The organism is Streptococcus plurextorum DSM 22810 (genome assembly GCF_000423745.1).
In the GTDB taxonomy this organism is placed as follows: domain Bacteria; phylum Bacillota; class Bacilli; order Lactobacillales; family Streptococcaceae; genus Streptococcus; species Streptococcus plurextorum.
Genome location: NZ_AUIO01000002.1, coordinates 1 through 57,671 on the forward strand (window position 1 = coordinate 1; position 57,671 = coordinate 57,671).

Sequence of the window (57,671 nt, forward strand, 5' to 3'; positions counted from 1 at the left end):
AGCTGGTTTAGTTTCACCTGTTGTTGGATCAATTGTCTTAACAGGGTTCGTTGGATCGGTTGGGTCAATAACAACGGTTGGATCTGTTGGATTAACCGGAGGAATCACAATAGGACCTTTCGGATCTGTTGGATCTACAACTACGATAACGACTGGAACTTCATCAACTGAACCATCTGGGTATTTCACCAAGACTGTTACTGACTTGATACCTACAGTTGTTGTATCAACTGGTGATGCAAACTCGAAGGTAGTTCCTGCTGGAAGATCTGCCGCATTTACGATAGATGCTTTAGGATCTACTGTTGCACCTTTCTCAACTGATTGAACAGAAGCTTCTGGTGTAAAGAGATCTTTCTTAGGAATTACTGTGATGATATCTGCTGCAGGGATCTTATCTGTTGAACCATCTGGGTAAGTAAGTGTTACGTTACCTGCTGGGTCTACTGTGATGATTGTTCCTGTTGGAAGATCTGGGTTCGCTTCACGGACTGCATCTTCAACTTGTTGTTTCTCAGCTGGAGTCAAGTTTGTTGGATCTACAACTGGGACTTTAGTTGCTGGTGCTGTTGGTGTTACTGTGTCAGAGATTGGTGTTGGTTTAACAACACTTACTGGTACAGTCACAACATCGCTTGAACCGTCTGCATATGTTACCACTACTGTTGCTGTGAACTCACCTACTGTATCTGTTGATGGTTTAACAGTTACAACTGCTGTGCCACCTGCTGGTACAGTTACTTGATCAAGGATTGCTTGATCTGTAAGTTCTTGACCTTGAGTTACAGTTACGCCACCGTTTACAGTTGGTTCGTTTTGTTCTGCAGCTGATGTGCCATCGCCTTCAACAACGATAGATACAGTTACTTCATCTGTTGAACCATCTGCGTAAGTTACCACGACTACACCTGACTTAGTACCTGGTGTGCTTGTGTCAACTGGACGTTTCCATGTGTAAGTTGCATCTGCTGGAAGGTCAGCCACGTTCGCGATTGAATCTTTCGCTACTGGTGTTGCACCTACTGCTACAGTTTGCTCTTTAGCTACTGGAGTGTAAGCATCTGCTGTTGTTGCTGGAGCTGTAACAACTACTGGTACGTTCACTTCATCAACTGAACCATCTGGGTACTTAACAACAACAACTGCTGTGAACTCACCTGGTTTGTCAGTAGATGGAACTGTCTTAACAGTTACTTCTGTATTTGCTGGAAGGTCTGTTGTATCAACTTGTGCAATGATGTCTGCTTCATTAAGTGGTTTACCTGCTTCAACGGTTACCGCACCTTTAACTGTTGGTGTGTATACTTCTGATTGAGCTGGTGTTGGGTTAGTGCTGTCTTTAACAACTACTGATGTTACCACTTCATCAACTGAACCATCTGCATATTTAACCAAGACTGTTACTGACTTAGTACCTACAGTTGTTGTATCAACTGGTGATGCAAACTCGAATGTAGTATCCGCTGGAAGGTCTGCCGCATTTGCGATAGAAGCTTTAGGATCTACTGTTGCACCTTTCTCAACTGATTGAACATTACCTGTCGGAGCGTAGATATCCGCTTTAGATTTAGCTACAACTGTCTCTGACGCTGGGATGACATCAGTTGTCTTATCTGGGTAAGTGATTGTCACGTTACCTTTATCGTCTGCAGTAATTGTTGTACCTGCTGGAAGATCTGGGTTCGCTGCGCGTACTGCATCTTCTACAGCTTGTTTTTCAGCTGGTGTCAGAGCATCTGGGTTAGTAACTGGAACTTTTTCAGCTGGTCCTACTGGTGTCAATGCTTCAGCTTGTGTTGGGTTAACTGTTGATGTCACAGGAGCACTTGGTTTTTGACCTGGCGCTTCTTGAGAAACAACAACATCATCACCTGCAACAAGGTCTGACATTACAGGAACAGTCCATGTACCATCTGGCAATACTTTAGTAGTAATTGATGAACCATCTGGGAATTTAACTGTGATAGTAGCACCAGGAGTACCTTTACCTGAGATAGTTGTATCATCAGAGTCGATTGGGTTAACTTCTGGATCAGTTGTTGCTGGACGCTCAGAAACAACTTCAGTTCCTGGAAGAACATCTTTTGTTCCGTCTGCATAAGTTACAGTTACAGTACCGTCTGGGGCAACTGTGATGACTGCATCTGTTGGAAGGTTAGGGTTCGCATCTTTAATAGCTGCGATAACCGCTGCTTTCTCAGCTTCAGTAAGTGCTGTTGCATCTGCAACTGGTACTTTAGTTGTCGGAGCTACTACATCTGTAGATGCTGCATCTGACAATTCTACTGTACGATCTGCAGGGATAACAGTAGTTGTTCCATCTGGGAATGTTACTGTGACATTACCTTTATCATCTACAGCGATGTTTCCAGGTGCAATGTTAGGGTTCGCTGCTGATACTGCTGCTTTAACCGCTGCCTGCTCTTCTGGAGTAAGAGCGTTAAGATCTCCTACAGGTGTAAGCGTTGCTGGATCTTTAACAGCATTTGCCGGGTTAGCTGAGTCTGCCAACTTAACAGTTTGTGATGCTGGGATAGTATCAACTGTCTTATCTGCATAAGTAATTGTGACATTACCTTTATCATCTACAGCTACCATACCATCAGTAAGCGTTGGGTTTGCTTTGATTACCGCTGCTTTAACGGCATCTTTCTCATCTTGAGTAAGAGCGTCAAGGTTTTGAACTGGTGTTACTGCAGGTGCTTTAACATCTGTTGCTGCTGCATCAGATTGTTTAACAACCTGAGTACCTGGAAGGACATCAGTTGTCTTATCTGCATAAGTTACTGTTACAGTACCGTCTGGGCCAACTGAGATAACTGCATCTGTTGGAAGGTTAGGGTTAGCTGCTTTAATTGCTGCTTCTACCGCTGCTTTCTCTTCTGGAGTCAATGCAGATGTGTTTGCTACAGGCACAAGTGGGCTTGGAGCTGCTACATCTGTAGAGGCTGCATCTGACAATTCTACTGTCTTATTCGCAGGGATTGTAGCAGTTGACTTATCTGCATAAGTTACTGTTACTTCACCTGTTGGTGATACAGCGATTTGAGATGGTGAAAGGGTTGGGTTAGCTTGCAATACCGCTGCTGCAACTGCCAATTTCTCTTCAGGTGTAAGTGCTGAAGTGTTAGCAACTGGTGTAAGTGCTGGATCTTTAAGCGCATTAGCTGGGTTAGCTGAGTCAGCCAACTTAACAGTTTGAGTTGGTGTCAACTTGTTAGTTGTTCCATCTGGGTAAGATACTGTTACGTTACCTTGTGCATCTACAGTGATTTGAGAATCTTGCAATGTTGGGTTAGCTGCTTTAACGGCTGCTTTAACCGCATTTTGCTCATCTGGAGTCAATGCAGATGTGTTTGCTACTGGTGTAAGAGCTGGCGCTGTCAATGGGTTAGCAACTGCGTCAGATTGTTTAACAACTTGAGCACCCGGAAGGACGTCAGTTGTCTTATCAGCATAAGTTACTGTTACAGTACCATCTGGGCCAACTGAAATCACTGCATCTGCTGGAAGTTTAGGGTTGGCTGCTTTAATCGCTGCTTCTACCGCTGCCTTCTCTTCTGGAGTCAACGCAGATGTGTTTGCTACAGGCACAAGTGGGCTTGGAGCTACTACATTTGTAGATGCTGCATCTGACAATTCTACCGTACGATCTGCAGGGATAACAGTTGTTGTACCGTCAGCGTGTGTGACTGTTACTTCACCAGTAGGTGATACTGCAATCTTAGATGGCGCGATGTCAGGGTTAGCTGCTGATACTGCTGCTTTAACTGCTGCTTGCTCTTCTGGAGTCAATGCTGCAAGGTTAGCAACTGGTGTAAGCGCTGGATCTTTAACAGCGTTAGCTGGGTTAGCTGAGTCTGCCAATTTAACAGTCTTATCAGGTGTCAACGTGTTAGTTGTACTATCTGAGTAAGTTACTGTCACATTACCTTTATCATCTACAGCTACCATGCCATCAGTAAGCGTTGGGTTTGCTTTGATAACAGCTGCTTTAACCGCATTTTGCTCATCTGGAGTCAATGCAGATGTGTTTTGTACTGGCGTTTTTTCTGGTGCTGTTAATGGGTTTTTAGATGCTTCAGATTGAACAACTGTCTCAGCAGGTGTAAAGGTATCTTTAGAACCATCAGTATATGTAACGGTTACATTACCTTTATCATCTACAGCTACCATACCATCAGTAAGGGTTGGGTTAGCTTTGATTACCGCTGCTTTAACTGCTGCTTGCTCAGTTGGAGTCAATGCAGAAGTGTTTGCTACTGGTGTTTTTTCTGGTGCTGTCAGATTAGTTGCTGTTGCTTGGTTAGCGACAACTGTTTCTGGCTCAGAAGCACTGATCAATTTATCAGTTTCTTTTTGAGTGACTTGTACTGTCTGACCAACTGCAAGTGGTGTGATTGGAGTTACTTCCCAGTTACCATCATTCTTAACAGTTGTTGTCATTTGCTGACCAGAAGGTAGGGTCACAACGATTTGAGCACCTGCAACACCTGTACCTGATACTTTAGTATCGTCATTGTCGATAGCATTTACCACAGGGGTTTCAGAAGTTGCACGTTGTTGTACAGTCTGTGTTCCAGGGATTGTTTGTGTGAAGCCATCAACATAAGTGATTGTTGTTGTACCATTAGCTGCAACTGTTAGGTTAGTACCTGCTGGGAAGGTGTTTTTAGCTAGAATTGCTGCCTTAACGTCTTCTTTCTCAATTGCGCTAACATTTGCAATATTATCTACAATTGTTAGGTCTGGGTTAACCAATGTGATGATTGGTGTCAAACCAACTGGTACCAAGGTTGTATTGTCTGCATCAACCATCGCAGCTGTAAAGGTTTGAGTGGTTGTCGTTGCATCTGTACCTTTAGCACCTGTTGTGAAGCGATAGCCAGTTGGAGCAATGAACTTAGCAGTGTATGTTTGACCTGATGTCAGACCTTTGATAACGACACCACCTGTAGCAGTCGTTTCTACCAAACCAGTTGTATCGATAACTGTACCGCTTGCGTCTGTAAGGACAAATGTAGGAGCTGCTGCTGTAAAGAGTGAATCACTTGCTCCTTGAACACCATTAGCGTCTGTATCGTTAAAGAAGGTCGCACCAATCTTACCTAGAGTTACAGAGATATTGATTTCACGAGCCTTATCTACAGATGAACTTGTGGCATATCTAGCAGAATAGTATGGATTCCAAGTAATTGTCTTACCATCTTCTGCACGTGTTACTGAGTCAAGACCAAGGTTAAGTATGATTGGGAAGTCAGAGCTTGCAGGTACTTGCTGACCTGTCTTAGTCTTGATACGGATCAAGTTAGTTGTCGAACTTTGAGTTGAGGTAAAGTTTTCAGTAGCAAGACTAACTGTCGTATGTGTTCTGCCATCAAGTGTCGTTGGGTTTACTGAGGCGTATGTAATATCAAAAGCATCTGTGAATGCTGTATCAACACCAATACCCTTCAAGACAAATCCGAAATCAAAAGCTTCTGTTTGGAAGTTAGTTCCCCAGTTTTCGCCCTTCTTAGGAATTGGCAAGAAGAGATCAAGTTCACCTACAGAGGTCTCCAATTTGTTACCAATATTAAGTTTCAAATCAAGATCTTGGGTGATATCCAAAATCTTGAAGTCGGCATTGGCATTTTGATAAGCTGGGTCTGTAGATAATTTCGCCTCGGTCGTTAAGTCAAGCTTATCTGCTTTTGAAAGAGTCAACGTCCTCGTATCTGCAATATTAGTAAATATAGTAGTGTCGTCTGCTACTAAATTGAATGGATCAGAACCACGTTTAGTAAAGGTCCCAGTCTTGGCGTGAACATCCGATGTAGTTACAAAGAATCTTTCACTATATGGAACAGTAACTTCTTGATCTGTAGCATTTTCAATATTAATTGCTACATCAATTCGTTGATCACCAAAGTGACTATCATAGCTACCTACCCAACCAACATAACGGTTCTCGCCAGCAACCTTCGAAAGATCATACTCATAAATAACATTGCTACCATCAACAGTATTTCCAATAGCTACCACTTCTGACGTAATATTATTGGTTACAGTTTGACCATCTACAGTCTTCACTGTAGTGAATGTCACAGATTTAACAGTTGCTCCTTTTGGAAGTACCAAATAGGCTTTTTCAACACCTTCTTTTGTACGCATCAAATGGCTACTTGTACCGTTGTCTGAACGAATGCTGTAATTGATGGTTCCTTCTTTAGCGTATCCGATCGTTTGACTTGCTGAACCAATCGTTGTACGTAAATGGTTTGTTCCATCTTCTTCACGAAGATTAATCTTTAACTCACCACTTCCAGATGTATAGTTTTTTGTCGAGTCATTCGGATCGTAATCTTTATCACGTAGAGTGAGCACAGCAGAGGTTTGATGGGTTGTCGTAGGCGCCAAATACTTACCAAAGACTTGCGTCAAACCTGTTCTTGCAAGTTCATATGATTGATTTGCAGCAAAAACACCCACTGGAACTATCAACTCTGTCAGAACATCATCTTCACTCAATCCAAGATCTTTTAGCGAAGCATACTGTAATGGTGGGACATTGTATGTGTATGATTGTGGAAGAGTCACTTCTCTAAGGGTAGGACTATTTTTACTCGCTACTTTTACTGTGCTTAGAGTATACCCATTATTGAAGACTGGTAATTGAATACCTTTAACTTCAAATGATGGATTCTCTGGAAAGCTATAGTGTATTTCCTTTTCACGTGAATCTGTATTATTAAAGTTAGTTACTGCTGGAACTCCATATGGAAGTGAACCTAGAGAGGTATATAAGTTTTCACTATCTGCTGGAGTAGTATCAATGCTTGAAATTGGATAATTTACAACACCTGGCCTTGCGTAGAAAAGACCCAAGTTGTCTTGATTACTCAATTCAAAAACCTGAATTCCATAGGTTATAGAAGTATTATTAGCCAAAACATTAGTACTATCAATTGTATCGTAGTTCCTTAGGCGTGACTGGTAGTTTTCCAAACGGACATTCACACGATCAACTGTAGGGAGGGTTGCACGATCAACTTTTACATTGAAATTGAGTCTATGTAAATCTGTATAGGTTGGATATGACGTTTTTACTGTAAGTCTTGTTACGCCCGAAGCATCAGTTTGTGCTGGACTTATAATGTCCCACTCATTTACTGACTCCGGAGCAAAGGATTCAAATGAAACTCCTTTAGGTAATACAATATCTACAGTCTCTTCCTCAATTAGTGGAAGGTGTCCACTACTTGGCATAGCTGTTACACCCGCAACTTGAGCTATGTAATTATTTTGGTTAGTAGCTGCAGCATTCTCAGCTGGGACTATAGTTACAGCACTTGTCAAACCTACAGTTGACCTAGCAATCGTGGAGAATAAAATTTCAGATAAATTGAACTCATCTTCTATATTTAAACCATTCTCTGTTGCTGAAAGCTTAACTGTGATAGGAGTTGATGTCTCAATACCATTTGTAGTACCGTTAATTTCTCCATCTGTAGCCACACCTTTAAAACCGACCATAAGCGAAGAAGAAATTGATAACGGAAGAACAAAGGATGTCTGACCATCTTTAATCGTGTAAGTCACTTTAGGGTTATATGAAGGATTATAATTAGACCCTGATGTAGCACCACCAACAGTTCTCGTCCCCGCTTGATATGGTTGACCGTTGTCAGCAACTATTCCTGTTGTAGTATTTGTCGGCGCAGTAATTGCTGTCGTAGCACCCTTAACGACATCATCATTTTGACCGTAGTTAGAGAAGTATAGAAAATTACCAAGTGTTACTGTTGCAGTTTTATTAGTCGCATTTTCTGGTAATGTAATACGAACTTTAACAGGCATATTTGAACCTGTTAACCCATCATAATAACCAGTGATTGGATTATTATTTGCATCAAGAAATTCAACGGTTAAATCTGAACGCAAACCTGCTGCTGCACGGACTGTTGACTCTTGAATCTCTGCTGCTGGTGTTGCTACTGGTACTTCAGTTGCTTCTTGTGGTGCCACTGAAAGTGTCTCGTCAGCAAGACCTGCTACTGCTGCTTCGAGCTCAGCTTTAGCAAGGTTTACAGCCTCTTGGTTAGCTGCTGTGTCAGCAATCACTGCCTCAGCTTTAGCGATAGCAGTTTTAAGGGCTTCTACTGAAGCAGCTGTCTTACCTGCTGTGTCAGTCGCTTTTGCTGCATCAAGGGCAGTTTGCAAAGCTGACTTGTCAACAGTAACTGCTGCTGGTGTTTCAACCGCAGGTGTTACAGCTGGTGTTTCCGCAGCTGGTGTTTCTGCACCTGCTACTGCTGGCGCTGCAATTTCAGCCGGTGCCGACTCTTCAGTCGGTGCTGGCGTCTCAGCATTCACGATAGTCGGTGCTGTTTGCTCTTCGGTATTGGCACTTGCTGTCACACCATTTCCCAAAATCAATGCCGTTCCTAGAAGGACCGAGGCAGCACCAAAGTGGTACTTACGGATTGAGAAACGTTGACTTAGACCATACCAGTCAAACTTTTTCTTCTGTGATCTTTTCATGAAAGACTCCTTTTTTCTTTATTTTGACGAGCATTTAGCCGCCTAAACCCTCGCCTAACATGATGCCCCGAAGGACATCGGCCTTTCACAATCCTCCCTTGGACATAGTTGCCCATTGAAAAATTGTTCATAGTTATTTTAGCAAATTTTCCTATTATAGCCAACTATTTTGCACCAAAAATTAAAATTTTTTTACAAATTTTAACTCCTGTCACCTTTTGACTCGAAAAGTTTCAGAAAGCGCTTAAGATGTTAGCGCTTTTTAGTAGACGAAACGGCTACTATATTTGGGCGTTTTCACCTAAAAACTCCCTCATCTTCATCCTTATGACATGACAGAAGTAAGCGCTTATCTGATCTCCTATTAGACCTCCTTCTTCGTAGAGACTTGATGTCTCCTTTTCCCCTAATTAACATGAGCTTTTTTAACCTTGTTAGCCTTATAGGTTTTGTGACCTTACCTTGTTTTTGAACATCAATTTCAGCATTTGAAATGGAGGGCTCTCTTTCGGAAGCAGAGCTTACATTTCCCAATCTTCAACCACAGACACATCTTTTCTTCCTGTTCAACTTTCAAGTTTTATCGTCCCCTATACAGTAAGTTTTTTCTACTCTTGCGAACGGCGTATTTACCGCCTTTTTTTAGCAATAAACTGTCACCCTTTCCTCATCATAAAAAAGAAGGGTTGATTTTGTTATCACAATCAGCGATAGAAAAAATGTTGCTTATATACTACAAATATTGTAAAATCGTAGTATAAAAGCAACAAAAAGGAGTCAGTATGTCAAAAAAAGAGATTCTACTCGATTTTATAGAAAACAACAATGGCATTATCACCTATAAAGACTGTAAAGCACTAGGTATTCCAACAATATATTTGACAAGACTAGAAAAAGAAGGAATTCTATACCGAGTCGAGAAAGGAATTTTCCTAACCCAAAACGGAGACTACGACGAATACTACTTTTTTCAGTACCGTTACCCTAAGGCTATTTTCTCTTATATTTCGGCACTGTATCTGCAACAGTTTACCGATGAAATTCCACAATATTTTGATGTAACCATTCCTAGAGGCTACCGTTTTAATACGCCTCCAGCTAATCTGAATAGTCACTTTGTCTCCAAAGAACACAGTGAGCTAGGAATGACTACTGTACCTACTCCTATGGGAAACAAAGTGAGGGTATATGATTTTGAACGCATTATTTGTGATTTTATCATACATCGAGAAAAAATCGATTCTGAACTCTTTGTCAAAACACTTCAATCTTACGGGGACTATCCTAAAAAAAATCTTGCAAAACTCTATGAATACGCTACAAAAATGAATGCTTTAGAAAAAGTTAAACAAACGCTGGAGGTTCTCATATGAACAAAGCTAAATTAACAGCTCTCTGTCATAAAGTATCAAAGAATACTGGATTAACCTTTAATTCCGTCATGATCTATTACTTTTTAGAAGTGATTTTGAAAAAATTAAGTCAGAGTACCCATTCAAGTCACTATATCTTCAAAGGAGGCTTCCTACTGTCAAATGTCATCGGAGTTGAATCTCGTAGCACGGTTGATATTGACTTTTTGTTCCATCAAATGACACTCTCAGAAGATACTGTGAGGCAGCAACTTGAAGAAATTTTAGCAGATTCAGTAGAAGGTATTTCTTTTGTGATTCAATCAATCACAGCTATTAAAGAAAGTGATGACTATGGCGGCTATCGAGCAACCATTTTGTGTCAACTTGAGAATATTAAACAAGTTATCCATTTGGATATTGCGACAGGCGATGTTGTAACTCCTCAGCCGATTACATATGACTACAAAGCTATTTTTAATGAAGATACCTTTCCAATCATTGCATATACCATTGAAACCATCTTAGCTGAGAAACTTCAAACCATCTATTCACGTAACTTCTTGAACAGCAGAAGCAAAGATTTTTACGATGTTTATATTCTATCAAAACTGAAGAAAGAAGACATTGATTTCATTCAGTTAAAAAATGCTTGTCAGAGAACATTTTCATATCGCGAAACAGAACTCAATTTTGAAAAGATTATTGAACTACTCGAGAGGTTCAAATCTGACCCTATTCAGAATCAACAATGGCAAAATTATTCGAAAAAATATAGCTATACAAAGGGGATTTCAGTTGCCAATGTGCTTGATGAGATGATACACCTCATATCGAGACTAAACTCCACAACCTCTGATTAAAACCTGGTACGTTCATACATATCTCCTACCTCATTCTTAAAATCAAAAAGCAACCAGAATACTCTGATTGCTCGACAATCTAAACTATTTTAAAACCCCACCACGTTTAATCGTGGTGGGGTTTGTGATAGGGAGGCTCAGCTCCCCTTTTTATCACTTTAAGCGACTTGAAACCTTTGAACTACCAGGCTTCTGTCATCACATTGTGATACTCTCTTATTTAAGAGTAACAATTGCACAACATGTTAAATGTGCAATATCAAGGGGTTTGAGTTCTTAATTTGAAGTTTGGCAGGAATTTTGGCATAAAATTGAATCCAATCCTGCACTTTTGATATTTTGTGTGATTTCTTCAGAAACTGTTTTATCTAAAGCATTAAACCAGTGACTGTAAGTATTCAAAGTTGTTGATTTATCGGCATGTCCCATACGTCTGGCTACATATAAAATATCTTTTTTCAAGACATTGATTAGATAGGATGCATGGCTATGTCTGAGACCTTTTCCTGTAATTACTGGAACTCCTACCTGTTGAGCTTTCCGTTTGATGATGCGACAAATGGTTGATTTGCAAAAAGGATCTCCAAATCTTGAAATGATAAAATCTGTATCTTGATTTGCAAACTGATTTTTTCGCCAAACTTGAAGTACTTCAATAGTAATATCATCCAATTCAATAAGTCGTTCACCTGCTGGAGTCTTTGTTTGGTCTTTACGATACCAATTACCATTTTCATCTTTCTCTAAGGTTGTATGTACCTTTAGAAATTTTTTATCAAAATCAATATCCTCCCAACATAAAGATAAACCTTCGCTCACTCGTACACCTGTCATATAATATAACCAGATGGCAGTAAATCGTTGCAATTCTTCATAATCATGTAAGTCAAATGATTTGATAAATGTCTGAAACTCCGCATAGGTCCAAAATAGAGTTTCTGGATGTTTACCTCTAGGATTATCTAATGCTTTACAAGGCATATTTGAAATATAGCCAAGTCTTTCTGCATAACCCATACAAGCTTTAAACCTTGACCATAAATTTTTCGCATAGTTTTCAGAATAATTCTCTATGATATGCAATCTAAAAGCTTCGCAATCTCTAGGAGTTATTGCTTTTAATGGCTTTAAACCAAAATATTGAATAAAAAGTTTATGATGAGGAAGAGCCGTCTTATATGTCACAGACTGAACTTTTTGCTTATATGCTCTTAAATAAATTTTGTTCATATAGTTTTCAAAAGTCATATTGTAATTTTCTAAACTGACTTTGTTGGCAAATTCATATTTTATACGAACTAATTCGTCATATGCTTCTTTCATTGTTTCAAAGGTTTTACCATATTGATTTTTTCTAGCTTTCTTTTGTACCCTTTTGCCAGTTACTGGGTCGATTCCAAGATCAATCTGATAAAATATCTTTCCCTTATTATCACAATAAACACCTTTGTATTTTTTACTACTTTTTGTTGCCATTTGGATTCTCACTTTCTAAATGTTATTTAGATAGTGGAATCCCTATTAATTGTTCCACAATTTCTGCTGGTGCGATACCTAGTCTTCGATTGTCAAAGGGCGATTTACTTAATTGTACCGCATTATGGTCAACTTTGCGAGCTTCTTCAAACTTTTTTACAGCAATTTTTTTAGCTTCACGAATAATGTCTCTAGAGGTATGTTCAGGAAATCCTAAGTTCATTAAATCTTTATATGTAGCAGTTCTCATACACTTTCCTCCTTCAAATCACTAAGTTATTTTACACGCTAGATGGGATTTGAATGGTTAGTTCAATCATGGGAATTTCACCCGCTGTCCTTTTTCGATGGCAGCCTGAACGGTCAGAAGTATCATTATCATTATTTGTGTCATGGCAGATAGGTCACCATCCTATTTTTGAATAAATGATTTTCGCTCATTTCCTGGCGCATTACATTCTATTGCTCAACAAATAAATAAAGTCCCACCTAGAATTATTCAATTGTCAATGAACAAATCAGGAGGGACTATTTTAAATTATTCTTTATTCGGTGGGGAAAGTCAGTTTGCCCCAACAAATAATCTGTACTAACGTTATATAGATTTGAAAGTTTTATTATTACATCTGCCGATAAAATACGTTCTCCTCTCTCAATTTTTGCATAAGCAGAGTGGGTAAACGAAAGCTTTTCGGCAACGTATTTTTGAGTGAAATCATTGTCTTCTCTCAAATCCCTTAAACGTCGGTACATCAATCTTTCTCCTAAGGAAAAGTATAGAGGATAACTAGGAGAAATTTGATATATTGTCCTAATTGGACAATAGAAATAAAACTCCCAAACCGTTTATTTCTTTACAAATTAGACGGTTTGAGAGTAGCTTCATTATACATTATACCAAAATAAACAAGAATATGTTGGAAATTTGAATATTTATTCAATATGAATGGAAAAATCGTCTGTCTTGTATTTATCCATATTTAAAACTCTTACATATTCATCCAACTTTCTAACCGCATTTTCGTATTCTTCGATTTTATTGTCTAGCTGATTCTGTATCATTTCAATCTCAGATTCAATCTGTCCAATTGTTACATTCTGCGATAAATTCATCTTGGAACATTCATACTTAGCTAATTGCTTGGTATCTTGATTATCACTTTGTAGGTTAACAACTACTTCTGCCATCTTGTTTAAGGTGGCGTTTTTTTCTTGAAGATTTGTCAATTCAATATCTAGCTGTGCGATGTCTCCAACCAATTCATCTTTTAATTCTAGAAAGGATTTATTTTGAATGTTTAATGTCATCAATAAATTGATTTCTTCAATTTTTTGTTGAAGTCTAGACAGACTTATTCGTCTCTTATAAGGTAAAGACCTATTGTCAAATGTCAGTTGGCGAATCAAGTCTCTTCCCTTCATAAAACGATTCTTTTCTGAGTCCTCTTTATGATAAACGAAATAAGAAGATGTTTCTCGAATAAACACCTGATACTGTTTCTTATTTTCTTGTTCTAAGATATTTAGTTGATGATTTGGAATGAAGATTAGTCCTTCTTGTCCAATTCCCAGCCAAACTTTAATAAATAGACCATCTGAAACCGCCTTTTCAACTTGCTCCTCAGCAATCTCAACTTCAAACTCATGCACTGCATCTCTCTTAGTCTTGTACGTTTCATAAGCTTCGGTTATTTCTTCTTCGATCAATATGTCTGAATGCTGTTGTGACTCAAACATTTCAAATTCCGTTTTTACGTCACTATTATGAAGCACTTCAACCACATCATGTTCCTTGAAGTAGCTCTCAAAATACGTAGTGTCATAAAGATTTTTCTGACTTAATGACTTATTTGGTATAGAAATGCAGCTTTGTCCATCAGAAAGAACAAAATCTATCGTTTTTATTTTGCTCTTCAATTCTAATCCCAGTAACCCAGCTTTCTCAACTAAATCATCAAATGAATTGGATCTTGGCAACAAAAATTCTAAAATCCGTTCAATCTTTTTCTTGGCAAAATAATGTTGAAAATATTCTTTTGAATAGGGTTCTCTCTTATTCAACTTATCTCCTCGGATGACTTGCTTCATATCTCTATCTGTCATGAAAAATCGACTATGTTTCTTTGAGAAATCCATTTTGACATTTAGTTGCTCAGCTTTTTGCATAAAATCATTGAAGTCAATAGAATGTTCCATGAGAAAAAATAACCGCTGCTTCAATTCGTATTTGTGATTAGTACGGCGATAGACCTCGTAATCTCTATGAGAATAACGTTTAGGTGGAATGATTTTGGCACCAGCTACTTTAGAAATTCTATCTGAAATCATTTTTAAATTTCTTTCAAGAGCGTAGTCCCACTTCAACTTTTTTTGAGATTGGCAGTCGATTGAGTTGATAATAATGTGATTATGACAATGATCCTGATCAACATGAGTGGCAACAATGAATTTATATTGACCACCTATAAACTCTTTTATCGTTTCATAGCCAATGCGATTGATTTCCTCTGGACTTAATTTATCCTCAGGTGAGAAAGACTGAATGACGTGATGAGCATGTATTTTCTGTTGCTTTTTCTCTTGTCTATCAAACCGTGAATCGTAGAGTTGATCATTTGAAAGGAAATTATTTTGATACATCTTTACCAGTTCCATATAGTCAGGAAAATCAAGATAATTACTCATCCCAAAATCTGAAATCAACGATAAATTCCTGGTCTTCTTAGGATCAAGGATATACTTGATTAATTGACGTCGATATTTTTTCCCATGAACTGCATAATGCTTAGTGATGACCATAAAATTCTCTCAATCTTTGACACTTGATGTCAAAATCTTGTTGCAACTGTTTTTCTAACTCAGCTATACCGAGCTGCAATTCTTTTACTTGTTGAAGACTTAATAGGTGGCTTTGATTTACTGCACGTGCAATCTGGTTTATATTATTTCCAATCCTACGAATTTCAAAAATCAGGTCTTGAAATCCTCTTGTATCTATTGTGATAAAATTCATACCAGGATCGAGTAAGGTTTTTCTGGCATAATAAGAAAAGTTTGGACACTGACTCTGAGCAAGTTTTTTGTTGAGAATAATTAATTCTTGATCACTCAAATATACCTTTTTCAAATTGGTCCGATAACGATTTTCCATAATAATTTACCTTATGTACTTTTCTTTGAATGAATGGCTTAATGGAATACTTATCTCAATTTCCCTCATCAAGTCTTTGACACAAGTCAAAATGATTTCAAGATGTTCCATAGTGACGGATTGAGACGACTTTGCCAGAACAAGTATTTCATGTACATCTCGGTAAATCTGTTCTACTTTTTGGTGTTGTAAATATTTTATCCATTCTTCAATCAGCTGGGATGATTGGTGATTTATTTCCAATAATTTACCTCTAGCAAAAGGGGAGAATTGCTCATATCCCCCTTGTGCCATCATTTTTTGTATCTGTTGATACTCTTCTATTGAGAAATTGACTTCCTTGCGTATCTCTCTGACTAGGTTTCCCATGCTACATCCTCCAGATTCTTTATTATCGGTATATCCCCGCCCTCGTATTAGACACGGCACTGCCTAATATCCTCCATTTAGGTCTTTGCGAGCTCAGATATTGTGTCCACAATATCCCAAAAATCATATCGCCAGCTGACCAAAACCTTCCAGTTTTGACAGCCAACGATAAGATAACTTGGTGGCTCCGCCCCCAAACCCCCAGTGAAAAATCAAGGACTGATTTTCTTAGGAATGGTATTAGGATAACAGGGATGATTTGGAAAAGGTATCACAAAATTGATATAATACTTTTATATGAATATTTTCAAAGAGATGCATTATATCCAAATCATCTAAACAAATTGAAGAAGATGCTGTCGATTATTTAAAAATGGCGTTAAAAAAATCAAAACATATTAACAGAGAAATTTCTGAGGGAGATAAATAACCAATCTGGGATGGTCACATATACTTTTACAAAAATATAGAAAGACGAAATATTGATTTTTTGGAGCGAATTCCTGTTCAGTTTAAAGGTTGTGATGATTATTATAACGAAAATGTTGGATACCCTCTAAGCAGGATTAATTTGGAGCATTATCTTACTGAAGGTGGTGTACTCTACTTTGTAGTGTACTTGAAAGACGTTAGTCCTACTGTCACTTATGCTTCACTAACACCAAAAGTCATTAAGAACGTATTGCTAGCTAGTGACAAGAAAAAGAAAAGAATTAAGAAAAAAGAAGATATCTTTCTCCTGTTCTGGATGGCTATAATAGCGAAATTATTGATTTTACCTTATCCCGCTCTCCAAACCTCATACAAGTCAAGACCATGCTTGAGAAGGTCTTCCCTGAGGAAACTTACCCAAATACTATTCTCAATAGTGACCAAGGTTGGCAATACCAACATGAAGTCTATCACCGCTTTCTTGCAAGTAAAGGCATACGTCCTTCCATGTCTCGCAAAAGGACCAGCACGGATAATGGTATGATGGAATCCTTCTTTGGTGTCTTGAAGAAAGAGATGTTTTATGGCTTTGAGAAGACTTTCAAGTCTCTGGATCAACTGGAGCAAGCTATCACCGAGTATATTTTTTACTACAACAATAAACGCATTAAAGAAAAACTAAGAGGACTTAGTCCTGTTCAGTATAGAACTAAATCCTTTCAATAATATTTTTTGTCTAACTTTTTGGGGTCAGTACAATGACTCATAAATATTTTTTTGCAAGTTCAAATACTCCATGAGATTAATAACTTTATTATTTTCGCCAACTTTACTAATCGTATAAACATTCTCCAAATTTCTCAACATCAATTGAGAAATTTGGCTTTTTCCGTTGCTCAGTTAAAGCGTCCTTTAGTTGTATATTTCCTGTTAATATCCCTTTTGAAGCATAACATTGTTTTCAATGATCGCATCCGATTGTTGACACCCATTTTAGAACCTATTCTTTGATTTTCAATAAGCGTAAACTGTTTAATGTTACAAGTAAAGTTGCTCCCATATCAGCAAATATCGCTATCCAAAGTGTTAACCAACCGGGCATGACCAAAAGTAATGCCACTAATTTAATCGCCAAAGAGAAGGTAATGTTTTGCTTGATGATTGCTAAAGCCTTACGGCTTAATTTTATTGTATATGGCAATTTACTCAAATCATCAGACATTAAGGCGATGTCAGCCGTTTCTAAAGCTGTATCAGTTCCAGCACCACCCATTGCTACACCAACGGTAGATGCCGCAAGGGCTGGAGCATCATTCACGCCATCTCCGACCATCCCCACACTTTGATGTTTTTCTCGAAGTTCTTTAATAAAATTAAGCTTATCTTCTGGAAGTAAGTCAGCTTTAATATCCGAAACACCAACTTGTTTTCCGATGGCTGTTGCCGTTCTTTGGTTATCGCCTGTTAGCATCACTGTTTCGATTCCCATATTGTTCAACTTGCCGATAACTTCTTTAGACGATTCCCTCATTTCATCGGCTACGGCAATAAACGAAAGAATTTCTTTTTCTGTTCCTAACACCATCACCGTTTTACCTTGAGTTTGCATATCGGCAATTTTTTCTTTTTTATCGCTTGAAATGCTTCCGTGTAATTCCTCAAAAAGATTTTGACTTCCCACATAATACATTTCATTATTTATTTTGGCTTTAACGCCTTTACCTGTAATGGATTGAAAATCCTCTACTGTTACTTCATTGAATTTTAATCCATTTTCTTCTGCTTTTCGCATAATCGCTGAAGCAAGAGGGTGCTGCGATCCTTTTTCAATGGCTGATGTTATGGTTATTAATTCATTTTCATTTCTACCATATGTCACAATGTCTGTTACAGCTGGAATCCCTTTGGTTAATGTTCCTGTTTTATCAAATGCTATCGCTTTTAAGTGTCCTGCTGCTTCTAAATGGATACCACCTTTAATTAATACACCATTTTTCGCTGCATTTCCTATTGCTGTAACCACAGCAACTGGAGTTGAGACTACTAAGGCACAAGGACAACCAACCACTAATACAGCTAATCCTTGATAAATCCATTGGCTCCAGTCTCCGCCAAATAATGGTGGAACTACTGCAATTAAAAGAGCTAGTATGACAATAGCTGGTGTATAGTATTTTGCAAATTTATCGACAAACGCTTGAGAGGGGGCCCGTTCTGCTTGGGCTTCTTCTACCAAGTGAATGATTTTTGAAAGAGTAGTATCTTCAACTCGTTTTGTTACTTTAACCTCAAGTAACCCTTCTTCATTCAAGGTTCCTGCAAATACTTCATCATTTGTGATTTTCGTTACTGGAACACTTTCACCTGTAATCGCAGCCTGATTTAATGTCGATGTACCTTTAACCACTATTCCATCCATTGCTAACTTTTGACCGGGCTTAACTATCATGATGTCTCCAACTTGAATCTCATCAACATGAATCATCATTTCTTCATTGCCTCGTCGAATTAACGCTTCTTTTGGGGCAATATCCATTAAAGATTCAATAGATTGACGTGCTTTATCCATTGAATAACGCTCTAATGCTTCACTAATCGCAAATAGGATAACAACGGTTGCCCCTTCACCCCATTCACCAATAATTGCAGCTCCTATAATGGCAATAGTCATAAGCGTATTCATATCGAAATTTAATCTTCTTAAATTTTTGAGACCTTTAATAAATAACGAATATCCACCGATTAAAATGGACGCTGCATAACCAATTGTCGGTAGAACATGCTCTTCACCATACTGCTCTCCTAAGAACCAGCTAACTACAAGTAAAAGAGCTGATATATATACCTTAATGTTTTCTTTCTGCTTCCAAAAAGGTTCTCCTCCTACCCTTTGTTCTTTTTCATCTCGAATTTTTAAATTTTCAAATGCTCCTGCTTTTTCTAATTCTTCAATGGTTGTCGTCCCTTTAACATAAACTTTAGATGCTCCGAAATTTACTTTCGCATCCTGAACACCGGGAAGTTCTTTAACATTATTTTCAAAAATGGCTGCACAGTTAGTACAAGTAAATCCTTGAACACGATAGGCTTTCATTTCTTCTTCAGACTGTTTTGCTTTCCCTCTAGACATTGATCTTCACCTCTTTCTTATGTGCCAATGCAATCATCATAATTTGTCTGATATGCTCATCATCTAAGGAATAAAATGCAAGTTTTCCCTCTTTTCGAAACTTAACAATCCCTTGCTTATGGAGCGTTCGCAGGTGATGAGAGGTATTTGCAACCGTAACACCTATAATATTTGCAATATCACACACACACAGTTCGTCATCTTGGCACAATGCATAGGTAATTTTTGCTCTATTTTTATCTGCAATAGCTTTTAACATTTGGGCAACACTAGAAATATCTACTGTCTGTAAATTACCTTGTATTCGATTGACCTTTTCTTCGTCATAACAATAAATTTCACAAGTATCTTTTTTAATCATATTCTCACCTCAATATCATTCAAGTATTTGTTTGAATATAGTATAACCCTTTTCATTAATTAATTCAAGTGTTTTTTTGAATGAATAAAAAAATTCATAAAAAAAAGACTTGGAGTACCCAATTCTAATAACAAAATAACCAATCTGCATAAGACTTTAAGTACATAACATTATTAGTATTGAACTTGTTGAGGAGGTGCTTTATGAATCAGCTTGAGTTTCAGCGTAATCACCTGCAAATGGACTATTATAGCGAGAGCTACCAAGATTTTGAACGTTACTTCTACCGCTACTCTAACATGAATATTCCATTGACCTTTCTGACTGATGATATCCTCAAAACAATGGCAACTTCTCGTAAGAATTACTTTGTCCTAAATAAGGAAAAGGCTAGAGATAATCGCGATCACTTCTTCATATTTGAAGTAAGAACCTTAGAAGAGAATCCACTAATCTATCATTATACATATAAGAAAACTACAACATATTTAGCAGAAAAATAGGAACTGTTCATTTGACTGTTCCTGTTTTTTATATTTTTGTTATTTATTGTTCAATTGAAAATTCCTTTTCAGCTTCTAAATTAATGCCATACTTCTTACCAAAATATATTGGGTAATTATCTGTAATCTTTTCCACTATTGCGCCACTATTTATTTTAAGCTTTTCTATAAAAACATACCCTATGTTTAATTCTTTCCTTCTGAGGAAAATATCAATACATCAATGTAAGACAATAGAGACTAAGCGAGTACATCTATGGCTCCTCAGTTAGCTGATTATACTCAACCAGCCATTTTCTTTGGACAATACTCTCAACAAACCGCTGATCATGGGAAATCAAGAGCACACTTCCCTGGTATTCCTGCAAAAATTTCTCCAGAGCTTCTATGGCTGTAATATCCAGATAGTTTGTTGGCTCATCTACTATCAAAAGATTTGCATCCGATAACAAGACCTTGGCCAAAGAAAGTCGAACACGTTCACCACCAGACAGATTTGCTACCTTCTGCTGGGCCTTATCGTAAGAAATCCCCAACATGCCTAAAAGATTGAGAACCGTTCCCCTGTCTTGAAGCGACGTTGAGCTAGCATTCACAAAGGCTGTTTCTTCTTCATTGAGACTTGTCAAATCCTGGGAGAAATAAGCAATTTTTAATTTTGGATTGTAATAGCCTTCTAATTCTTTTGAAATCAATTTCCGAACAAAACTTGTTTTCCCAGTACCATTTGACCCAACCAAAGCTAGCTTGTCTCCAAAAATCATGCCAAGCTGAGGAAAATCAAATAAATACTTTTCTCCAATCCAGAGCTGACCAGCCTGCAAGCGAAAGAGACTGTGAAGACCCGTATCTAAGGCACCTTTCGCTTCCATCTTTACCCACGCTTCCTTTCTGGGTTGTTCAACCTTGTCCAAACGCTCTATCCGTTTTTCCAAATGCTTGGCAGTCTTGGCCATAGACTTGGCTTGACTATCATAGGAACCCATCATAGCACTAACCTTCCACTCAGACGATGAAACACCTTTCTTTTTCTTCCCCATCTTCTGAGACTTGACTTGGCGTTCATGTTGGGCTTTTTTCAGTTGGGCAACTTTTTTCTGATAGGTTTCATAGGCCTGCTGCTGTCCTTCTCGCCTAGCTCGGCGACTTTCTACAAACGCCTCGTAATTTCCTAGATAAACCTGAAACTTTCCTTCTTCTAAATGCCAAATGTGACTGGCTACTTGATTGAGAAAATGCCGATCATGACTAACAACTAGTAGACTACCTCGATAGCGTTTGATTTGTTTGATTAGCTTTTCCTGGTGTTCTTGGTCCAGATTAGCTGTCGGCTCATCCAGGATTAACAACTGTGGTCTTTGGGCAAAAGCCTCTTGAATAGACTTCCAAACTTGTTCCCCACCTGAAAGCGAGCTCCTTTCCTGTAACTGGGGTACATAGGCCCAGTCTACTTTTACCTCAATTTGACCGGCAAAATCCCTATCCAGTCCTAGTAAGATTTTCAAAAAAGTAGACTTGCCAACACCATTATTTCCAACCAAACCAACCTTTTGACCAGCTTGAAGGCTCAACTGCTTGATTGTGAACAATCTACGCCCTGCAATTTCCTTCTCTAATTGAATACATTTTATCATTTCCATATAGACCTCTTTTCTTCACAAAAAGGGCTTCTATTCTTCAAAAAATGACACAAGAAAAAAGTCATGCAAAACATGACCTTTCCCTATGGAAAAAGTCACACGAATAGCAAGCCCTTATGAGCAGTCTTACCCCTTGTATCGTCGGTTAATGCAACCTCATACAAGTTTTAAGAACGACTAATAAGTAGCTTAATTATTCATGTAACTTCACCTCACGTATTTTATATTTTTATTATAAACAAGTTCAATGAATTTGTCAAATCATTAAAACGCCATGTATCATACAATACTATTTATAGTTACTAAAAATAACCGTAGGAAAATTTAAGTGTTCAAAATTTTCTTCAAGATTAAGAACGGATTTTATCTGAGCTATATTAATATATTTTCAAAAAGGAGTAAATCTGTTAGTGCTATAAAATCTCACTAATAATGATATTTTTCGCTGAACGTTCAAAATTTTGAACAATAATTTTATTGACTGGATAATCAACTATTAGTCTATCAAAATACTCCGAAAATTCCTAATGTACTATTGTTGTCATTCTACTTTTCCTCTTCATCATTAATAAGTAAACAACTTGCTCTCACTTATTATATTCGCAAGTCAAAATAAATTTTCGAATTTTTTTCAAAAAAAGTTAAGTTGTATTATATCAATTTCAGAACTCACACTTCAATCGACCATTCAGGCGATATTAGAGGTGGGGAAGTTTCTATTCCCACAAACTCCTTGTCAATGGGAACAAACACGTACCCACAGGGTAAATGGAAATAGAAACTGATAATCTCTAGCTATCACTTCTACCCACTCCAAAAATTTTCTCACTCTGATACTTCCCCACCACATAGCAAAAAGCCTTGATTTCAAGGCTTTTCAGTATCCCTTTCGTTCAAAGGTTTCTAGGCTTTTATGAGCAGAGCAACACACTCCACGTGGCTCGAGTTGATGGCATTGATGTCTTAAGCTGATTTTTAACCCTTTCGTTCGCGGGAACGTATCAACGGTATTTTGATTATTTTTTAAGAAACTGATATATGGGGGAACATATCGAAGCAATCAATAATGCACATTAACAACTAGTCTTTGTTATATTTAAACTATTCGAAAAGGTAATTGGATATTAAGGGAAGACTCTATAGACTTTTTCATATGATTAACGAGTTCAGCCACCTCAGATTCCATTCCTTCCCACTTGTCAACACACTCTCCTAAATAAGCCTCTCTCGCTTTGTTGAGTAAAGTAGCATGCTCATCGGGTAATTGAGGTATCGCCCATTCAGCTGCCAGATCTTTTGAGCGAATTTCACCAGTAGATGCTGTCAGCCACATTCTGGCTAAAGTTAAAATCACATTGCGTTCGTCACCGTTAATGCTAGCTATCAACCCGGGCAACGATTCTTTAATTGCTTTTCGAATATCTGTCATTGGCACAGGCTCAATTACTTCTGTTGCCTTTGGTCCCAAAAGGTTAATACTATTTTTTCTTAGTTGTGCTAAAAGTATTGCTAAATCCGGATCATAAGTCGACTCAGGAATTTCTCCCTTTTCAAACTGCTCTCTTAGCCACTCGCCATACATAAATTCATATTTGGGGGGGAAATGCCAAGGGACAATATCCTTTTGATTTATGACCGTAACTTCAAGAGGCCTCATATCTTTTATGTTTCCTATTTTCCCAGATATAAGCATTAACCTATTTGTAAGATTCCTTCGAGTTTTTTCAGATAAACTTTGATTTGTTATTACCAAAATATCTACATCGCTATTCATACGTAAACCACCCATTACTGCCGAACCATACAAATACACCCCAATTAACATATTATCAAGTAGTTCCGCTATAGTTTTTAATGCTTGAATTGCTTCTTTCGGAATTTTTTTGTTACTTAAATCTATACTCAACTTCGATCTCCTTTCGTCTGAAAACTGTTTTTTAACGCCTCTTAAAATTTATAAAAAAAGAGTAAACATCTTTCGTTGTATTGTAAATTAACGCCATCCAAAATTTTGATTCAAGATTTTCTTTCGGTTTATTATATGTTTGAGCCAATATAAGCTACAAAACTGCTGTCTATCCATTTTTGAGTAACCTCATTTATATCAATCCCAATAGTAGCCAACCCAATAATGCTGCAATCCAATTTCTCTAACAAAGCTATTAAAGCCTTCATTTGAGAACCTGTCTCTATCCAATCATCTACAATCAAAACTCTTTTGTTCCTCACAATAGAACTCTTAGATATTTCAAAGCTTTTATCTTGACCTGAATAGTCGGTAAAATGTGTCGAAATAATCTCTTCTTTTGCGTATGGCAGCTTATCACCTTTTCTTACTCCAATAAACCCCACTCCAAGTTCTTTGGCTATGGCAGTGCCTAGTATCCATCCAATTGCTTCTGGGGCAGCCACATAATCTACTTTATTTTGAAAATCCAATGATAGTACTTTTACAATTTTATCAAAAACGGTTTTATGTGTAAAAATAGTTAGTAAATCATATTTTCCAATTGAGTTACGAGGTAATATACCTCTAATTTCATTTATAACATCAGTACTTTCCATACATTTACACCCCTTGCTTATGGTTAATAATCTTTGCTAATCTTTAAAAATAGTCATTTTCAACATATTTTTTATACATGTCCTCGGTATATCTTGTTATGTTCTTACCATACTCTGGATAATCAAACCCCAGTAGTTCTGCTACCTCTTTGGACACTTCCCTGAACAATTGGTGGCATATAAATAATGACTTCCAAATATTTTCATAGGAATCCATGCGATATGTAGATAATAATCTATTCCATAGATCTTCATCAATGTATTTGTTAATATACTTATAATTTTTCCCAACACTTAATGAAAATTCTGTCTTTATCCCAACCTTCCACGACATCATCCTAAGTAGTTCAAACCGTAGAATCTGGTTCAGATGATCGATTGCAAACAGTATCTCTTTGCGGCACAATCCTTTAATAACATAAGGTGTTACATTCCAAAATTCATTGCAGCAATCATCATACTCCCTTGCGCTTGGCTTTCTTACATGATAATCTATATCAGTCGGAACTATGTCCCTTTTAATTCTACAATCTTTATCAATTAGAACCTTTATTAATTTATCGCCCTTTAGGTAATTATCTAACTCTTCCAAGGGCAATAAGGTAAGATCAATTTTATTGTAATCATCAAATAGCATAAGATAGGAAAATCCCTTTTCTTCAGGTGGGAATAATTCCATATCCTCCGGCTTTTGCATCATTATTATATTCCCAAATTGATTAAGCCAGTCATCATTAGATATAAACGGTTCTATATCACTTACAAAATATGTAATATCATAATCCTGAAATTCATCTTTAGGTATATTAATATTTGCGCGTGACCCCTCAAGGGTCACAATTCGAATACGTTCATCCTGTTCTGCTAAAGAAAGTACTAAATCCATCATTTCTTTTTCTGATCTCATTTACATACTCCTCGTTTATTTTTTCTATATTATTACATCTTCTTTTTTGCCGATACAATCAGCATCATTGGGCGTCGCATTTCATCCGCCATCCCCGGAATATCCATCATGTTCTCTGGCGGCTGTGGCTCCACAATCTGATTTATTATAAAACTATTTGAAAGCAGTGTATTTAGATATGTGGTCAGTGTTCTATGATATTTTGTAACCTTTTCTTCCAAAAACATAGCTGTCCGTTTGCCCTCATAATAATAATTGTCCACCGGGAAATGCAGTATTTCTCCTTTTTCGTTATAATACCAGTCTTGTGTTCCATGAGCAGTAAAAACAGGATGTTCAACTGTAAAAACTAAATTGCCACCAGCCTTCAGCATCCTATATATCTTTTTTATTAAATTCTCATAGTCTGCTACATAATGAAACGCAAGCGAACTTAGTATTACATCAAAGCTCTCCTCTGGGAAATCCACATCTTCTATGGCACAGCATTCATATTCAATCTGTGGAAAATGGGTTTTTCCTTTTGCTACTTCGAGCATTTTATGAGAAATATCAACACCTACTACAGAGGAAGCACCGTTTTCCATCGCATATATACAGTGCCATCCATAGCCGCATCCTAAATCAAGCACACGCTTACCCTTAAAATCAGGTAGCATCTTTTTCAAAGTCTCCCATTCTCCCGCACCAGCCAGTCCTTTCTGCGAGCGACTCATTTGACTGTATTTTTGAAAAAATATATTATCATCATATTTGTTTTCTTTCATCTGAACTCTCCTCGTTTAAAAAGTTATTTATCTCCGATACAATTTCATTCACTTCATTATAAAGCTTCTCGGTCATGTCGTAGCATTCAAAAAGTGAGATACCGAGTACTTCAAAAATATGATTTACCTTCTCGGTATATTTTTCAGGTTTATGTTCAAAAGTTTCAAGCAGTTTTATAGCTTTCTTTTCGTTGATACAATAAGCATTATTACATGCAAATAACACTTGATTTAAACATGAAACTATACGAAAAACATGACCCGCAATATAATATTTATCGTCTGTTCCCGAATTTGCTTTTACAAACATTAAAGAGAACCCTGCTTCAAACATAAAAAAGTTAACTAAACTTTTCTGCAAAGCATTGGGATAAGTTTCTGCCTGTTTTTTTAATTCGCATAAGCTTTCATTCTTAGCATATAGTATTTTGCTAATCGCTAATTCTCCTCAATACATTGCACTAATATAACCATGGGGATGCCCAGTCTGATAATTGGCAGTAACAATTCCGTGCTCTGTATCTTTCATTATTTGTTCCACACGTTTAATATCACGTAAAATTAAATCCACATGATACCCGTTTATGACTAACCATCCGCCGCCATTAATCCAATCACCCCATGCTCCGGGAGGTACAACAAGGTTATTTCTATGCTCATCATCCAGCTTTGTAGCGAATTGATTAATAGTATTTATGTCAAATGATTCTGAATTGTAATAGATGCCGATATCTATATCCGAATCCTCTGTATGGGTGCCCCTTGCACGTGAACCACCTAAAACAATACCTTCTATATAAGACAGAGAGGATAATTTCTCTGCTACTGATTTAATAATATTATCTACCATCAAGCATGCTCCTTTTATCGATTCACTGCTGTAAAAATTCCAAGCCAAATCTTTTGCTTCTACTCAACATATTTATAATTTTTTTAATTTCACAAAAGATAGTTAAAACTTATCAATTGTCTTTTTATACCTCTGCTGATTAGATGAAGTCTTTTCAATAGCCTTTAAATTACCATTCATTTTGCTAACATGGTTTAAAAATAACGTTCCAAGCAGAAGTCGATCCTTTCTGGGTATCCTATTCCACACATATCCCTTGAATAAATCTTTAACAAGAAAAACTTCGCCATCATTTAGATTTTCAGTTTCTCTAATAGCTTCTTCCAATAGCTCATTTACATCAATCATGTTGTCCACTCCTTATTAATAATAATATCAACAACATTGTTGATATTATTATACGTATATTCACAGTCAAAGTCAATCCGTAAATAAGAAAAGCCACCAATCAAGGAAGTAACACCTCTCAATTGGTCGCCATTTCTGATATCCTATATCTCAATGGTGTTGATATTTTCTTTTTCAAAGAATACAGCGATGTTTTTATCTTTTAACTGACGGATGTATTTAAGGCAGTCTAACGTGTTTCTGGCAAATCGGCTGATGGATTTTGTAATGATCATGTCTATTTTTCCTGCCATACATTCCTCAATCATGCGGTTGAACTCTTCACGCTTTTTGGTATTTGTACCTGTGATACCATCATCCGCAAAAATCCCTGCCAATTCCCATTCCTTGTTTTTCTTAATATAGTTTGTATAATGTTCAATCTGAATTTCATAACTTGAAGCCTGCTCCTCACTATCCGTTGAAACACGACAGTAAGCAGCCACTCGTATTTTGGGTTTGCTCTCACTAGTTTTATTATTTCCGACTCGTTTAATTGCCGGAATCACTGTGACATTTCTACTCACTGCCACTTGTTACACCTCACTTTCTATCAAACTGTAGGCATATTCCGCCTGCTTGTATGGGTCTTCATATTTTTGCACCAGAGGTTTTGCTTTGAACTTTACAGGGTAATCCGTTTTCGGTTCATCTTTACAGTTATGGCAGGTAAATTTAAAGAAATCCCAGTCCAAAATAGCAGAAACAATCTCAGGGGTCTTCACCGCATAAACCCTATCAAATCTTTCAAAAGTACTTTGTTTTCCGCAATTAGTGCAGTTTGTTTTTGTTAAAAAAATTGTTGTCATTCTACTTTTCCTCTTCATCATTATTAAGTAAGCAACTTGCTCTCACTTATTATATTCGCAATGCAAAATAAATTTTGGAATTTTTTTCAAAAAAAGTTAAGTTGTATTGTATCAATTTCAGAACTCACACTTCGGTATTAGTACTCATTTTAATACAAATTTTTCTAAGCAAGAAAAAAAGTCACTCAATAGGTGACTATGGAACGTAGACAAACTCTATTTTTAGAAGGTGTAAATTAAAATTATTTAATTACCATTCTTTCAACTAACTCTTGAAACGCTTATTTTATCGTGTATCAGGAGTTTTTCTTCTCTAGAAGAACAAAAAAGATTGAAGAAAAATTGTCCCAAATGGACTTTTTCTTCAATCTGAAAGCCCCATTTAAGGGGCTTTTTTATCTATAAAATAAAGTTCAGAAAAGTCTCAATCGTGCCACTTTCATACATGATGTATAGTCCAAGTGGAATGAATACTAACGGCACAATGATTCGCTGGTATTTTTCAATTGTCTCGGATATTAACGGAATAGAAGATAGCACCCGACTAAGCTCGCAAAAGATAATTATGCCGATTGCAAACACAAGCAACGCCACGAGGGTCTGTGACCAATCTAACGAAGCAAAATAAGGTATATAGATACCTAAATTATCTCCGCCAGATGCAATTGTCAGCAATGTAACTGTCCAAAACAGTTGATTTGCCTTGCTTTGTTCTAATCTTTCAATAATTTCTTCCTCTTCTTCTTCCTCACCTTCTCCAACAATTGCAAAGCGAATCCCTAAATAGATAGGGATTAAACCAAGTAATCCAACCATCCATGCTTCAGGCACGAAATTGACGACATAAGCAGCAACTAAACTCGCCCCTACAAGTAAGCCAGTGCCTAGATACTGCCCCGCATAAATATGCCATTTCTGTTTATTCTGTGATAGCTGTGCAAATAAAATAATTAAAATAATTAAATAATCGATACTGGTGGAAATATAAACACCAATAGCAGATATGATTGTCTGTCCCATAAAAAAAACTCTTGTATTAGTCAGTAATAAATCAGCAAATTTTAGGAGAGCACAGACACATTAATTTAGCTATCCCTAATGGGTAATGTCGAACGTAGGAAAGCATTTTACTCCTCCTCAAAACATAGTTACAAAGTAATTTCTAACTGGAATTCGGTGACTACTTCCATGTAAAGTATAACACACTATACTTTATATTCATAAAGTGTGTGCTCTGCGAGGCTGTCGGCAGTGCCGACCAAAACCATAAAACCTTTAAGACCTTTCTTTTTTTTACGAGAAAAAAGAAACAAAAAAACCTGCCCTCTGCCACCTCAGCAAAGGGGGGTTTTGCTCTCGTGCTCGTTTAAAAATCAGCAAGGGACAGGTAGTATTTTTTGAGAAGATCACTCAAAAAATCTCCACCTTTAAACCCTTGCCAATTTTTATTTTGTCCGTTTTGTCTAGCTTACCGAAAGCCAGACTCAGCAAGAATAAAATTTTTATTGTCTTTCGGTTTTCTAGTGTAACGGACAAAACCACTCAAAATAAAAAAGATACAAGAGAGGTCTCTCGTATCTTTTATTCAGCAATCGCGCCCGATTGCTGAACAGATTAATAATAGATTTTAGCTTTTTATTTGTTGAAAAAAGCTAATCAAATTGTTGTCGGGATCAATTACTGCAAAGTCTCGTTCATCCCACCACTGATCTTTTAATGATGTATTGGGGTGCAAAATGCCCAAAGGCTTAATATGTTGATATAATTCATCAATTCCCTCTACTTCAATGCGGCAACTAGCAGTACCAGCAATAAACGACTCCGCACCTGTACAAACCGGTGAATCATTACTACGAGAGCGCCAGCCTTCATCACTTGCCTCCCATAGATGAATCCGAACCTCATTACACATTAGAACTGCGAATCCATCTTCATGGTGAACCAAAGTGAAACCTAGTTTATCGCAATAAAAACCTATACTCTTTTTAATATCCCCGACTGGCAATGCCGGGATAGACTGTAACATTCTCACGCATAAAATCCCCTTTCATTTTCTAATGTAAATCTATTACCTTATTATTAATTCAATTCGCTCATAATTAATCCTTTTTCTTATTACGCAAAATGGCCCGATTTAAGATAAAGTCCGTATAATTGTGTAAAATGTACTTGGGTCATGTAAAAGTCCTCCTGGGTATGTTTTTGTCGTTAAAAACATTGTACCGTAAAAGGACTGTTATATGGCCTTTTTACTTTTACACAATTATACGGACTTTATCTTTAATATAGAACTTTATCTATATTTTGTCAATGAGTAAAATATGAGTTATATCCTATCGTAAATTATAAAATACCTCTTAAAGCATCTCCTGAAAGGTTCAGTTGCAAAGTTTTAAATAAAGAATAAAATCCCTTACGGTATCTATGATTTAAGCTGGGATTCCCAATAATACCTTGATTTCAGTACAGACCGAAAACTCGAAGAGAGTGCCTTCTTTCCGGGTTTTCTTATATAATCCTCGAATGGCTTCCATGCCTTTAATCGTGGTAGAGGCAGTGCGTAAACTTCGATAGAATTTATTGCGTCTCTTTACTGGACGATGGTCTTGTTCAATCAAATTATTCAGGTATTTAATGGTACGATGTTCTGTCCCTTGATAAAAGCCGTATTCTTTTAGTTTCTTAAAGGCACTTGTAATAGAGGGGGCTTTATCTGTGACTACAACCTTCGGTTCATCAAACTGCTTCACTAACCGCTTAAGAAAAGCATAGGCTGCTTGTGTGTCCCGTTTTTTACGTAACCAAATATCCAAGGTTAAACCATCTGCATCGATGGCTCGATACAAATAATGCCATTTTCCTTTAATTTTGATGTACGTTTCATCCATTTTCCATGAATAAAAGGATTTTTTATTTTTTTCCAAATTTGATAGAGTAGTTTGCCATATTCTTGCACCCAACGATAAATCGTCGTATGAGAAACGTTAATGCCACGATCATATAAGATTTCTTGAACTTCACGATAGCTAAGGTTATAACGAAGATAGTAGCCCACGGCTACAATAATCACATCCTGCTGAAATTTCTTTCCTTTAAAAGGATTCATCGTCATTCCTCCTGCTATCTTTTTCTATTATTCTACCTTATTTGGTAGTAGATTTAAAACTTTGCAACAGAACCCTCCACTTACTTTCTTAACAGATGATATTATGCTTGCCATGGCAAAATCTCAAAAGCCCTATTTTAAGCTAAATAAGGAAAATTCGAAAGACCATCGTGACCATTATTTTATGTTCAATGTAGAACCTTCACGAGATAATAATCTAGTTAGACTATATTGTTACGATTCAACGATGACACATATTTCAAAAAACAGGCCAAAATAATTGGTCTGTTATTTGTTATTATTGCTCTCTCGCCTACCTTGTCTAAATCTCTCAATGTTTTTTTTCAACTGCTCAGTATTCAGTTTATTTTTCGCTTCTTGAATTGTCTTATCAAGATTATGTTCCTCTGTGTTTGTAATGTTTCGAGACACTTCTACGTTCTTGCTAGGCTTGAAACTTGGATCAAAAACCACATCTAGGAGTTGCTCTACTTTGGTTTGTTCAGTATCTGACATCTCTGATAGTCTATGAATCAGTCGTTTAAATTGATCCTGGTTCTGATTTTTCTTTTTAAAGAATTTCATTTTCTTCTCCTTAAATCGTAAAAAGGTAGCCCGCATAGGACTACCTGACTTATAAATCATCAATGGCTACTGAAATAGCCTGTAACTTTTTATTTTGGATTTTCTTTTCATCAATCAATTGATGAAGTTCTTCAATTTGCTTCTGACAGGCGGAAATATCCTTGTTGTTTTGTGCAATGGTATCAGCCAAATGTTGTTTATAGTCACGTGTGATATTTACCTTCTTCGGCTGACTTTGTTTAACGGTTGATGCGAGCTTTTGTCCATCTTTAGATTCTGACTCCTTTTGTTGCTGTTCAAAAGCAGCCACATAATCTACTTCTTCAATTGGTTTTTTATCCTGTTTATGGAAGAGTGCTGCGATTTTAGCTCGTTCTTCATGGGACGATGTTGGTTTCACATCCTCTAGTGGCTGATCAAAATTCCATGTTTTACTCATTCTATTTCCTCATTTCTGTAATTTGGGTGTAGTATGGTTTCTTTACCAAAGGCTTGCTCTAGTGCTTCATGAAATGACAACTGACTTGATTGTTGCCGTTTGATAAAGGTACTGTACATAGCTGTTTGTAGTTGGTCACGATAGTGTTCCAATTTCTCCGTCTCACGTGAGACCTTTTCTTCTTGTCTAGCTACTTTTTCAGCCAGACGTTCAATCACACTCATAGGGTGTCCTCCTTGTCACATTCTAGATTATGATAGCGGACTTGATTTTGTTATCACAATTCAAAAGTGTGCTCTCGTTTAGGTGGAGGATGATCTCTAATGACTTTTGTTTGGGCTGACTGGATAAGATCTCTTAAAGATAATTCCTTTTGTCGTTTCACAATATCATTCCAATCTGACTTTGCTTCAAGTCCCTGTAATGGTGGTAAATCTTGAGCGATTAGAAGTCCTTTATCTATCAGTTTCTGACAAAATTCTCTTCCTGCCTCATCGTTATCAACAGCCAATGTTAATGCGTTTGAATGGGTTTGGAAAAAGTTTGTCGTATCTTGTATTGCCTGAAGATAATGGCTAAGTCTGCTTGGTTTTACTGTATCTAGAAATGCCAATTTCCCCTGTTCCTCTGCTGCTAGACGCAAAGTCTGATAAGCAATCACAGAAAGTTTTAGGCCTTCCATTGACACCAGGCGAACATCTGATAGCTGCTTTTGGTGAAGTTGATAATAACTCATCATATCGATAACTGATTCACAAAAAATGAGTCGCTTGGGATTCCCAATATCGAAACTAATACCAACATGGCCATGAGAGCCTTTCATGATTTTTTTGAGATAGCCTCGATTGTATTTTTCTTCATTTTTGACGAGACCTTGAAGGCTTGCGGCCTGTAAGACACCATTATGGTCATAGCTTTTAAACACTAAAACCGACTCCGAATGATAAATAGCTTGAGCAAGCAATCCTTGTCTGCCAAAGGTATTAATAGTCTGATCACTTAGACCCCGAATGTCTTTCAAGTAAGTACGTGCTTGCTGAAAGGGTTCTTCATTCAAATAATATTGAAATGGTTGATAAGTTTCTTCTATCAACTTAGCTTGTTCAAAATCCCCAGTTTCAAGATAGGATACAGCCTCTTTGAAAGTAACGCCTGCCACTAATTGAACAAAGTCTATCACATCCCCTTGTATATCTCTTGAAAACCATTTGAAAGTATTGGTATCGGCAAAAATCCGAAAGGAATCATGGTCTGGGTGTTCATAAATGTGTCCTGATAAACGTCTGAAGGAATAACCCAAACTTTCAGCCACATCTAAAATGGCCTTTTGTTTTACTATTTTAATTCGTGTCATCTTGTCTCCCTATCAAAAAAAGCAGAAGACTGTCTCCTGCTAGTTGTTCTCGCTTGTTGTAGTTCGTTGGTATGCTGGAATTGGCTCCATCTGTTGCTTCTTTCATGTCCTCCAGTTTCCCATTCCAAATAGTCAACTGATTAACCAGGAGCTTGTCGGAAACTTTGGAGTAGGATAACATAACCGTCTTGGTTTCTGTCTGAGTGGTTCGCTGTTGTTGCTCACTCAAATCAGAAACATAGGTCACTTGATAGGAAACTTCCGCAAGTGCAACATTGCTTTCTGTATTGACAAAGATACTGGCTGATTCAAATCGGTAGTCAAGCATATAATCTTTATAAACTTGATTGATCGCTTTATTCTGATTTGTTTCCTCTTCTGAAAATGCCGAGTCCGTCATGTAGGGCTTGATACGAGTGTTATTTTCTCCTAGTTGGACCTTGGTGAAATATTGTGTGAGAAATTCTTTGACAAGCTCATCTGATAGGACTGTCGCTCTTTCCTCCTGCTTTTCCTTTGTCACAAGTTTATTGGCTTCTGCTCGTATTTGGTGCTCAGTTTGTTTTGAAACGGATTGTGAGCCAATCGTATAGCCAATCATGACCATAAAACTGACTGCGATTAAACCTCCTACTCCAATCAGAAATCGAGCTTTCACTTTATTTAACATGGCTTACTCCTTTATTAGTGATAGCCAAATCATAACAAGATTATCTTGGAAAATTTATCACAAGAAAAAGGACTACCAATCGGTAATCCTCCGTGTTAAACTATTCTATTTCTCCACCACTTTATAATAAAGCTTAAAACGAGAAATAGATTCAAAGCAATAAAAAATCCTGTAAAACTCCAAACTCCATTAGTTGCTAAATCTTCTGAATAGAGGTATCTCTCAGTAAAGAAGAGGTAAACTCCATAGATTTCAATAAAGACTAATCCACTGATGAGTCCGATAAGAAATAAAGCACCTGAAACTTTCACAATCCGATAAAGGACAAACAACATCAGTCCTATTGCTGCGATAATCAAAAGGCTTTGTAGAATTTGCTCCAACATCTTACACCTCTTTCTAGGCTAATTGCTTGCGATAGTAGTCAGCCTGTCTCTTGTCTAAATCATCTAGTTGGGCAACCAAATCAAGGTATTCCGTCTTTGTCACCTCATCTAAGCTAGGAAAATCATTCTCACGACTTGTGATGATGAGTTCCAGCTGTCCAGTAATTTCACGCCTTGAAAAACTGTAATCAAAGGTCTCATCTTCATACTGTTCCTTTAAAGTTTGGTAGTTTGCCCTATCTTCTGAACTCGTAAAGCCTTGTGACAACCATTCTTCTAGTTGATAACGCATTTCTTCTAGTGTTTGGGTCATGATCTATTCTCCTTTTGTGATTTCTTGACTTCATTTTACCGCGTTCAAAATTATTTGTCAGCCTTTTTTCTTATATCTCAAGTGCTATTTGTTGCTTCTTTTGGGGTGTTGTATCTTCACTAAACTTGGCCAAAGCTGCATCTATCTCTTCAATCTCTGCTTCTTTTTCAACCAAGGGAGCTAAAACATCATACTTAGCCTTTACAAGCTGATAGTCCTCTTCCTTTGGAAAGACTTTTTCAACTTCTACTTTGGCTACTCGTAGCTTATCTTTTAAATCCTTTACCAGCTCTTGCGTCTTTTCTTGGTCATCTATAATATGGTCAATGGCATTGCTAATCCGTTGAATGGTTCCCACGTCTGATTTCAAATCAAGGGCGACAGTATACTGGTTATCTCCTACAATCATTAAAGAGACAGTCTCTGGCATGGGCTCACTAGGAGCTCGTGTTGTCATTTTCAAATCAAATCCTCTAAAGTTGGCAAGTGTTTTAACTTCCTTGGTCTCTGAGCGGTTATAGGTAATGAGTTTTCGCAGATAGTCCCCAGCTTCAGCACGATTATCCATTGCTTGATTGTCAAATCGCATGACAAAATCTTGCGACTTTGTTGCCAAAGATTGAGCAATATCTTTATCATATTGACTCAACCGTTTTTCCATAATAGGGAGGTGCTTCTCGCAATAGGAAACTGTGTGGCGGTATTCATCTTTGGAACGGTTAAAGGATCGTTTTTGATTCTCTAAAACTGTCAGTTCATTTTCCAATTCCATTTTGAGTTTGAGATAGGGGTTTCCAGTTGCCAAGGCCTTAAAGTCTGAGGCGGTCATGGTTTGTTCATCAATGTCTTCAGCTGATCTCACAGGATCTTTTGAGGTCATTATCTGCGTAATGTATTTGAGCTTATTCTCCTGCGTCTGCCAGAGGTAATTGTCAAAGCTCCCTTTAGTGATATAGTGATAAATATCTACCTCCTGGTGCATGTTTCCTTGTCGAATTAGTCGTCCATTTCGCTGGACAATGTCAGTCGGTCATTTTTTGCGGACAGTTCAATACATGCCCTTCGGTTCCTCTCCCTACTCCTGCGTTTGCTCTCGTTTGATTTCTCCCTCTGTATCCTCTTAGCACAAGCGGGACAATACTTTGATATTCCAGAGCTGGGGACGTATTCAACACCGCACACCGTACAATTTTTAGGCTTTAACGCCGTCCACCGCTTTGTGGGTGTGATATGTAATTCACCGACAAAGCCGATGAATTTATAGTAAATCTTGATTTCCTGCCTTACTGTCCCGTCCGCAAGTTTCTCACGTTCCGAAACAAGTATCTTGTCTATGAGTGCGTTTATGATGGTTGCGTCCAACTCTTTCAGCCCCTGATAGTTGCGGATTAGGGATAGAAAGTCCCTCACGCCCTGCGATTTCTCATAGCTGTCATTGAGCGTTTCCGTTACCTCTTTCAGCCGTGCTTCAATTTCAAGCTGCTCTTTCTGGTATTTCCCCGACATCATCTCAAAATTCCGCTCCGTGATACGCTCCATTACCTTGTCCTCATAGAGAGAGGAAAACAGCCTGTCAAGCTCCGCAAGGCGTTTGTTCAGCTTCTTCTTTTCTTTCTCTAATGATTTCGCCCTGCTCTGGTCTGTTTCCGTGAGCCGCCTTTCTATGGCTCTGACCGCCTTTTCATCATTGACCGCCATATCCGCAAAGCGGTTGATGTCGGCAAGGACGGCATTGAATAAGTCCCTCGCTTCAATGCTGTGTGCGGTACACATAACATTGCCATATCTGCCATAATTATTGCAGGTGTATTGTACGCAGTCGATGATGTCGGGGCGTTTCCTCCTGTTGGCACTCGCCGCCCGCATCGCATAGCCGCAGTCCGCACACTTGATAACGCCCGAAAAGATATTCTCAAATCCCCCTGCGTTCTGCTCCCGCCTGCGGCTCGTCATAAGCTGCTGTACGGTGTCAAATTCCTCCTGCGTGACTATCCCCTCATGGGTGTCTGGTATCACTTCCCATTCTTCGGGCAGCTTAGAGGGGCGTTTCTTGCTTTTCATGTTGGCTGCAATCCGCTTGTAGCCTGCAAGGTTGCCCGCATATATCGGGCTTCTTAAAATGCCCCTCACGCTGTTCTCGCTCCAAATATAACGGTTTTCCTCGTTATCCTCAAAGTACCGCTCATAGCCTGTTGCCCCTTGCTCCACCGCATAAGCGGCAGGGCGTAGGATATGCTGTTTGTTGATGTGCTTGCGGATTTTGGCGATGCCGTTGCCCGCTAACGCAAGGTCGAATATCTCCCTTACCACATGGGCAACTTTGTCATCTATCAGCAGATGGTTGTGGTCGGCAGGGTCTTTGACATAGCCATAAGGGGCTGTTGTTCCCATGAATTTCCCCTGCTGAAACCTCGCACGGTACGCCGATTTTATCTTGACTGACACATCGGCAGAATACATTTCGTTTAGGATGTTGCGGAAAGGCGTGATGTCCATAGCGGATTTGTTTAAGGTGTCCACGCCGTCATTGACCGCTATATACCTCACGTTATGCTCTGGGAAAAAGACTTCCAGATATAACCCACAATCAAGATAGTTCCTCCCCAGACGGGATAAATCTTTTGTAATCACGCAGTTTATCAGCCCGTTTTCAATGTCCTTAATCATATTCTGGAAACTTGGTCTTTGGAAATTTGTTCCAGAGTAGCCATCGTCAACATACGTTTTTGCTAAATGCCATCCCTGCCTTTTCACATAATCCGTGAGGATGGATTTTTGTGTCGCAATGCTCGCACTCTCGTTATCCGTGCCATCGTCCTTTATCCTTCTTAGGTTTTTCTTTTTGGTGTTTTATGTAAAAGAAAAACCTAGCTTTTTTTGCTAGGCTTTTCTTTTACATTTCTTTAATTTTCAAATTTTTTATTTCCCACTCAAACCATTCGCTAAAATCTTGTTTAAAGCCGTTAATAGAATATTGCTCTTGTTCTTCTGCTTCTTTATCGTTTTGAGGGTCTAAGTAGGTCGGTTTATCTTTTGGTCTTGCGTATACACCTATCCATGTTTTAAAATCGCCCTCAAAACTGCTATCTATGATAAAGCCTTGCTCTTTTAGCTCTTCTCTTACTTGAGCTTTTAGATATTGCTGTTCTTGTGTTCCAAAAAACTCATTTTCTGTAAAATCTTCTAATTGTAATTTTTTTGTTTTTTCCATTTTCTTTTCCTCTTTTCTTTTTTTTGATTTTTAGTTTTTTGACAACCATTTTTGTTAGGCGTTTGAGGAAGTGAAGCTGTTTTCCTCATGTTTTAAAAGCTAGAAATAAATTACAGTGTACGCTCCTTTCTTTTTTCGTTTTGTTGGTTCATTTTCGCCAGTGTGTTCGTGTCGTTTGCTGTGACGAGTACGCAACATAGACACAAAGAAAACACAAGGGCGAGCTTGCTCGTTTATATACCCTTGTGTTTTCGACTGGATATGTTAAGGTAACAAACAGTAAATGACACGTTACAGACTGCAAAATGTACCAACTGAAAAAAGAAAGAATACCGTTGTGTGTTTTATTTCTCGATCAGCTTTTAAAACATGGGGTCCCGAGCGCCTACGAGGAATTTGTATCGATAAGAAATAGATTTAAAAATTTCGCTGTTATTTTGTACATTTAACTTGACGGTGACATCTCTCTATTGTGAGTTATTAGTGGTACAGTTTTCAACCGTTTTAATTATAAAAAAGTGGTGCATTTTTAAATTGGCACAAACAGGTAACGGTTATTGCAGGTGTATTTCTTATCTATGGGTTTAACATGGATTTTATCATTAAAATCATGAGTATTGTCCGAGAGTGATTGGTCTTGCGTATGGTTAACCCTAAAGTTATGGAAATAAGACTTAGAAGCAAACTTAAGAGTGTGTTGATAGTGCATTAAAAATTTTGTATAATAGGAATTGAAGTTAAATTAGATGCTAAAAATTTGTAATTAAGAAGGAGGGATTCGTCATGTTGGTATTCCAAATGCGTTATCAAATGCGTTATGTAGAAAAACATCTACTGTTTTGAAACAGACTAAAAACAGTGATTACGCAGATAAATAAATACGTTAGATTAATTCCTACCAGTGACTAATCTTATGACTTTTTAAACAGATAACTAAAATTACAAACAAATCGTTTAACTTCTGTATTTGTTTATAGATGTAATCACTTCAGGAGAGATTACATGAACAAAAATATAAAATATTCTCAAAACTTTTTAACGAGTGAAAAAGTACTCAACCAAATAATAAAACAATTGAATTTAAAAGAAACCGATACCGTTTACGAAATTGGAACAGGTAAAGGGCATTTAACGACGAAACTGGCTAAAATAAGTAAACAGGTAACGTCTATTGAATTAGACAGTCATCTATTCAACTTATCGTCAGAAAAATTAAAACTGAATACTCGTGTCACTTTAATTCACCAAGATATTCTACAGTTTCAATTCCCTAACAAACAGAGGTATAAAATTGTTGGGAATATTCCTTACCATTTAAGCACACAAATTATTAAAAAAGTGGTTTTTGAAAGCCGTGCGTCTGACATCTATCTGATTGTTGAAGAAGGATTCTACAAGCGTACCTTGGATATTCACCGAACACTAGGGTTGCTCTTGCACACTCAAGTCTCGATTCAGCAATTGCTTAAGCTGCCAGCGGAATGCTTTCATCCTAAACCAAAAGTAAACAGTGTCTTAATAAAACTTACCCGCCATACCACAGATGTTCCAGATAAATATTGGAAGCTATATACGTACTTTGTTTCAAAATGGGTCAATCGAGAATATCGTCAACTGTTTACTAAAAATCAGTTTCATCAAGCAATGAAACACGCCAAAGTAAACAATTTAAGTACCATTACTTATGAGCAAGTATTGTCTATTTTTAATAGTTATCTATTATTTAACGGGAGGAAATAATTCTATGAGTCGCTTTTGTAAATTTGGAAAGTTACACGTTACTAAAGGGAATGGAGATAAATTATTAGGTATAGGGCACCTCTAATAACTACCAATTAATTCACCTCAAAATGAAATTAGAAAAAAACAGCGAAATTTTTAAATCTATTTCTTATCGATACAAATTCCTCGTAGGCGCTCGGGACCCCAACATGAGGAAATGTTTTTATAAAAAAAGAGTAGTTACCGTTTTTTGGTAACTACTCTTTTCCTTTTTTAAGGTTTAAATACCTGGAAGTTTAGGTGTTTTGGGTATTGGTGGTGTAGGTGGCTGCAAGCTTTCCAATTTTTGTTGAATTGCTTTAAATTCAGGTGTCTCTTGGTGTTTATTTAGAACCATTTTTTGCTCTATTCGTTCTAAAGTCGGTTGAATTTCTTTCCCTGATACTTTACGATTCAATTCTTTTTCTAAGGTTTCTTTTGGACTAATAGAAGGTGTTTCCAAACTTGAATAGAGTTTTACTCCTTCTCTGTTATATAGCCTTATATCGCTAAATAAGCCCGTTTTATGAAGGGTTTCTAAATTGGTCGGTAAGTTTTTGACAACAATATCATGCGCTTGTTTTGGTGTTGCCCTGGCTGTCATTGGATCATCTGCATACATGGTTTCATATCGTTCAATTGTTCCTAAATATGAGTTGATTTTAGGTACTGCCATGACATACATTTTTGTTTCATAACCTTTGGCTTGAAGCATTGTTGCGGTTTGAATAGGAACGTCTGTTGTTCGTCCTGTACCTTCGATCACCAAATTATACCCTTGATCGCTCAAACGGCTTATGATCGCTTCTGTCATGCGATTAGAATAAGGGGTAACGTGTTTTACTACGTCTTTTTCATAAAGTTTCACTAGTTCATCAAAATTAGGGTGCTGTTGTTTAAAGGTATCATTATCAATGACAATAACATTCCCTTGTGTTTCTTCAAAAATTGCTGATCGCAAACTGGTTTTCCCTGACCCTGGTTGCCCACCAAGTAAAAAAGCGGTTGGCGATTCAACCGCTTTTTTTCCTTGAATCAATTCTTCTAAATTATCATTTAAGCGATTCTCAAATTGTTTGTCAGTAAAATTGACTATATTTGCCATATTAAGCCACTTTCTCTTTATTCAAAACTTGTTTTGAGTAACGATTCATTGACCGCCAATACTCATGAACGGCTTGTAATTCTTCTAAAGAATAATCAAAAAGATTTACACGTTTTGCAAGCTTTAATTGGTTTAATAAATTGACTTCCAATAATTGAGAGTCAGATTTCTGTATTGCCGAAGCGGTGCAATGCTCCATAGCGGCGATTTGGTAAAAATTGAACTCATACTCGTAGTAGAGCAGGAAACGCCGCCTTTGTATCTCTGGAAGGCTCCCAACCGCCTTATAGAGCGTTTCATTCCGTTCTTCCTCAACCATGCGTTCATCAAGGCTCTTAGGCACACGCAACGCCCGTCTGTAAAGGGTTTCGTCCCATACCTCGTTAAACTCCCTGTGCCGCTCGTCCCATTAGAAAAGATTCCTGTTCCTGCGCTCCATCTGCCGAAACTCCATAAAGAACTGTTCCGACACTTCCAACTCGTGGGATTTGCCCTGCCCGTCCTTAAAGCTGATAAAATACCTTGTGCCGCTTTCCGTGGATTCCTCCCGAAGCGTGTATGCCTTAACCCTGTATGCCATCCTGTTGTCCTCCTGCAAAAAATGAGTGAGGGGATTTCCATCCCTCACCCAGTAGCCCGCAGGATGGCAGGCTGTTTTAGAAGCTATAAAATTTTCCGCAGCTTCTTCCGCAGATGGTCTAACCTCGCATAGATGGCACCAGTCGTCAAATGCACAAGCGGGGCAATCTCCTTTGTGGAATACCCCTGCATTTTCAGCAGGACGATTTTCAAGGTACGCCCGTCCACCGTGACTAATACTTGATAGAGATTTTCGCTCTCAATCTCTTCCAGTAACTCCGCAACTGTATTCACCTCCGCTTGCCGCTCCCTGTCTGCCATGTCCTCAAGGTATTCCGCAACGTCATTCGTCCATCGGTAAAACCGCCTGTTGGAATTGAAGTCTGCCCTGTCCGCTATGCGTATCTGCTCAATGGTCACTTCATCAACGCCGCACTCACGCAGCAGCTTTTCCTCCGCTTCTTTCCAGATACGCCATTTCCTGTCCTCCCGTCCGTGGTTGTATGCCATTCTTTCTTCCTCCAATCAGAATTGATTGAGAGGGCAGAGAAAAGCCCCCTCATTTTCCCAAAGGAAAAAACAAGGGGGCTGAACGCCTTAAATTTTAATTTTCTATTATCTTTCTTAGTTTTCTTAGGATTCTGGCTTTGCGTTTGTTCACAACGCTCTGGGTTATGCCTAACCTCGCCCCGACTTCACGCTCGGAAAGTCCGTCAAAAAAGATTGCCTGTATCAACTCCTGCTCACTATCCGACAACAAAGGCAGGGCGGCTTTCAGCCTGTCCACCATAACAGCATTGACAACGGTTTCCGCAATGTCCGCCGCTTCATCAGCGATAAAGTCCAGAGGATTCCCCTCGCTGTCCGTAAATCCGTCCAGAGATAGCAGGCTGTTCCTCGCATCTAATTTTTGCAGGTAACGCCACCGCTCCCTGTCACGGTAGAAGTCCGCATATTGCTCCCTTACGACTTCAAGCAGACAACCTTGGACGGGGATAAACAGCTTGTCCATATATCCCTTGTCGGCTTGCCTGCGGCGGCAGAAATCCGTATAGGACAGTTCCACATAGCCGCCGCTTTCTTTGATATATACTTTTCTTGGTGCGTATTTCACCGCTAATACCTCCAATCTGAATTTTTGAAATGTAAAAATCCAGATGGAGAGGCGGGGAGCGGCAACGCACACCAGAAACAGCCCTGCGGCACTTTCCAACAAAAAACGACAAAAGAAAAACCGCAAAGGCTCTGTGACCTTCACGGTTATGGGAAATACAAATTCTGTTGTATGGAGATTGTACTTCCACTTTCAAGGTGAGAAGTACCGCTGCACTGGCAGAAATTTTTTTAACTGGTTTCCTGCCATTCTCTGATATGCTATGTATTGATAAATTTTACTTCGTATGAGCAGATGAATAACCGCCCGAAAAAAGAACATAAAAAAATCCCTCCAAATTTAAAAACAAATTCAGAGGGTAATTTAGGGTATAACAAAATAACCCACCCGAATATCGTTTTTTTTATTTGGTGAGTTTGTTCTTTCAAATACGAAACAAAAAGAGCCGATGATTCGTGAATTGTTCCACAATTTCATCGGCTCTGCGTCTTAAGCGTCTGGCTCTTTGATGACAGTTATCTTCAAGTTGTCAACTTTAATCAAGCTTTCTTGTCTGCATTTTGGACAATAAAGGGGATAATTCTCCAAAACAGTGTCCTTCCTAATTTTATTACGGGTTTTGCTCCCACAAACAGGACACAATATCCATTCGCATTTCATCATAATTAGTCTCTAATCCTTTCAAATCTCATTTTATATGACTTTTGCAAGCTGTTAAGCTAACTTGTGGAACATATGCCGAACCTTATCTATACGGCTATTCGGGCGGCGGGGTTGGCAAATAAATTTACCAATAGCTGGCTGGTATCCTTTTAACTCTGTCAAGCAGACTCCCTGCCCATTTGTGAAATTAGTTAAATCGTTCCTGTATTCTTGAATACATCTAGCAGGGATTTCTCCTTTCAGAATGACCTCGTCATTCTTTATCTGAGTACTTACAATATCTGCACAATACCTTGGAGCATCATGATACGCCCGTGAGAGATATTCCTGCGGTGCATAAATTTCAAAGTGGAGATATGGCTCTAATAGTTCTGTCCCTGCTTTTTTTAAAGCCTGCTCCAATACGATAGGGGAAAGCAGCCGAAAGTCTGCGGGGGTACTTACAGGACTATAATACAATCCATATTCAAAACAGATTTTACAGTCTGTCACTTTCCATCCATACAGCCCCTGCTCGCAGCCATAAAGAACCCCCTCCATAACCGCATTTTGGAACGATTGATTTAAATATCCAAGTGAAACTCTGCTTTCATACTGCACTCCGCTTCCAATAGGGAGCGGCTCTATGGACAACCCGACAGAAGCCCAGAAAGGATTTGGCGGGACTTCTATGTGGATGGTATATTCTGCTTTTCTAAGCGGTCTTTCCAGATAAATAACCGAAGGCTCTTTCATAGCCACGCCCACATGATATTTTTCTTCTAATAGCGAACAAATAACTTCTAACTGTACTTTTCCCAAAAAAGATAACATAATCTCATGTGTAACAGTATCAATGTCAAAATGCAAAAGAGGGTCTGTATCAGCAATCTCTGCGAGGGCATTTAACAGGGCTTCCCTTTGCTCCGGCTTTTGCGGCTCTACCGTTGTCCGAAGTAATGGCATGGGATTATCAATCCGTGTTTTATGAGGCAGGAGTTTTTCATTTCCTAGAATGTCGTTCAGTTTCAAAGTATCATCAGCTAAAATAACAATTTCTCCCGGATAAGCGGTGTCTGTCCGAACAATTTCCCCTTTGGATGGAATACGCATCTCTGTGATTTTCAGCTTTTCTCTCCCGGCCAGGGCCACCGTATCCCGCAGGCGCAGCGTTCCGCTGTATAGCCGTAGATAGACACGCCGCTGGCCGCAATCTGTATACTCCACCTTGAAAACGCTGCCGCATAGGGCGGCGCTCCCCTGTTCCCCAATCGGTTGGAACAGCCCTGTCACCGCATCCATCAACGGTTGAATGCCAAGGCCCTTTTTGGCGCTGCCATAATAGACCGGGAACAGGGAGGCGTCTTGAACCCGCCGCTGTTCCTCCCGCACAAGTTTTTCCCGGCTGATTGGTTCTCCTGCGATATACTTTTCCAATAATTTATCGTTATTTTCGATGACCGCATCCCATGCTTCTATGTCGGTATTTTCCTCCAGGACTATTTCCGGGGACAGCGACACCGTCTGCTTGATGATAATATCGGCGGAGAGCTTATCCCGAACAGACTGAACCACGCTCTGCAAATCAACGCCAGCCTGGTCGATCTTGTTGATAAAGATAACGGTGGGAATGTTCATTTTCCGCAGGGCATGGAACAGAATACGGGTCTGGGCCTGCACGCCATCTTTAGCGGAGATCACCAAGATGGCCCCATCTAAAACAGCCAAAGAGCGGTACACCTCCGCCAAAAAATCCATATGGCCTGGCGTATCTATAATGTTGACTTTTACATCCTCCCACTGAAAAGATGTCACTGCTGTCTGGATAGTGATTCCCCTTTGACGCTCCAAATTCATTGTATCTGTCCTTGTTGTGCCTTTATCTACGCTCCCTGGTTCTGCAATTGCACCACTGGTATACAATAAACTCTCCGTTAATGTTGTCTTTCCTGCGTCAACGTGAGCCAGAATGCCTAAGTTAATTATTTTCATGTGATTTTCCTCCTATCAACACCCAAAAAAGGGCATAAAAATACCCAGTGATAAATACTCCTATCACTGGGTAAATAACTCCAATAGCCCCAAAACACTTATATGTTTTCGGGCATATAAAATTACATGATAAAAGTATTCTTAAACTGGGTACAAAAAACTAAGCCCCATATTAAAAGTGAAACGGGACTGCTACTTTTTGTTCCCACTATCAAATTGACAGTTTATTTAAGAATACCTTGCCGCATATTTATTAACTCCTTGTATAATACTGAATCTAATTATATTCCTTAACCCTTTATTTGTCAAGCTGACAAACTAAAGCAGAAAAAGCGGCAGGATTTCCCCCTGCCACTAATCATCTGTTTATGCAAAAATAATTTCCTTTTCCACAATCTCCCTCGCACAAGCCCTTATGTTATTGAGGCATCCTGTCCATTCTAAGGCGTTTTCTGCCTTTAGCTGTTCCGTTATGCCCTGTGCCTGTTTCATACCCTCTATGAGCCTTTCAAAGCGTTCCTGTGCCTGTCTGTCAATGTCGGCAAGGTAAGCGTTAAGTCTGCCGCTTGTAAGAAGATTGGTGTATGTAACTTTGCAGTGATGCTTCAGATAATCCAAATGCCGCTGTCCCCAGATGCCTATCGGCTGTTCTTCTTCGGCGGGTACAGTTAAGCACGGTATTAAATAATCGCCTTGCCTTTCGTATTTGCCGCCCATTTCCTCAAAAATTGTCTTTGCCATTGTCTGTTACCTCCACATTCTTTTTTATTTTGAATGTCCGCAAAATCCGTCCTACATCAGAAGGACGCCAGGGAACATCTAAGTGGTGGACAGCTTTCATGCGTGATTGCACGTTTAGACCCGTTCCACCTTTTTCAGTCGAAGCCATGAGAATCCGTACTTCCCCACTATTGACCTTTCGTGAGAGAGAGTTTTTCTTCTCATCGGTATTGGCATCATGCACAAAGGCAATTTCTTCTTTTGGAATCCCTCGATCAACCAGCAAAGCTTTCAGTTCGTTGTAGACATCAAACCCTTCTTCCTTACTTTTAGGGGTTCCAATATCAGAGAAAATCATCTGAGTGGCTTTGTCTCCAGCTCCATCACGGTAAATCCGATCGACATTATCGACCACTTGAAGGACTTTCTGATTGTCCGCTAAGGTATAAGCAGGGTCAATCAACCGCATATCAATGGCTAGTTTTCTGGCTTCTCCTGTGATTTTAAGCATGTTATCTCTACTTGGATCAACACTACCTGACTTGATAGCGTCCGAACGCTCTACCAGCTCTTCTAAATAGTATTTCTGAGCTTGCGTCAACTCGCTTTCCACCGCAATAATTTTAGCTTCAGGTACAGGTAAATCAAGCATGTCTGAGGTCTGAATATCGGCAGTTTCCTTATAGATTCGCATGAGTTCAGGCAAGTTGACAAATTTCTTGAACCGTTTCTTAGGTTGGTACTTATCACCTGTCGGTGCTAGTTCCATGGAGTTTTCGATATTCCCAAAAGCCCCAACCCATGAATCAAAATTAGAGACCTGGTATCGCTCTAAAACATCAGGTTGAATGTAATTCATCATGGTGAAAAGTTCACTGATGGAGTTTGAGACTGGCGTTCCTGTCGCAAAAACAACATTTCTATCGCCATGCTCTGCCTGAACCTGTCTCACTTTCATTTCCATATCCACGTTCTTTTTTGAAGTTGTGTTGGTAATGCCAGCTACATTCCCAAGTCCAGTGATTGGACGGATATTCTTAAAGTGATGAGCCTCATCCACAAAGAGAAAATCAATGCCAAGGTTTTCAAATTCGATAAAGGTATCCCGCTCCAGTTTTTGGAGTTCTTCCAACTGGTGTTCCAATCCCTTAATTGAACGTTCCGCTTCTTTCACCGTATAATCACTGTCACTTCCTAGCTTGATTTCTCGGAGTTGCTCGAGTTTGTCATTGATATAGGCGACCTGTTTTTCACGACTCATCGGTATTTTCTCAAACTGGGAATCCCCAATGACAATGGCATCATAGTCCCCTGTAATAATCCGAGACACAAACTGCTTGCGTTTGGCTTTGGCAAAGTCTTTCTTAGTGGTCACATAGACTTTCTTGGTTGGGAAAAATTTCATGATTTCTTGACCAAACTGTGCAGTCAGACTAGACGGCACCACATAAAGTGGTTTATGTACCATCCCCAATTCTTTCAATTTGAAACCAGCTCCAAGCATGGTCAAGGTTTTTCCAGACCCTACCTCGTGGGCTAGTAGAGCACGTTTTTCCTCGACAATTCGTTGAATGGCATTCTTTTGGTGAGGACGTAATGAAATATTCTGAGCAAGTCCATCAATGGTTAAATGACTACCGTCATAGGTCTTTGATACTGAACGATTGTAAAGCCTATTATAGGTGTCTTCAATCATCTGTTGAACTTCTGGATACCTTGCTACAAAATCTTGAAAGAGTTCCTGTAGGTGTGTTTCCTTGGCACGCAGGACTGTTGTCTTCTCCACATCCGTCACATTCTTTTTCTTATCCCCTTCGACAACTTGTTTTGTGATGGTTGGTTGATTGGAATTCAGGAGATTCTCAAAGATTTTTCGACCACTATCATAGCGTGAAGCAGGGACACCTAAACTCCTATCCGTTGCGTTGGAATAGGTGTAGGCAAACTTAGATTGGTAAGTGATAACCCCGTCAATGGGACTGACTTCAAGGACTGTTGTTACTTCTAGGTCTGACAATTCATAGGCTTTCCCCATAAAGGTTTCTTGGGCAAATTTTCCGTAAACAGACAAGGGAATCCAGCGTGAACCGATTCGATAATCAATGTCTGCCAAGGTAATGCGGGCTGGTTTGACCGTTTCTAGTAGCCCTGAATAATGTGACCAGGCAAAGTCCTGATTGTCTTGTTTGACAAATAGGTCCACCACTTCTAACTTGCTAACAACATCACCTGACAGAAAGTCTTGACGAGAAACATAGGTCAGCTCCCCATTCAAATACTTCTCAGGATCAGGCATAATGAGGTCACCTAACTCCTCAATCAAGTTCATCTTCGATTCAACCTGATAGATAGACATCATATAATCGAAATCAACACCTCGACCATCAGCCAAGCTCGAATTTAAGGCATCAAGGGCAGTATGTACCTTTTTAACCTCTTTTTTAGGACGCACCAGAGCCTTTTCAAAAGCAAGGGACTTGGTGTAGATAACGGAGTTTCCACTTGGAACCGGACTTTCATCTTCCAAACTAGCAAGAAGCGAATACTTGTCATCACTATCAAAAAGATTGCGGTTCACAGCACTATTCAAATACCCATAGCGTTTGACAAAGCTATCATAGCTACGATTGAGTTTACCTAACAAGTGGTTAAAGGTCTTCTTATCATAGTCATAATAGCGTTGAATGGCAATGACTTCTTGGTAAGCATTGCGAATATCGACCATTCCTTTGATTCGTGCCACTTCTTTATCAGACAAAGGAGCTTCATAGAAAACTGTCTTTTTATAATATCCCTTAAACTGACCACGTTTGGCTGCATCATCTGTCACATAGACATCCAGAGCAGTGTTATCAGTCACTTCTAAGGCATTAAAGCGATCAATCTGCTTTTGAGAATGTTTGGTGTCCCATGCTTTGAAGTTGCCCTCTTCATCGACATAGTAACTGATTTCTTCCGTCTTGGTTCCGACTCGAATGCCTTTATTATCTCGATAGTAAACTGTAGAACCCTGGTAACCAAAACTGTACTGACCCAGATTCTCCCTCATTTCAGCTGGAATGGAGGTATCAATGACTTGTTTGATCAACACATCTGGATTAATGATGACCTCATTTCTATCAATCTCTCTTGGGGCTTTTACTTGATGTAGAGCTGCTTCAACACTTGCAATCAAGTCATCACTAGTCCCCTTAACAGAAAGTGTTCCTCCGTTAAAATTCCTGACCTCGTAGGTTCCTAGCACTTGGCTATTGTATTCTCCATCAAAGTAAAGATTGAGCCAAATGCGACTATCCTTGTCATAGCGAATGGAACCTGAAAAGGCTGAGTCGTCTGCCACATATTCCTTGTTCAGGTGTTTCTGGAAGAATAACATATCCGTTGTGACACTCGTTCCCGCAATGGCCTTAAAGGCAGAATCAGGCAGTCGAACCCCACCAAGAAATTCAGTTGTCTCACGAATATCTTGTAAAATATTTTCTGTTCGCTTATCCATAGTTCCTGTGGAAGAGATAATCGCTACTTGTCCACCATCATGGACCAAATCAAGTGACTTTTTGACAAAGTAGTCATGAATCATGTAAGGCTTATCGTACCTGTTATCCGCAATTCGTATATTGGCAAACGGCACATTTGAAATCACCAAATCAAAACTATTGTCGTTAAAAGCTACCGTCTCAAAGCCCTTAATTTCAATGTGACTATTGGGATGAAGGTGTTTGGCTATAGCTCCTGTGATGGTGTCTAACTCTACACCATATAACTCACTCTTTTCTCTTAAGTGTTTGGGCATTGCTGCAAAAAAATTCCCTGTTCCCATGGAAGGATCTAGGATTTTGCCACCTGTAAAGCCATCTCTTTCCAACTTATCCCACATCTGACGGATCAGGGCTGGGTCTGTGTAATAGGCTGTCAGAGAGGACTGTTTCATATCCGAATACTCTTTATCTGTGACTATGCTTTTCAGTTCTTCTCGTTCCTTAGAAAATTTTGGATTATAGTCATCAAAAAATTCATTGGCTAGTCCACCCCAGCCTACATACTTGGCAAGGAGTTCTTGTTCACTTGGTAAAGCATTGCGGTACTCCACTTCCAAATTTTTTACCAACCGAATTGCCGCGATGTTTGTCTCAACCTTATCTCTAGCAGTCTTAGGATAAAAGTCCGTCAAATCTTCTGGAAAATAAAAGTCCGTTACTGGAATCTCTGGAATTGTTTCGACGACTTCCTCTTCAGGAATTTGATTATCTGTTTCTTCAAGATCAGTATCGTTATGACCATTTTCTGAATCATCTGGTTCCAATAGTCCAATACTCTGAACTGGCTCCTCTTCCAGAAATGAGAATAGGTTTAATTCTTGGTCCGCTTCTGCTAACTCTGTTTGTGGTTCTGCCTTTGGCTGATGAAGTGCCTGACTGACTTCTTCCCAGGTCCTCACATAAAGAACTGGATTTTGTTCAATGATATCCGAAAAATCATTAACTAACTCAATCCGAATCAAACCGTTCAATCGAGCATCGCTGACCGACATGACCTCAAAGTCCTGTCCCTTATAGGAAACCAATGACCCCAGAGGATAAGTGTCAAATACTCTCTGAACCAGTGGATTTTCCGCGAATTCTTCATCAACTACTTCTTTTCCCTCAGCTTTCTCTAGCTTGCTCTTCCAATTTCTAAAGGTCAAATCTGGCTGGTTGCCCTTATCTTTTTCAAAATACTCCGCATCTTCTCTGCTGAGTTCTTGGTGTAAAAAGGCGTAAGCAACTTGTCGCAACTCTTCAAGGGAAAGCTGGCTACCAAAGAAAAATTCAACCTTTTCATGACTTAGCCCCATTTGGAGTAGTTCTGTCGCAAGGGCTAGTTGAGTTACCGAGGCTTTGGGATAACCACCTAGTAAAGCAAGGTCCGCATTTTTTAAACGATAACGACCTGCCGCATCCAATAAAATACCGACTCGGTCTGGGTCAAACTGAGATAGCTCAATCCCTAGCTGAGTCAATTTTTCTTGATTTTCTATCCTAATGGCTTGTCCAATTTTTTCTAATTCCTTTTCTTCGATTATAGTCAATGTTCTTTTCAACTCATAGGGACTGCCATCAGCTTCTAGATAGGTAAGTAACTCCTCGCCGTCAAAGACTGGTGTCATTTCCATCTCAGTATCAAAATCACCTCGTCTAAAACTTGCGACTTTGGAACGTTCATTTCGAATATGGTCAAAATATGTTAGAATCTCAAATTTACATTGTAATGACAACTCTTCATAAGCTGGCAGATGACTGGTTTTTCCTGTTTGAACATCTAGTTGAGACAAATCTACATCCAAACTAGCAATGATGAGAGAGCCGTCTTCTCTAAATGATATTGCTTGATTACTACTCACTTTGTGCTCATCAACAGTTTCTTCATTTTCTAGAACTATTTCATCAACTCCTGTTTCAAGCTCTGGCTCGTAAGTCAAGAGAAACTGTTCAATATCTCGGCTAATCCGATCTGCTAAATTATTAGCCACACGATAAACATTGACCAAATTAGCTCCCCTACTATTTTGTAATAGAGAATCTGGTGAAATAGTTTGGTAGTGTCCATTTGAGTCTAATAATTGAAAACGAGTGGCAAGATTGAACAAGGCCACTTCTATCACCAAGTTTTTTTCAGACGGCGATAATTTGTCGAGTTTTTGAAGACCACTTTGGCCGAAAACTTGTGTATAGGTCAATAGATCATGAGCAGTATCATAAGGACTAGCCTGGACAAAAGCTGAAACATCTGTCTCAAAGTGAAGTACCTGAACAGATTTCTTAATTTCTTTCCTATTGGTTAAAAACTGACGAATAAGACTTTCCCACTCCTCATCAAAATGCTCTGCTTGGTAATATAAAAATGCCTCAAGCAGGGCTCTATCACGAGGAATGGTGGCTCTCATCATTTGTAGTAAGACTTCTTGATTCATTTTTCCCTCCCATTTCAAAAAGGCTGAGAGTGTTTCTCAGCCCTTTGTGTTAATCTAGGACCAAGGCTCGTTGGTCACTTTCTTGTAGAATACCTTCCATTACAGTTGCCACATAGTGTTGTAAAAAATGACTTTTCTGGTCTAGTAAATCTTTTTGCAAGGCAAGGTGAACCAAATCTCCAAAATAATCCTGACTGGAAATAGCCAAGTCCTGTTGAATCATGGCCTGTAAGATTTCAAGGCTAAGTGGTGAATAATCGTCACTATCCAAAACCTCATACTGTTCCAAGGTGTCTGAGAGACTATTTGAGGACATTAAATCCATAATAAAACTAGAGCCTTCCCCTGTTCGGTACAACTTTTCCAGAATGTCAGTCATATCTGCCTGTACTTCATCCTGATAACTATCCACTTTAACTCGTAGCTCATCACTAATCAAGGACAGGTCATCTTCGTCCATATAATCTTGATAAACCTGATTGAGGATTGTTCTATCAGAAATACTTAATTCCAAAGAGAGAAAGGCTTTGATAAACTCTTGGTAATCGGACTTCTCCATTTCAGATAAAGCCTCTTTCATGGTGTCAAAGTTCCAAGTCATCACACAACTCCTTTTGTGGGACTAGTGGTGAATGTCCAGATTGTAGCTCTTCTAAATCAGCTGACCATCACCATCTGTATCAACAGACTGCGGATTGGTTCCGAAAGCCAGTTCCTGAGCATCTGTCAAACCATCTTGGTCTGAATCCTTTTCATAAATAGTTTTTGGATTCATCTACTTCTCCTCCTTTTTCTTCAGTCCATAAGCCGTACCAAGTAGAATACCAGCTCCAATCAAGCCCAAAAGGGATTCCTGTTCCCCTGTATTTGGCAAAACGCTAGCTGGAACAGGTGGTTCTATAGTCTCAATTGGTGGTTGAGGTGGTGTGGGTTGATTTGGACTTGGTTCTTCAGGTTGAGGTGTATGTGTTACAACTGTATTTGAGCTGATGACATAGCCATTCACTGTATGGAGATAGGTATTCTCCACCTGACCAGTCGCAATCCGTTTCATCTGCAGGTAAACATCTGCCTGAAAAGCTGAATCATCAGAGATAGTCTCTAAGAAGGATTTATCAAATGAAATTGACACTAGGCCATTTTCTGTATCTACCTGTTGCAAGGTATATTTCGTGACTTCCGTTCCTTCTTTTAAGACAGAACCGTCTTTGAGGGTGACATCCGTCATCAGATAGCTGCGATAAACACCATTATACTCATCATGCTTTTCATCATAGTTATCTTCAAAGCCATATTCAAATAAATCAGTCGCACGATTGCTTGGAATCAATGCTCCAACCAAGCGATAGTTAAAGGTTTGATGCAAGGCCACTTCTTTCCCGTCAAGGCTCTCATCTTTATGAGACAAGTCAATCACCACATCTTTTTGTGGGTCTAGTTTGGGAACATTATTGACCACTGTTTCCGTGACATAGGCCAAGCCAAAATCAATCTGATAGGCTGTATTTTCATACTGACCACCTGTTTTGGTCAACTCATTTTTAACAGTCATCGGAAGCGTGACAACTAAGGTTTGACCAGTCTTCACATAGGTCTCATAAAAGGTTTTGGGATCATCGCTACTAAGGACCTGAATGGCTCCTTTAGGTGTAAACTGACGTTTAGCCATGGCATCTTGGACGACTTTCGGAGCTTCTGACAAACTAGCGTAGGTGCTGACAGAGATACCAGATACACGATTGCCATCCTTATCCAAAACTTGAATGCCATCAGGATTTAGGGTAAGGGCTTCTTCTGGGTAATCGTCTACCATGTAAAATCCCTTGGCAAGAACATCATCCGTCACGACCATGTCCTTGTATTGATTGTAATCCAAGACAATTTTGTAATAATTGACCGTATTCGGAAGAACAGTCTTTCCATCAATTGAAATACCTTCTTGATTGGTATTAGACTTATGTGGAGTTACTTTAGGGACAAAATTGGTCACCGTGTTGGTTTCATAGGCTTGCCCAAAGTCCACCTGATAAGCCACGTTTTCATAAGACTTCCCTGAATTAAGCATGGTTTCCAAAACCATCATCGGAGTGACAATGGTAATATTCTCCCCCTTGGTCACATAAGATTCAAAAAAGACTTGTGGGTCCTCAGGCATGAAAACTTGGAAAGCTCCTTTAGGCTGAATTTTTTGTTTCGAAAGGGCTGCTTGTAGCGTTTTAGGAGCTTCAGTTAATTGAGAATAAGACTTCACCGTGATTCCTGAAACTGTTTTGCCATCAGATGTGACAAACTGAATAGCTGCTTCATCCGGCAATAAAGCTTCTTCTGGATAATCATCCACAAAGTAAAAACCTTGTGCAATCTGAGAGTTGTCTGCTTTAATCCCTCGGTATTGGTCCAAGTCCCATGAGAGAGTATAGTGATTTTGACTTCCCACTAACATGGGCTTCCCATTGATGTCCACTTTGTCTTTATTGAGGTTCTGTTTCTTGGGTTCTGGAGAAACAAGGGTGTTGGTCACTTCCTTGGTTTCATAGCCATTTCCAAAATCAACTTGATAAGCCTTGTTTGTATAGATCTTAGTTTGACCATAGAGACTATCTTTCACCGTCATTTTGGTCAAAAGAGCTAAAGAAGTTCCTGTTTGAACATACTGGTCATAAAAGGCTTGGTTGTCATCCGGCAAAAAGACTTGAAAGGCACCTGTCGGTGTAATCTTAGCACGAGCTAATTTATCTTGAAGGTCTTTAGGGGCTTCATTTAGTGAAGCATAGTTTTTAACCGTTATTCCTGATACCTTCTGACCATCAAGGGTTGTTATAGCCGTGCCATTTTCCACCACATCGAGCACTTCCTCTGGGTAATCGTCCACAAAGAAGAAGCCTCGTGCAATTGTCTCTTTAGCAGAACGATCTCCCTTATACTGGTCCAAATCCCAAATCAATCGGTAGTGGTTGGTTGTGCCAAGGGCTACGACCATGTCATTAATGAGGACACCATCCGCATTTTCATTGTTTTTATCTGGTGTAATGAGTGTGGTTGTCTCCCCATCACCTGGTGTACGAACCGTTACAACATTTGAAGTGACTGTGTAAGCATTGGTTGTACCCTTGTTCAAAAGGAGTTTGTAACTATTGGAATAGGTTGCCCCATCATTTTGAACAGAACCATAGAGTTTTGGAGCGGTCAGTTGATAAACCTTGGTTAAATCTTTATTTACCTCCTGCAACAAGTTTTCCTTTGCGGTCAAGGTCACAAAATTCTTAGTCTCATCAAAGCTAAGGACATAGTTTCCATTCTCTTTTTGTGTTGTTTCCTTATCAAATAGGTAACCAGCAGGCAAGTAGTCCTCAAAAATGAGACTAGTCGTTTGGGCACGATTGGGCGATAAGGCATCAACTGTTAAGGGATAAATCACCGTTGAATCTTTTGCGACAGTTTTCTCATGAAGATTAGCTTGGTCACTATTGACCACTTCTTTCATAATCTCTGGAGTTGTCGTCAAACGGTACGCATGATAATGGACAGTTGGTACTTGTGGTGGCGTTGGAAGTTCTTTTGGAATAGGTCTGACAGGTAAGGTTACCTTAGTCAAGGTCAGATTAGGCTGCACTACTTCATCCAAAGGCTTTGGCGTGAAGGTCACAGGCTTTTCTGGTGTAAAAGTTTTTGGAATATAGATATCTGGTGTTACCGTAATAGGTTCTGGAATGGGTTCAAGTTCCACCGTTACATGAGGTTTGGGACTATATGGTGTTACTGTACGTGCCACTGGTAGGGTATTTAAAGCAAACCAGTAAGACAAGCCAACATTCTGTGGCATATCGCCTTGCCCAAAGGTTACTGTGTAGGTATTGCCTGATGTAACTATTGAGACAATAGCTCCTTTATAAGCATAACGACTTGATGTGGTATCCCATTCCTCAGGTAAATTCAAATCACTTGCACGGTTGGAACCCAAAGAACGTGCTAGACCTTCATTAGTCACTTGAACGGTTGAGCCATTAATCGGCACAAATTTCCCAGATGAATCCTTGACATATTCTAGACCAATGTCATTATGATTGAGGGAAGAATGTGTGAAGACTCCAGGCTTTTCTTTGGAGAAGGTAACTTGTGAACCGTCTTCCAAGAAATACTTGGCAACTACACGAAACTCCATCTTGTCTGTTCGCCAATCACCGTTTCCGTCATTTCGATAGGCAATGAAGCCTTCGGTAGGATCATTTGGCACAACCAATTTCACGGCATCGGTTCCAGCTGGTGATACAAGGTTGGTAATATCGTAAGTCACTCGATTAATCTTTTTACCATCAAATCGTGCATTTTGAAGATTTTGATAGTTAAAACTAAGAGTCTCACCTGTTTTGAAGCTGTCATAGACAAAGAATCCTGTTGAATCCAAAATTCTTGAGTAGCCACCCAGCATAGCATCGCCAGTTGAAATAATCTGATCAGGATTTCGGGTAATGGCCCCATGTTGTGCTTGGGGTTCACCGTTATTGAGATTGAGGGCTTGAGCAAGGGCTTCAGAAATATAACCTTCTTCACCTTTCGAAATCTCGGCCAAGTCACGTTGATAGCGTTCCAATTCTTTGGCATTGTAGGCATCAATCGCTTCATTCTCTTTTCTGGCTGTGGCTTCTTTATCTTGATTTCGTTTAGTAATAGCTTCAATCTCGGCTGCACGATTTGAAACTAATTGTTGTTTCTCCTGATTTGCTTGATCTACTGCGGCTTGACCTGTACGGTTTTCAGCATCAACAGCTGCTTGACCTACCTGATTACGCCTTTCAATGGCTTCATTATCTGCCTTTGCCTTAGCAAGTCCAGCTTCGTTTTCTTTTTGAATGGCTTGGTTTTTCGCAACAATATCATCTGCCTTGGTTTTCTTTGTTAGATAATCCGCTACAGCTTGTTCGTTAGTTGATTGAATGGTTTCAACAGCCTTGCCATATTTTGTATAGTCAAGTACAGATGTCCCATTTCCTGATGAAACTACTTGTTCTTTTACTGTCACATCAGCATCTGCATACCGAGTTTTTAGGTCATTGACTTTAGTATCAACCCAAGCATTTGTCTCTTTACCAGTTTGGTTGACCCCTTCGTAGGCCTGTGACAGCTCCATATTTTCTTGTTCAATGCGGGCTTTATTCGATTCGTATATCGCTTTGTCAGCTTTGTAGGTTTCAGTAACTTCATTGATAGCCACAACTTGGTTTTGGGCATCTGCTTCTGCTTTTGAAATTTGTTGGCTGGTCTCTGACACAGATCTTGTATTCCCTAAGTCCATTGGACTATCTTCAACCGTAGAAACACCTTCAGCCTTTGCCTCTTCAACTGCTTGTGTTACCGTATCATGCGGTACGGTGACTGCAATTGCACCGTTAGATTGCCCAGTTGACCCTAAACTTTCAGTTTGTTCAGAAACAGGGGTTGGTTGTGCTTCTGGTAAATTCGTGGCTGGATTCTCCGTTCGTTGAATGGTGGAGTCAACTGAAGTTGTAACTTCATCAGCATGTGCAACCGTTCCTCCCCAAGCAACAACAGCCGTCACCATGGTTCCAAGGGCAACGGAACATAAAGTACGATATTTTTTACTCTTGCGAAAGACGTGTTTCTCGCCTTTTTCCTGATTGACAAGAAAGTGATGATTACA

The 57,671-nt window shown here is 38.9% G+C and carries 45 protein-coding genes and 5 pseudogenes (1 of these 50 running past the window's edge); 7 read left to right on the plus strand and 43 right to left on the minus strand.

What is annotated here, in order from left to right; translation table 11 throughout:
• Positions 1–8,523 (minus strand): MiiA motif-containing surface protein (locus tag G575_RS10955; RefSeq protein WP_037622504.1); only part of this gene is annotated, 8,523 nt, incomplete at its 3' end.
• Between the two features lie 782 nt (positions 8,524–9,305).
• On the opposite strand from G575_RS10955, the gene G575_RS0101965 reads away from it, so the two are divergent.
• Positions 9,306–9,896, plus strand: a complete 591-nt coding sequence (locus G575_RS0101965; RefSeq protein ID WP_027971244.1) for a type IV toxin-antitoxin system AbiEi family antitoxin domain-containing protein — start codon at positions 9,306–9,308, stop codon at positions 9,894–9,896.
• Positions 9,893–10,738 (plus strand): nucleotidyl transferase AbiEii/AbiGii toxin family protein, encoded by an 846-nt coding sequence (locus tag G575_RS0101970; protein ID WP_027971245.1) that lies wholly within the window; start codon positions 9,893–9,895, stop codon positions 10,736–10,738. Before G575_RS0101965 ends, G575_RS0101970 begins: the two co-directional genes overlap by 4 nt.
• Positions 10,739–11,014: 276 nt before the next feature.
• On the opposite strand, the gene G575_RS0101975 is transcribed toward G575_RS0101970, so the two are convergent.
• From G575_RS0101975 to G575_RS0102000, 6 genes are all read right to left on the minus strand, one after another.
• Positions 11,015–12,214, minus strand: a complete 1,200-nt coding sequence (locus G575_RS0101975; protein WP_024381007.1) for a tyrosine-type recombinase/integrase — start codon at positions 12,212–12,214, stop codon at positions 11,015–11,017.
• Positions 12,215–12,236: 22 nt separating this feature from the next.
• Complete coding sequence (locus G575_RS0101980; RefSeq protein WP_001258319.1) at positions 12,237–12,464, minus strand: DUF3173 domain-containing protein; 228 nt, start codon at positions 12,462–12,464, stop codon at positions 12,237–12,239.
• Between the two features lie 278 nt (positions 12,465–12,742).
• On the minus strand, positions 12,743–12,967 hold the full coding sequence (locus G575_RS0101985; protein ID WP_024381006.1) for a helix-turn-helix domain-containing protein: 225 nt from the start codon (positions 12,965–12,967) through the stop codon (positions 12,743–12,745).
• 180 nt (positions 12,968–13,147) lie between these two features.
• A complete protein-coding gene (locus tag G575_RS0101990; protein ID WP_027971246.1) occupies positions 13,148–15,013 on the minus strand; it encodes an SAG1250 family conjugative relaxase in 1,866 nt (621 codons plus the stop codon).
• On the minus strand, positions 15,000–15,365 hold the full coding sequence (locus tag G575_RS0101995; protein ID WP_024381004.1) for a MobC family plasmid mobilization relaxosome protein: 366 nt from the start codon (positions 15,363–15,365) through the stop codon (positions 15,000–15,002). Before G575_RS0101995 ends, G575_RS0101990 begins: the two co-directional genes overlap by 14 nt.
• A gap of 6 nt (positions 15,366–15,371) precedes the next feature.
• Positions 15,372–15,734 carry an SAG1252 family conjugative relaxosome accessory protein gene (locus G575_RS0102000; protein ID WP_024381003.1) on the minus strand — a complete coding sequence of 121 codons (363 nt, stop codon included), beginning with the start codon at positions 15,732–15,734 and terminating at the stop codon, positions 15,372–15,374.
• A 720-nt stretch (positions 15,735–16,454) separates the two neighbouring features.
• On the opposite strand from G575_RS0102000, the pseudogene G575_RS11795 reads away from it, so the two are divergent.
• Positions 16,455–16,892: pseudogene (locus G575_RS11795) on the plus strand (IS3 family transposase); the annotation flags it as partial.
• Positions 16,893–17,166: 274 nt separating this feature from the next.
• Here the strand turns inward: G575_RS11795 and G575_RS0102015 are convergent.
• Both G575_RS0102015 and G575_RS0102020 read right to left on the minus strand, forming a co-directional pair.
• Complete coding sequence (locus G575_RS0102015) at positions 17,167–19,296, minus strand: heavy metal translocating P-type ATPase (RefSeq protein WP_027971247.1); 2,130 nt, start codon at positions 19,294–19,296, stop codon at positions 17,167–17,169.
• Positions 19,289–19,657, minus strand: a complete 369-nt coding sequence (locus tag G575_RS0102020; protein ID WP_027971248.1) for an ArsR/SmtB family transcription factor — start codon at positions 19,655–19,657, stop codon at positions 19,289–19,291. Before G575_RS0102020 ends, G575_RS0102015 begins: the two co-directional genes overlap by 8 nt.
• Before the next feature lie 203 nt (positions 19,658–19,860).
• On the opposite strand from G575_RS0102020, the gene G575_RS0102025 reads away from it, so the two are divergent.
• A complete protein-coding gene (locus G575_RS0102025) occupies positions 19,861–20,160 on the plus strand; it encodes a DUF5960 family protein (protein ID WP_027971249.1) in 300 nt (99 codons plus the stop codon).
• 254 nt (positions 20,161–20,414) lie between these two features.
• Here G575_RS0102025 and vga(F) read toward each other — a convergent pair whose 3' ends face one another.
• From vga(F) to G575_RS10970, 12 genes and pseudogenes are all read right to left on the minus strand, one after another.
• Positions 20,415–21,800 carry an ABC-F type ribosomal protection protein Vga(F) gene (gene vga(F), locus G575_RS11800; RefSeq protein ID WP_037622512.1) on the minus strand — a complete coding sequence of 462 codons (1,386 nt, stop codon included), beginning with the start codon at positions 21,798–21,800 and terminating at the stop codon, positions 20,415–20,417.
• Between the two features lie 1,096 nt (positions 21,801–22,896).
• The gene (locus G575_RS0102035) at positions 22,897–23,706 is read right to left on the minus strand and encodes an ANT(9) family aminoglycoside nucleotidyltransferase Spw (RefSeq protein ID WP_002294509.1); all 810 of its coding nucleotides are present in this window, start codon (positions 23,704–23,706) and stop codon (positions 22,897–22,899) included.
• A gap of 131 nt (positions 23,707–23,837) precedes the next feature.
• Positions 23,838–24,365, minus strand: a complete 528-nt coding sequence (locus G575_RS0102040; protein WP_002294507.1) for a phosphoribosyltransferase family protein — start codon at positions 24,363–24,365, stop codon at positions 23,838–23,840.
• A 43-nt stretch (positions 24,366–24,408) separates the two neighbouring features.
• On the minus strand, positions 24,409–25,272 hold the full coding sequence (locus G575_RS0102045) for an aminoglycoside nucleotidyltransferase ANT(6)-Ia (RefSeq protein WP_002294505.1): 864 nt from the start codon (positions 25,270–25,272) through the stop codon (positions 24,409–24,411).
• A 32-nt stretch (positions 25,273–25,304) separates the two neighbouring features.
• Positions 25,305–26,039 carry a class I SAM-dependent methyltransferase gene (locus G575_RS0102050; RefSeq protein WP_000662263.1) on the minus strand — a complete coding sequence of 245 codons (735 nt, stop codon included), beginning with the start codon at positions 26,037–26,039 and terminating at the stop codon, positions 25,305–25,307.
• Positions 26,020–26,889 (minus strand): annotated as a pseudogene (locus G575_RS10965) (nucleotidyltransferase domain-containing protein). Before G575_RS10965 ends, G575_RS0102050 begins: the two are co-directional and overlap by 20 nt.
• A 102-nt stretch (positions 26,890–26,991) precedes the next feature.
• Positions 26,992–27,237: a single-stranded DNA-binding protein gene (locus tag G575_RS0102060; protein ID WP_000567889.1), complete on the minus strand. Its 246-nt coding sequence runs from the start codon at positions 27,235–27,237 to the stop codon at positions 26,992–26,994.
• A 149-nt stretch (positions 27,238–27,386) separates the two neighbouring features.
• Positions 27,387–27,809: pseudogene (locus G575_RS11620) on the minus strand (recombinase family protein); the annotation flags it as partial.
• Between the two features lie 3 nt (positions 27,810–27,812).
• Positions 27,813–28,085: a CpXC domain-containing protein gene (locus G575_RS0102070; RefSeq protein ID WP_027971252.1), complete on the minus strand. Its 273-nt coding sequence runs from the start codon at positions 28,083–28,085 to the stop codon at positions 27,813–27,815.
• Between the two features lie 399 nt (positions 28,086–28,484).
• Positions 28,485–29,105 carry a CadD family cadmium resistance transporter gene (locus tag G575_RS0102075; protein WP_027971253.1) on the minus strand — a complete coding sequence of 207 codons (621 nt, stop codon included), beginning with the start codon at positions 29,103–29,105 and terminating at the stop codon, positions 28,485–28,487.
• A 607-nt stretch (positions 29,106–29,712) separates the two neighbouring features.
• Entirely contained in the window at positions 29,713–30,117 is a 405-nt protein-coding gene (gene bleO, locus G575_RS0102080) for a bleomycin binding protein (RefSeq protein WP_001242578.1), read from the minus strand.
• A gap of 397 nt (positions 30,118–30,514) precedes the next feature.
• A protein-coding gene (locus G575_RS10970; RefSeq protein ID WP_001067797.1) for an IS6-like element IS1216 family transposase occupies positions 30,515–31,191 on the minus strand; the annotation gives its coding sequence in 2 pieces (ribosomal slippage) (positions 30,515–31,005 and positions 31,005–31,191; 678 coding nt in all).
• Between G575_RS10970 and G575_RS12410 the strand changes: the two genes are divergently transcribed.
• Positions 31,190–31,471: a DUF5960 family protein gene (locus G575_RS12410; protein ID WP_032514102.1), complete on the plus strand. Its 282-nt coding sequence runs from the start codon at positions 31,190–31,192 to the stop codon at positions 31,469–31,471. The two genes, G575_RS10970 and G575_RS12410, sit on opposite strands and share 2 nt — an antisense overlap.
• 8 nt (positions 31,472–31,479) lie before the next feature.
• On the opposite strand, the gene G575_RS0102090 is transcribed toward G575_RS12410, so the two are convergent.
• From G575_RS0102090 to G575_RS0102135, 10 genes and pseudogenes are all read right to left on the minus strand, one after another.
• Positions 31,480–31,776, minus strand: a complete 297-nt coding sequence (locus G575_RS0102090) for a hypothetical protein (RefSeq protein WP_000667758.1) — start codon at positions 31,774–31,776, stop codon at positions 31,480–31,482.
• 49 nt (positions 31,777–31,825) lie between these two features.
• A complete protein-coding gene (locus G575_RS0102095) occupies positions 31,826–32,215 on the minus strand; it encodes a DUF5945 family protein (protein ID WP_027971254.1) in 390 nt (129 codons plus the stop codon).
• Positions 32,212–32,439, minus strand: coding sequence for a DUF5965 family protein (locus G575_RS0102100; RefSeq protein WP_027971255.1), 228 nt, complete (start codon positions 32,437–32,439; stop codon positions 32,212–32,214). Before G575_RS0102100 ends, G575_RS0102095 begins: the two co-directional genes overlap by 4 nt.
• A 53-nt stretch (positions 32,440–32,492) precedes the next feature.
• A complete protein-coding gene (locus G575_RS0102105; RefSeq protein WP_027971256.1) occupies positions 32,493–33,569 on the minus strand; it encodes a DUF3991 domain-containing protein in 1,077 nt (358 codons plus the stop codon).
• Positions 33,556–34,239, minus strand: a complete 684-nt coding sequence (locus G575_RS10975; RefSeq protein ID WP_373325944.1) for a peptidylprolyl isomerase — start codon at positions 34,237–34,239, stop codon at positions 33,556–33,558. The genes G575_RS0102105 and G575_RS10975 overlap by 14 nt, the downstream gene beginning before the upstream one ends.
• A gap of 95 nt (positions 34,240–34,334) precedes the next feature.
• Positions 34,335–34,625, minus strand: a complete 291-nt coding sequence (locus G575_RS0102115; protein ID WP_002935084.1) for a DUF5966 family protein — start codon at positions 34,623–34,625, stop codon at positions 34,335–34,337.
• Between the two features lie 13 nt (positions 34,626–34,638).
• Complete coding sequence (locus G575_RS0102120) at positions 34,639–34,938, minus strand: DUF5962 family protein (protein ID WP_000194866.1); 300 nt, start codon at positions 34,936–34,938, stop codon at positions 34,639–34,641.
• A 70-nt stretch (positions 34,939–35,008) separates the two neighbouring features.
• Positions 35,009–35,968: pseudogene (locus G575_RS0102125) on the minus strand (hypothetical protein); the annotation flags it as partial.
• Positions 35,935–37,761, minus strand: coding sequence for a recombinase family protein (locus G575_RS10980; RefSeq protein ID WP_051176887.1), 1,827 nt, complete (start codon positions 37,759–37,761; stop codon positions 35,935–35,937). The pseudogene G575_RS0102125 and the gene G575_RS10980, both read right to left, overlap by 34 nt.
• A gap of 70 nt (positions 37,762–37,831) precedes the next feature.
• Positions 37,832–38,149 (minus strand): hypothetical protein, encoded by a 318-nt coding sequence (locus G575_RS0102135; RefSeq protein WP_002300567.1) that lies wholly within the window; start codon positions 38,147–38,149, stop codon positions 37,832–37,834.
• A 791-nt stretch (positions 38,150–38,940) separates the two neighbouring features.
• Between G575_RS0102135 and G575_RS12060 the strand changes: the two genes are divergently transcribed.
• Positions 38,941–39,027 carry a 23S rRNA methyltransferase attenuation leader peptide gene (locus G575_RS12060; RefSeq protein ID WP_245562365.1) on the plus strand — a complete coding sequence of 29 codons (87 nt, stop codon included), beginning with the start codon at positions 38,941–38,943 and terminating at the stop codon, positions 39,025–39,027.
• A 124-nt stretch (positions 39,028–39,151) separates the two neighbouring features.
• Positions 39,152–39,889, plus strand: coding sequence for a 23S rRNA (adenine(2058)-N(6))-methyltransferase Erm(B) (gene erm(B), locus G575_RS0102145; protein WP_001038795.1), 738 nt, complete (start codon positions 39,152–39,154; stop codon positions 39,887–39,889).
• A 262-nt stretch (positions 39,890–40,151) separates the two neighbouring features.
• Here erm(B) and G575_RS10985 read toward each other — a convergent pair whose 3' ends face one another.
• The 12 genes and pseudogenes from G575_RS10985 to G575_RS0102200 form a co-directional block, all read right to left on the minus strand.
• A complete protein-coding gene (locus G575_RS10985; RefSeq protein ID WP_001284311.1) occupies positions 40,152–41,015 on the minus strand; it encodes a zeta toxin family protein in 864 nt (287 codons plus the stop codon).
• Between the two features lies 1 nt (position 41,016).
• A complete protein-coding gene (locus G575_RS12615; RefSeq protein ID WP_156874702.1) occupies positions 41,017–41,334 on the minus strand; it encodes a hypothetical protein in 318 nt (105 codons plus the stop codon).
• Positions 41,335–41,424: 90 nt separating this feature from the next.
• Complete coding sequence (locus G575_RS12075; protein WP_000331638.1) at positions 41,425–41,595, minus strand: hypothetical protein; 171 nt, start codon at positions 41,593–41,595, stop codon at positions 41,425–41,427.
• An 83-nt stretch (positions 41,596–41,678) separates the two neighbouring features.
• Complete coding sequence (locus G575_RS0102165) at positions 41,679–42,104, minus strand: RNA polymerase sigma factor (RefSeq protein ID WP_027971258.1); 426 nt, start codon at positions 42,102–42,104, stop codon at positions 41,679–41,681.
• A 94-nt stretch (positions 42,105–42,198) separates the two neighbouring features.
• Positions 42,199–42,708 (minus strand): sigma-70 family RNA polymerase sigma factor, encoded by a 510-nt coding sequence (locus G575_RS0102170; protein ID WP_000872511.1) that lies wholly within the window; start codon positions 42,706–42,708, stop codon positions 42,199–42,201.
• A gap of 489 nt (positions 42,709–43,197) precedes the next feature.
• Positions 43,198–43,371 carry a cysteine-rich KTR domain-containing protein gene (locus G575_RS11835; RefSeq protein WP_011528024.1) on the minus strand — a complete coding sequence of 58 codons (174 nt, stop codon included), beginning with the start codon at positions 43,369–43,371 and terminating at the stop codon, positions 43,198–43,200.
• Positions 43,372–43,422: 51 nt separating this feature from the next.
• A complete protein-coding gene (gene tet(O/W/32/O) / locus G575_RS0102175) occupies positions 43,423–45,342 on the minus strand; it encodes a tetracycline resistance ribosomal protection mosaic protein Tet(O/W/32/O) (RefSeq protein WP_027971259.1) in 1,920 nt (639 codons plus the stop codon).
• Positions 45,343–45,708: 366 nt separating this feature from the next.
• Positions 45,709–46,083: a TnpV protein gene (locus G575_RS0102180; protein WP_001140406.1), complete on the minus strand. Its 375-nt coding sequence runs from the start codon at positions 46,081–46,083 to the stop codon at positions 45,709–45,711.
• Positions 46,064–52,012 carry an SNF2-related protein gene (locus G575_RS0102185; protein ID WP_027971260.1) on the minus strand — a complete coding sequence of 1,983 codons (5,949 nt, stop codon included), beginning with the start codon at positions 52,010–52,012 and terminating at the stop codon, positions 46,064–46,066. The genes G575_RS0102180 and G575_RS0102185 overlap by 20 nt, the downstream gene beginning before the upstream one ends.
• 49 nt (positions 52,013–52,061) lie before the next feature.
• Positions 52,062–52,613, minus strand: a complete 552-nt coding sequence (locus tag G575_RS0102190) for a hypothetical protein (protein WP_024401252.1) — start codon at positions 52,611–52,613, stop codon at positions 52,062–52,064.
• Positions 52,597–52,787 (minus strand): annotated as a pseudogene (locus tag G575_RS10995) (calcium-binding protein). The gene G575_RS0102190 and the pseudogene G575_RS10995 overlap by 17 nt, the downstream one beginning before the upstream one ends.
• Positions 52,788–57,671, minus strand: the 3' portion of a protein-coding gene (locus G575_RS0102200; RefSeq protein WP_027971261.1) for an SspB-related isopeptide-forming adhesin. Its footprint extends 12 nt past the window's final position; the window shows 4,884 of its 4,896 coding nt (coding positions 13–4,896); the start codon falls outside the window, past its right edge; it ends in the stop codon at positions 52,788–52,790.

Excerpts from the sequence above, each read along its gene's own strand:
- G575_RS0101975 (WP_024381007.1), bottom strand. The coding sequence starts at position 12,214 with ATGGCAACAAAAAGTAGTAAAAAATACAAAGGTGTTTATTGTGATAAT.
- G575_RS0102185 (WP_027971260.1), bottom strand. The coding sequence starts at position 52,012 with ATGAATCAAGAAGTCTTACTACAAATGATGAGAGCCACCATTCCTCGT.
- G575_RS0102105 (WP_027971256.1), bottom strand. The coding sequence starts at position 33,569 with ATGACACGAATTAAAATAGTAAAACAAAAGGCCATTTTAGATGTGGCT.
- G575_RS11835 (WP_011528024.1), bottom strand. The coding sequence starts at position 43,371 with ATGATGAAATGCGAATGGATATTGTGTCCTGTTTGTGGGAGCAAAACC.
- G575_RS0102015 (WP_027971247.1), bottom strand. The coding sequence starts at position 19,296 with ATGTCTAGAGGGAAAGCAAAACAGTCTGAAGAAGAAATGAAAGCCTAT.
- G575_RS12615 (WP_156874702.1), bottom strand. The coding sequence starts at position 41,334 with ATGGTTGAGGAAGAACGGAATGAAACGCTCTATAAGGCGGTTGGGAGC.
- G575_RS0102040 (WP_002294507.1), bottom strand. The coding sequence starts at position 24,365 with ATGGAAAGTACTGATGTTATAAATGAAATTAGAGGTATATTACCTCGT.
- G575_RS10975 (WP_373325944.1), bottom strand. The coding sequence starts at position 34,239 with ATGTTAAATAAAGTGAAAGCTCGATTTCTGATTGGAGTAGGAGGTTTA.
- G575_RS0101995 (WP_024381004.1), bottom strand. The coding sequence starts at position 15,365 with ATGGAAAATCGTTATCGGACCAATTTGAAAAAGGTATATTTGAGTGAT.
- G575_RS0101980 (WP_001258319.1), bottom strand. The coding sequence starts at position 12,464 with ATGAGAACTGCTACATATAAAGATTTAATGAACTTAGGATTTCCTGAA.
- G575_RS0102095 (WP_027971254.1), bottom strand. The coding sequence starts at position 32,215 with ATGAGTAAAACATGGAATTTTGATCAGCCACTAGAGGATGTGAAACCA.
- G575_RS0102115 (WP_002935084.1), bottom strand. The coding sequence starts at position 34,625 with ATGTTGGAGCAAATTCTACAAAGCCTTTTGATTATCGCAGCAATAGGA.
- G575_RS0102090 (WP_000667758.1), bottom strand. The coding sequence starts at position 31,776 with ATGAAATTCTTTAAAAAGAAAAATCAGAACCAGGATCAATTTAAACGA.
- G575_RS0101990 (WP_027971246.1), bottom strand. The coding sequence starts at position 15,013 with ATGGTCATCACTAAGCATTATGCAGTTCATGGGAAAAAATATCGACGT.
- G575_RS0102075 (WP_027971253.1), bottom strand. The coding sequence starts at position 29,105 with ATGGGACAGACAATCATATCTGCTATTGGTGTTTATATTTCCACCAGT.
- G575_RS0102020 (WP_027971248.1), bottom strand. The coding sequence starts at position 19,657 with ATGATTAAAAAAGATACTTGTGAAATTTATTGTTATGACGAAGAAAAG.
- G575_RS12075 (WP_000331638.1), bottom strand. The coding sequence starts at position 41,595 with ATGGCATACAGGGTTAAGGCATACACGCTTCGGGAGGAATCCACGGAA.
- G575_RS0102135 (WP_002300567.1), bottom strand. The coding sequence starts at position 38,149 with ATGGAAAAAACAAAAAAATTACAATTAGAAGATTTTACAGAAAATGAG.
- G575_RS0102050 (WP_000662263.1), bottom strand. The coding sequence starts at position 26,039 with ATGAAAGAAAACAAATATGATGATAATATATTTTTTCAAAAATACAGT.
- G575_RS0102120 (WP_000194866.1), bottom strand. The coding sequence starts at position 34,938 with ATGACCCAAACACTAGAAGAAATGCGTTATCAACTAGAAGAATGGTTG.
- G575_RS0101985 (WP_024381006.1), bottom strand. The coding sequence starts at position 12,967 with ATGTACCGACGTTTAAGGGATTTGAGAGAAGACAATGATTTCACTCAA.
- G575_RS0102190 (WP_024401252.1), bottom strand. The coding sequence starts at position 52,613 with ATGACTTGGAACTTTGACACCATGAAAGAGGCTTTATCTGAAATGGAG.
- G575_RS0102100 (WP_027971255.1), bottom strand. The coding sequence starts at position 32,439 with ATGAGTGTGATTGAACGTCTGGCTGAAAAAGTAGCTAGACAAGAAGAA.
- G575_RS0102060 (WP_000567889.1), bottom strand. The coding sequence starts at position 27,237 with ATGATTGATGTAAATGAGCTATTGGAAGAAGCTATTAGAGAAACTGAA.
- G575_RS0102165 (WP_027971258.1), bottom strand. The coding sequence starts at position 42,104 with ATGGCATACAACCACGGACGGGAGGACAGGAAATGGCGTATCTGGAAA.
- G575_RS10985 (WP_001284311.1), bottom strand. The coding sequence starts at position 41,015 with ATGGCAAATATAGTCAATTTTACTGACAAACAATTTGAGAATCGCTTA.
- G575_RS0102025 (WP_027971249.1), top strand. The coding sequence starts at position 19,861 with ATGAATCAGCTTGAGTTTCAGCGTAATCACCTGCAAATGGACTATTAT.
- G575_RS0102000 (WP_024381003.1), bottom strand. The coding sequence starts at position 15,734 with ATGGGAAACCTAGTCAGAGAGATACGCAAGGAAGTCAATTTCTCAATA.
- G575_RS0102045 (WP_002294505.1), bottom strand. The coding sequence starts at position 25,272 with ATGAGATCAGAAAAAGAAATGATGGATTTAGTACTTTCTTTAGCAGAA.
- G575_RS0101970 (WP_027971245.1), top strand. The coding sequence starts at position 9,893 with ATGAACAAAGCTAAATTAACAGCTCTCTGTCATAAAGTATCAAAGAAT.
- G575_RS0101965 (WP_027971244.1), top strand. The coding sequence starts at position 9,306 with ATGTCAAAAAAAGAGATTCTACTCGATTTTATAGAAAACAACAATGGC.
- G575_RS0102180 (WP_001140406.1), bottom strand. The coding sequence starts at position 46,083 with ATGGCAAAGACAATTTTTGAGGAAATGGGCGGCAAATACGAAAGGCAA.
- G575_RS0102070 (WP_027971252.1), bottom strand. The coding sequence starts at position 28,085 with ATGACAACAATTTTTTTAACAAAAACAAACTGCACTAATTGCGGAAAA.